The 54,323-nt window shown below is 64.8% G+C and carries 56 protein-coding genes (1 of these 56 running past the window's edge); 28 read left to right on the top strand and 28 right to left on the bottom strand.

Annotated elements, in window-relative coordinates; all coding sequences use genetic code 11:
* Nucleotides 1-791 carry the 3' portion of a protein adenylyltransferase SelO gene (locus tag ABNW52_RS12220; RefSeq protein WP_349588156.1) on the top strand. 679 nt of this gene lie to the left of the window's left edge, so only the last 791 of its 1,470 coding nucleotides appear in the window; its start codon lies beyond the left edge, outside the window; its stop codon occupies nt 789-791.
* Nucleotides 792-861: 70 nt separating this feature from the next.
* Here the strand turns inward: ABNW52_RS12220 and ABNW52_RS12215 are convergent, their stop codons facing one another.
* The gene (locus ABNW52_RS12215) at nt 862-1,623 is read right to left on the bottom strand and encodes a substrate-binding periplasmic protein (RefSeq protein ID WP_349588153.1); all 762 of its coding nucleotides are present in this window, start codon (nt 1,621-1,623) and stop codon (nt 862-864) included.
* Between the two features lie 150 nt (nt 1,624-1,773).
* Between ABNW52_RS12215 and ABNW52_RS12210 the strand changes: the two genes are divergently transcribed.
* Both ABNW52_RS12210 and ABNW52_RS12205 read left to right on the top strand, forming a co-directional pair.
* Nucleotides 1,774-2,199 carry a GNAT family N-acetyltransferase gene (locus ABNW52_RS12210; protein WP_349588150.1) on the top strand — a complete coding sequence of 142 codons (426 nt, stop codon included), beginning with the start codon at nt 1,774-1,776 and terminating at the stop codon, nt 2,197-2,199.
* 101 nt (nt 2,200-2,300) lie between these two features.
* On the top strand, nt 2,301-3,230 hold the full coding sequence (locus ABNW52_RS12205; RefSeq protein WP_349588147.1) for a 2-hydroxyacid dehydrogenase: 930 nt from the start codon (nt 2,301-2,303) through the stop codon (nt 3,228-3,230).
* 117 nt (nt 3,231-3,347) lie between these two features.
* Here ABNW52_RS12205 and ABNW52_RS12200 read toward each other — a convergent pair whose 3' ends face one another.
* From ABNW52_RS12200 to ABNW52_RS12190, 3 genes are all read right to left on the bottom strand, one after another.
* The gene (locus tag ABNW52_RS12200; RefSeq protein ID WP_349588145.1) at nt 3,348-3,848 is read right to left on the bottom strand and encodes a COG4315 family predicted lipoprotein; all 501 of its coding nucleotides are present in this window, start codon (nt 3,846-3,848) and stop codon (nt 3,348-3,350) included.
* 75 nt (nt 3,849-3,923) lie between these two features.
* Complete coding sequence (locus ABNW52_RS12195) at nt 3,924-4,355, bottom strand: carboxymuconolactone decarboxylase family protein (protein WP_349588143.1); 432 nt, start codon at nt 4,353-4,355, stop codon at nt 3,924-3,926.
* A gap of 18 nt (nt 4,356-4,373) precedes the next feature.
* A complete protein-coding gene (locus ABNW52_RS12190; RefSeq protein ID WP_349588140.1) occupies nt 4,374-4,616 on the bottom strand; it encodes a DUF2798 domain-containing protein in 243 nt (80 codons plus the stop codon).
* 97 nt (nt 4,617-4,713) lie between these two features.
* Between ABNW52_RS12190 and ABNW52_RS12185 the strand changes: the two genes are divergently transcribed.
* Together ABNW52_RS12185 and ABNW52_RS12180 are read left to right on the top strand one after the other, a co-directional pair.
* Nucleotides 4,714-5,622: a LysR family transcriptional regulator gene (locus ABNW52_RS12185; RefSeq protein WP_349588138.1), complete on the top strand. Its 909-nt coding sequence runs from the start codon at nt 4,714-4,716 to the stop codon at nt 5,620-5,622.
* 50 nt (nt 5,623-5,672) lie between these two features.
* Complete coding sequence (locus ABNW52_RS12180) at nt 5,673-6,197, top strand: hypothetical protein (RefSeq protein ID WP_349588136.1); 525 nt, start codon at nt 5,673-5,675, stop codon at nt 6,195-6,197.
* 13 nt (nt 6,198-6,210) lie between these two features.
* Here the strand turns inward: ABNW52_RS12180 and ABNW52_RS12175 are convergent, their stop codons facing one another.
* Nucleotides 6,211-7,299, bottom strand: a complete 1,089-nt coding sequence (locus ABNW52_RS12175) for a polyamine ABC transporter substrate-binding protein (protein ID WP_349588133.1) — start codon at nt 7,297-7,299, stop codon at nt 6,211-6,213.
* Between the two features lie 130 nt (nt 7,300-7,429).
* Nucleotides 7,430-7,876 (bottom strand): multidrug/biocide efflux PACE transporter, encoded by a 447-nt coding sequence (locus tag ABNW52_RS12170; protein ID WP_349588130.1) that lies wholly within the window; start codon nt 7,874-7,876, stop codon nt 7,430-7,432.
* Between the two features lie 88 nt (nt 7,877-7,964).
* Here ABNW52_RS12170 and ABNW52_RS12165 point away from each other — a divergent pair, with 88 nt between their 5' ends.
* A complete protein-coding gene (locus ABNW52_RS12165; protein WP_349588128.1) occupies nt 7,965-8,831 on the top strand; it encodes a LysR family transcriptional regulator in 867 nt (288 codons plus the stop codon).
* Here the strand turns inward: ABNW52_RS12165 and ABNW52_RS12160 are convergent.
* The 5 genes from ABNW52_RS12160 to ABNW52_RS12140 all read right to left on the bottom strand — a co-directional run bounded on the left by ABNW52_RS12160 (nt 8,812) and on the right by ABNW52_RS12140 (nt 15,454).
* The gene (locus ABNW52_RS12160; RefSeq protein ID WP_349588126.1) at nt 8,812-10,530 is read right to left on the bottom strand and encodes an ABC transporter ATP-binding protein; all 1,719 of its coding nucleotides are present in this window, start codon (nt 10,528-10,530) and stop codon (nt 8,812-8,814) included. The two genes, ABNW52_RS12165 and ABNW52_RS12160, sit on opposite strands and share 20 nt — an antisense overlap.
* A gap of 51 nt (nt 10,531-10,581) precedes the next feature.
* Nucleotides 10,582-11,673 (bottom strand): ABC transporter permease, encoded by a 1,092-nt coding sequence (locus ABNW52_RS12155; protein ID WP_349588124.1) that lies wholly within the window; start codon nt 11,671-11,673, stop codon nt 10,582-10,584.
* 4 nt (nt 11,674-11,677) lie between these two features.
* Entirely contained in the window at nt 11,678-12,616 is a 939-nt protein-coding gene (locus ABNW52_RS12150) for an ABC transporter permease (RefSeq protein ID WP_349588122.1), read from the bottom strand.
* 25 nt (nt 12,617-12,641) lie between these two features.
* A complete protein-coding gene (locus tag ABNW52_RS12145; RefSeq protein ID WP_349588120.1) occupies nt 12,642-14,414 on the bottom strand; it encodes an ABC transporter substrate-binding protein in 1,773 nt (590 codons plus the stop codon).
* 122 nt (nt 14,415-14,536) lie between these two features.
* The gene (locus tag ABNW52_RS12140) at nt 14,537-15,454 is read right to left on the bottom strand and encodes a LysR family transcriptional regulator (protein ID WP_349588118.1); all 918 of its coding nucleotides are present in this window, start codon (nt 15,452-15,454) and stop codon (nt 14,537-14,539) included.
* Between the two features lie 119 nt (nt 15,455-15,573).
* On the opposite strand from ABNW52_RS12140, the gene ABNW52_RS12135 reads away from it, so the two are divergent.
* From ABNW52_RS12135 to ABNW52_RS12125, 3 genes are all read left to right on the top strand, one after another.
* Nucleotides 15,574-15,984, top strand: coding sequence for a DoxX family protein (locus ABNW52_RS12135; protein WP_349588116.1), 411 nt, complete (start codon nt 15,574-15,576; stop codon nt 15,982-15,984).
* Between the two features lie 78 nt (nt 15,985-16,062).
* Complete coding sequence (locus ABNW52_RS12130; RefSeq protein ID WP_349588114.1) at nt 16,063-16,842, top strand: DODA-type extradiol aromatic ring-opening family dioxygenase; 780 nt, start codon at nt 16,063-16,065, stop codon at nt 16,840-16,842.
* A 396-nt stretch (nt 16,843-17,238) separates the two neighbouring features.
* The gene (locus ABNW52_RS12125; protein ID WP_349588111.1) at nt 17,239-17,817 is read left to right on the top strand and encodes a hypothetical protein; all 579 of its coding nucleotides are present in this window, start codon (nt 17,239-17,241) and stop codon (nt 17,815-17,817) included.
* Nucleotides 17,818-17,906: 89 nt separating this feature from the next.
* On the opposite strand, the gene ABNW52_RS12120 is transcribed toward ABNW52_RS12125, so the two are convergent.
* From ABNW52_RS12120 to murJ, 7 genes are all read right to left on the bottom strand, one after another.
* On the bottom strand, nt 17,907-18,770 hold the full coding sequence (locus ABNW52_RS12120) for a LysR substrate-binding domain-containing protein (protein WP_349588109.1): 864 nt from the start codon (nt 18,768-18,770) through the stop codon (nt 17,907-17,909).
* Entirely contained in the window at nt 18,730-19,866 is a 1,137-nt protein-coding gene (alr, locus tag ABNW52_RS12115) for an alanine racemase (protein WP_349588107.1), read from the bottom strand. The genes ABNW52_RS12120 and alr overlap by 41 nt, the downstream gene beginning before the upstream one ends.
* A gap of 59 nt (nt 19,867-19,925) precedes the next feature.
* A complete protein-coding gene (locus ABNW52_RS12110; RefSeq protein WP_349588106.1) occupies nt 19,926-20,690 on the bottom strand; it encodes a transporter substrate-binding domain-containing protein in 765 nt (254 codons plus the stop codon).
* A 209-nt stretch (nt 20,691-20,899) separates the two neighbouring features.
* On the bottom strand, nt 20,900-21,664 hold the full coding sequence (locus ABNW52_RS12105) for a transporter substrate-binding domain-containing protein (protein ID WP_349588104.1): 765 nt from the start codon (nt 21,662-21,664) through the stop codon (nt 20,900-20,902).
* 188 nt (nt 21,665-21,852) lie between these two features.
* The gene (gene ettA, locus ABNW52_RS12100) at nt 21,853-23,520 is read right to left on the bottom strand and encodes an energy-dependent translational throttle protein EttA (protein WP_349588103.1); all 1,668 of its coding nucleotides are present in this window, start codon (nt 23,518-23,520) and stop codon (nt 21,853-21,855) included.
* 94 nt (nt 23,521-23,614) lie between these two features.
* Complete coding sequence (queF, locus tag ABNW52_RS12095; RefSeq protein ID WP_349588101.1) at nt 23,615-24,454, bottom strand: NADPH-dependent 7-cyano-7-deazaguanine reductase QueF; 840 nt, start codon at nt 24,452-24,454, stop codon at nt 23,615-23,617.
* An 85-nt stretch (nt 24,455-24,539) separates the two neighbouring features.
* Nucleotides 24,540-26,081 (bottom strand): murein biosynthesis integral membrane protein MurJ, encoded by a 1,542-nt coding sequence (gene murJ, locus ABNW52_RS12090; protein WP_349588099.1) that lies wholly within the window; start codon nt 26,079-26,081, stop codon nt 24,540-24,542.
* A gap of 131 nt (nt 26,082-26,212) precedes the next feature.
* Here murJ and rpsT point away from each other — a divergent pair, with 131 nt between their 5' ends.
* A complete protein-coding gene (rpsT, locus tag ABNW52_RS12085) occupies nt 26,213-26,479 on the top strand; it encodes a 30S ribosomal protein S20 (RefSeq protein WP_349588097.1) in 267 nt (88 codons plus the stop codon).
* A 113-nt stretch (nt 26,480-26,592) separates the two neighbouring features.
* Nucleotides 26,593-27,726, top strand: a complete 1,134-nt coding sequence (locus ABNW52_RS12080; protein ID WP_349588094.1) for a phospholipase A — start codon at nt 26,593-26,595, stop codon at nt 27,724-27,726.
* A gap of 65 nt (nt 27,727-27,791) precedes the next feature.
* On the opposite strand, the gene ABNW52_RS12075 is transcribed toward ABNW52_RS12080, so the two are convergent.
* The 3 genes from ABNW52_RS12075 to fabI form a co-directional block, all read right to left on the bottom strand.
* Nucleotides 27,792-28,958, bottom strand: coding sequence for an acetate/propionate family kinase (locus tag ABNW52_RS12075; protein WP_349588092.1), 1,167 nt, complete (start codon nt 28,956-28,958; stop codon nt 27,792-27,794).
* A 3-nt stretch (nt 28,959-28,961) separates the two neighbouring features.
* Entirely contained in the window at nt 28,962-29,885 is a 924-nt protein-coding gene (locus tag ABNW52_RS12070; protein WP_349588090.1) for a phosphate acetyltransferase, read from the bottom strand.
* A 122-nt stretch (nt 29,886-30,007) separates the two neighbouring features.
* Nucleotides 30,008-30,784, bottom strand: coding sequence for an enoyl-ACP reductase FabI (fabI, locus tag ABNW52_RS12065; RefSeq protein WP_349588087.1), 777 nt, complete (start codon nt 30,782-30,784; stop codon nt 30,008-30,010).
* A gap of 253 nt (nt 30,785-31,037) precedes the next feature.
* Between fabI and ABNW52_RS12060 the strand changes: the two genes are divergently transcribed.
* The 4 genes from ABNW52_RS12060 (at nt 31,038) to ABNW52_RS12045 (ending at nt 34,745) form a co-directional block, all read left to right on the top strand.
* Complete coding sequence (locus tag ABNW52_RS12060) at nt 31,038-31,274, top strand: FmdB family zinc ribbon protein (RefSeq protein ID WP_349588086.1); 237 nt, start codon at nt 31,038-31,040, stop codon at nt 31,272-31,274.
* Nucleotides 31,275-31,281: 7 nt separating this feature from the next.
* Entirely contained in the window at nt 31,282-31,935 is a 654-nt protein-coding gene (locus ABNW52_RS12055) for a DUF502 domain-containing protein (RefSeq protein WP_349588084.1), read from the top strand.
* Between the two features lie 84 nt (nt 31,936-32,019).
* On the top strand, nt 32,020-33,813 hold the full coding sequence (aspS, locus tag ABNW52_RS12050; RefSeq protein ID WP_349588082.1) for an aspartate--tRNA ligase: 1,794 nt from the start codon (nt 32,020-32,022) through the stop codon (nt 33,811-33,813).
* Nucleotides 33,814-34,130: 317 nt separating this feature from the next.
* On the top strand, nt 34,131-34,745 hold the full coding sequence (locus ABNW52_RS12045) for a peroxiredoxin (RefSeq protein ID WP_349588079.1): 615 nt from the start codon (nt 34,131-34,133) through the stop codon (nt 34,743-34,745).
* Between the two features lie 85 nt (nt 34,746-34,830).
* Here the strand turns inward: ABNW52_RS12045 and ABNW52_RS12040 are convergent, their stop codons facing one another.
* The gene (locus ABNW52_RS12040; protein ID WP_349588077.1) at nt 34,831-36,051 is read right to left on the bottom strand and encodes an MFS transporter; all 1,221 of its coding nucleotides are present in this window, start codon (nt 36,049-36,051) and stop codon (nt 34,831-34,833) included.
* Between the two features lie 154 nt (nt 36,052-36,205).
* A complete protein-coding gene (locus ABNW52_RS12035; RefSeq protein ID WP_349588075.1) occupies nt 36,206-36,850 on the bottom strand; it encodes an arylesterase in 645 nt (214 codons plus the stop codon).
* Here ABNW52_RS12035 and ABNW52_RS12030 point away from each other — a divergent pair.
* The 10 genes from ABNW52_RS12030 (at nt 36,849) to ABNW52_RS11985 (ending at nt 45,691) form a co-directional block, all read left to right on the top strand.
* On the top strand, nt 36,849-37,544 hold the full coding sequence (locus ABNW52_RS12030; protein ID WP_349588073.1) for an ABC transporter ATP-binding protein: 696 nt from the start codon (nt 36,849-36,851) through the stop codon (nt 37,542-37,544). The genes ABNW52_RS12035 and ABNW52_RS12030 overlap by 2 nt on opposite strands.
* Entirely contained in the window at nt 37,541-40,030 is a 2,490-nt protein-coding gene (locus tag ABNW52_RS12025; protein ID WP_349588071.1) for an ABC transporter permease, read from the top strand. The genes ABNW52_RS12030 and ABNW52_RS12025 overlap by 4 nt, the downstream gene beginning before the upstream one ends.
* Nucleotides 40,031-40,040: 10 nt before the next feature.
* Nucleotides 40,041-40,595 carry a DUF2946 family protein gene (locus ABNW52_RS12020; protein ID WP_349588068.1) on the top strand — a complete coding sequence of 185 codons (555 nt, stop codon included), beginning with the start codon at nt 40,041-40,043 and terminating at the stop codon, nt 40,593-40,595.
* Nucleotides 40,596-40,723: 128 nt separating this feature from the next.
* Nucleotides 40,724-41,722, top strand: coding sequence for an endolytic transglycosylase MltG (gene mltG / locus ABNW52_RS12015; RefSeq protein ID WP_349588066.1), 999 nt, complete (start codon nt 40,724-40,726; stop codon nt 41,720-41,722).
* Nucleotides 41,722-42,348 carry a dTMP kinase gene (tmk, locus tag ABNW52_RS12010; RefSeq protein ID WP_386107972.1) on the top strand — a complete coding sequence of 209 codons (627 nt, stop codon included), beginning with the start codon at nt 41,722-41,724 and terminating at the stop codon, nt 42,346-42,348. The genes mltG and tmk overlap by 1 nt, the downstream gene beginning before the upstream one ends.
* Entirely contained in the window at nt 42,348-43,349 is a 1,002-nt protein-coding gene (gene holB, locus ABNW52_RS12005) for a DNA polymerase III subunit delta' (protein ID WP_349588060.1), read from the top strand. The genes tmk and holB overlap by 1 nt, the downstream gene beginning before the upstream one ends.
* Nucleotides 43,349-43,735, top strand: coding sequence for a PilZ domain-containing protein (locus ABNW52_RS12000; protein WP_349588057.1), 387 nt, complete (start codon nt 43,349-43,351; stop codon nt 43,733-43,735). The genes holB and ABNW52_RS12000 overlap by 1 nt, the downstream gene beginning before the upstream one ends.
* A gap of 42 nt (nt 43,736-43,777) precedes the next feature.
* Complete coding sequence (locus ABNW52_RS11995) at nt 43,778-44,557, top strand: TatD family hydrolase (RefSeq protein WP_349588054.1); 780 nt, start codon at nt 43,778-43,780, stop codon at nt 44,555-44,557.
* A gap of 10 nt (nt 44,558-44,567) precedes the next feature.
* Nucleotides 44,568-45,350 carry an MBL fold metallo-hydrolase gene (locus ABNW52_RS11990; RefSeq protein WP_349588051.1) on the top strand — a complete coding sequence of 261 codons (783 nt, stop codon included), beginning with the start codon at nt 44,568-44,570 and terminating at the stop codon, nt 45,348-45,350.
* Nucleotides 45,350-45,691 (top strand): hypothetical protein, encoded by a 342-nt coding sequence (locus ABNW52_RS11985; RefSeq protein WP_349588048.1) that lies wholly within the window; start codon nt 45,350-45,352, stop codon nt 45,689-45,691. The genes ABNW52_RS11990 and ABNW52_RS11985 overlap by 1 nt, the downstream gene beginning before the upstream one ends.
* A gap of 10 nt (nt 45,692-45,701) precedes the next feature.
* Here the strand turns inward: ABNW52_RS11985 and ABNW52_RS11980 are convergent, their stop codons facing one another.
* Complete coding sequence (locus tag ABNW52_RS11980) at nt 45,702-46,595, bottom strand: LysR family transcriptional regulator ArgP (RefSeq protein WP_349588045.1); 894 nt, start codon at nt 46,593-46,595, stop codon at nt 45,702-45,704.
* A gap of 112 nt (nt 46,596-46,707) precedes the next feature.
* Here ABNW52_RS11980 and ABNW52_RS11975 point away from each other — a divergent pair, with 112 nt between their 5' ends.
* Nucleotides 46,708-47,316 carry a LysE/ArgO family amino acid transporter gene (locus tag ABNW52_RS11975; protein WP_349588042.1) on the top strand — a complete coding sequence of 203 codons (609 nt, stop codon included), beginning with the start codon at nt 46,708-46,710 and terminating at the stop codon, nt 47,314-47,316.
* A 98-nt stretch (nt 47,317-47,414) separates the two neighbouring features.
* Here ABNW52_RS11975 and ABNW52_RS11970 read toward each other — a convergent pair whose 3' ends face one another.
* From ABNW52_RS11970 to ppsR, 4 genes are all read right to left on the bottom strand, one after another.
* The gene (locus tag ABNW52_RS11970) at nt 47,415-47,774 is read right to left on the bottom strand and encodes an isochorismate lyase (RefSeq protein ID WP_349588039.1); all 360 of its coding nucleotides are present in this window, start codon (nt 47,772-47,774) and stop codon (nt 47,415-47,417) included.
* Complete coding sequence (locus ABNW52_RS11965; RefSeq protein ID WP_349588036.1) at nt 47,771-48,082, bottom strand: chorismate mutase; 312 nt, start codon at nt 48,080-48,082, stop codon at nt 47,771-47,773. The genes ABNW52_RS11970 and ABNW52_RS11965 overlap by 4 nt, the downstream gene beginning before the upstream one ends.
* Before the next feature lie 71 nt (nt 48,083-48,153).
* On the bottom strand, nt 48,154-49,179 hold the full coding sequence (trpS, locus tag ABNW52_RS11960; protein WP_349588033.1) for a tryptophan--tRNA ligase: 1,026 nt from the start codon (nt 49,177-49,179) through the stop codon (nt 48,154-48,156).
* A gap of 246 nt (nt 49,180-49,425) precedes the next feature.
* Nucleotides 49,426-50,247 carry a posphoenolpyruvate synthetase regulatory kinase/phosphorylase PpsR gene (gene ppsR / locus ABNW52_RS11955; protein ID WP_349588030.1) on the bottom strand — a complete coding sequence of 274 codons (822 nt, stop codon included), beginning with the start codon at nt 50,245-50,247 and terminating at the stop codon, nt 49,426-49,428.
* 289 nt (nt 50,248-50,536) lie between these two features.
* On the opposite strand from ppsR, the gene ppsA reads away from it, so the two are divergent.
* Both ppsA and ABNW52_RS11945 read left to right on the top strand, forming a co-directional pair.
* Nucleotides 50,537-52,924 carry a phosphoenolpyruvate synthase gene (ppsA, locus tag ABNW52_RS11950; RefSeq protein ID WP_349588027.1) on the top strand — a complete coding sequence of 796 codons (2,388 nt, stop codon included), beginning with the start codon at nt 50,537-50,539 and terminating at the stop codon, nt 52,922-52,924.
* A gap of 181 nt (nt 52,925-53,105) precedes the next feature.
* Nucleotides 53,106-54,107: a class 1 fructose-bisphosphatase gene (locus tag ABNW52_RS11945; RefSeq protein WP_349588025.1), complete on the top strand. Its 1,002-nt coding sequence runs from the start codon at nt 53,106-53,108 to the stop codon at nt 54,105-54,107.
* The last annotated feature ends 216 nt before the right edge of the window (nt 54,108-54,323 follow it).

Genomic DNA, 54,323 nt, shown 5'->3' with positions numbered 1-54,323 from the left:
CGGCGCAGGCGCAGCTGATTGCGCAGTGGATGCACGTCGGCTTCATCCACGGCGTGATGAACACCGACAACATGACGCTGTCCGGCGAGAGCATCGACTTCGGTCCCTGCGCCTTCATGGACGACTACGACCCGGACACCGTGTTCAGCTCCATCGACAGCCAGGGGCGCTACGCCTACGGCAACCAGCCGTGGATCGCGCAGTGGAACCTGGCGCGGCTGGCTGAGACGCTGCTGCCGCTGATCGCGCCGGACGATCCGGCCAGCGCGGTGCCGGCGGCGACGGAAATCGTGGAAGGCTTCGCGCAGCAATACCTGCAGCACTGGCGCGTGCAGGGCTACCGCAAGCTGGCCTTGCCGCCACAGGACGGGCCGGGGCTGCTGGAAGACTGGCTGGCACTGTTGGCCGCGCAGGCGGCCGACCACACCCTGGCGTGGCGTTATCTGGCGGATGCCGTCGCCGGCGACGCGGCGCGGCTGCGCACGCAGTTTGCCGCCCCGGCCGCGCTGGACGGCTGGCTGGCGTCGTGGCGGCAGCAACTGGCCGCCGGCGGGCTGGCGCCCGACGAGGTCGCCGCCGCGCTGCGTGCGGCCAACCCCTTGTACATCCCGCGCAACCATCTGGTGGAAGAGGCGCTGGCCGCCGCCAGCGACCATGGCGACATGGCGCCGACGCGGCAGCTGCTGGCGGTGCTAGCCCAGCCGTTCAACGAGCGTGCCGGACTGGAGCGCTACACCCAGCCGGCACCGGCGGCGCTGATGACTGGCTATCGCACCTTCTGCGGCACCTGAGCCGCGCGGCCAACATCGCCCGCGGTTGCTGGCCGCCGACTAGCGCCGCCCCCGGATGGTGACGCCGCGCTCAGTTGCCCAGCACCAGGCCGTGCTTGCGGGCGATGCGCTGGTAGCTGCCATTGCTCTTCACCGCCTGCAGCGCGGTGTTGAAGCGCTGCAGCAGCTGCTGGCCGTTCGGGTAGTCCTGCGCCGTCATCAGGTAGTTGGCGCCCACGTCCAGCGGCTTGTCCACGGTAAAGAAATGCTGGCGTTCCGTCGGAAACAGCTTGCCCACCAGATACCAGCCGGTGGTTTCCAGCGCTGGCAACAGGTCGATGCGCCCGGCGTGCAGCATGCCCAGTCCTTGTTCCTCGCCGCTGGAAAAACTCAGGCTCAGCTGCGCCTCCTGCAGCATCTTTTCGTAGAAATAGCCGCGCACCGCGCCGATGCGGTAGCCCCGCAGCTCGTGCAGCTGCTGGTAGCTGATCTGCTTCGGCCGGCCACTGGCGCTGTAGTAGAAGAACACCGTCTTCTTGGGGTACAGCGGGACGGAGAAGTAAAAGCGCGCGTTGCGTTCCGGCGTCGGCACGTAGGGGACGGCGGCCCACACCCGTTTTTCCTCGACATAGCGCTCGCTGCGTTTCCACGGCATGAACACCAGGCGGAAGCGTACGTTCATCTGGTGGCCGACCTCGTGCAGCAGATCGGTCAGAAAGCTTTGCTGCGGCAGGGCGCTGACATATGGTGGCAGCTCGCCGGTGGCGATGGTGAGCACGGTTTCCGCCCGTGCCGCCGCCAGCGGCAGGCCGGCGGCCAACAGCAGTAGCCAGCAATCGCGTGCGCCCATCATGGCACCCTTCCGGCATCGGCCAGACTCAAGCATAGTCCATCGCGCGCCGCGCCCGGCGGCGGGGACAGGGCCGTGCAGATCCGGGCCGCCGCCTCGCCGCCGCGGGCGAATTGTGGCTAGACTGCCAGTTTTCTTGCTCCGGGAGTCACCATGTCGCACAGCAGCTTCCAGTTCACCCTCGGCGCCGATGCGCCGGCGCGGGCGGTGGTGCAGGCAGGCCTGAAGGCCTACAACATCGAGCATATCGGCGACTACGCCTATCAGGATTTCGAGCTGTATGCGCGCGACGCGGCCGGCGTGGTGGTGGGCGGGCTGTTCGGCCATTCCGGCATGGGCTGGCTGTATGTCGACTACCTGTGGCTGGATGATGTGCAGCGCGGTGCCGGGCTGGGCGCGCGGCTGATGGCGCAGGCCGAGGCCGAGGCCGCGCGCCGCGGCTGTGTCGGCGTATTCCTGTACACCTACAGCTTTCAGGCGCCGGCGTTTTACCACAAGCTGGGTTTCCAGCCATTGGGCGTGCTGGAAGACTGCCCGCCGGGCCATCAGCGCCACTATCTGAAAAAACGGCTGGCCTGAAACCGCGTCGCCGGCGCGGGCCCCGCGCTGGCGCTGGCTGCTGCCGGCCGCGCTTCATCCACAGTAAGATAAGCGTCTGTTCCCTCTCTGCCGGACCCGCCATGATCCTGATCCATACCCCCAGCCCGAAAGAAGTGGCCGCCTATCTGGCGTTGTTCCGCGCCGCCCTGCCGCAGCAGCAGTTTGTCAGCCTGGAGCAGCTCGACCAGCCCGAGGCAGTGGAGTACGTGATTACCTGGGGGCCGCCGCCGGCGCTGTTCGCCGGCCTGCCCAAGCTCAAGGCGGTGTTCGCGCTGGGCGCCGGGGTGGACAAGCTGCTGGCGCGCGATGACCTGTCGCCGGCCGCGCCGATCTACCGGCTACTGGATGGCGGCATGGCGCCGCAGATGGTGGAGTACGTGCGCTTCGGCGTGCTGTCCTACCAGCGGCACATGGATATCTACCGGCGCCAGCAGATGGCGGGGGTATGGAAAATGCTGGCGCCAAGGCTGCCGGGCGAGGTGCGCGTCGGCGTGCTGGGGCTGGGCGAGATCGGCCGCGCGGTGGCGCAGGCGCTGGCGGCCGATGGCTATCAGGTCAGCGGCTGGAGCCGCACGCCGCGCCAGGTGCCGGGCGTGGACTGCCTGTTCGGCGACGAGGGGCTGGACGAGCTGCTGGCCGGCAGCGATGTGCTGGCCTGCGTGCTGCCATCGACGTCGGAAACGCAGGGGCTGCTCAATGCCAGCAGGTTAGCCGCATTGCCGGAGGGGGCGATGCTGATCAACGCCGGCCGCGGCGATCTGCTGGACGAGCACGCCTTGCTCTATCAGCTGGACAACGGCCATCTGCGCTGCGCCCAGCTGGATGTGTTCGCCAGCGAACCGCTGCCAACTGGGCACCGCCTGTGGCAGCACCCGGCGGTGACGGTGACGCCGCATATCGCCGCCATCACTCTGCGCCAGCAGGCGGTGGAGCAGATTGCGGCCAACCTTGCCCGCCTGGCCGCCGGGCAGGATGGTCTGGGCCTGGTACTGCGCGCGCGCGGCTACTAGCGCGGCGCCGCGGCGGACGATGCCGCTGCGCCGGCGTGCCGGCGGCCGCTGTACAAAAAAAGGTCAGGCGTTATCCGCCTGACCTTGTTGCTGCTGCCGGGGCCGGCACGGCCGCCGCTACGGTTTGATCACATGCCAGACGCCATTGAAGTTGTCGCCCAGCATGTCGCCGGGTTTCTGGTCGCCACTCCAGAAATACAGCGGCCAGCCTTTGTAGCTCCATTGCCGGCGGTGGTCGTCGCGGGTGACGATGCCAAAATCGCCGCGCGCCTGGCCGGCCGGCGGCGCCATGAACGGCGGCCACTTGGCGGCGCAGGCATCGTTGCAGACACTGTTGCCGCTGCCGGCGCTGTCCTTGTCAAAGCGGTACAGCGTTTTGCCGCCCTGGGCTGCCAGCACGCCCTGATGGAACATCGCCGGGTCCATCATCATGGCGCCGTCGCCCATCATGCCGCTGCCCTGGGCGGCCATCATGCCGTCGCCCATCATCTGGCCATCGCCCATCATCTGGCCGCTGCCCATCTGCATGCCGTCATGCATACCGGCGTGATGGCCGTAGCCGGCACAGCCGCTCAGCGCGCCCAGTGCCAGCAGTAAAAACAGGGTACTACGGGTCATGGTTGGCTCCTTCACAAGTGGTGTTGCTAGGCCAACCATAGTTCACCGTCCGGCAATAACCAAATCGGCGGCCAGCTACTGGCGCATGCCTACCGCCAGGCGGTTGAAGGCATTCATCAGCGCAATGGCGAAGGTGAGGTCGGAGACTTCCTGCGCGCTGAAGTGCGCGGCCAGCGGCTGGTAGTCGGCGTCCGCCGCGTGGTTGTCCGGCAGCGCGGTCAGCGCCTCGGCCCACTGTAGTGCAGCGCGTTCGCGCGGGCTGAACAGCGCGCTGGCATGCCAACCGGCCAGCGCATCCAGCCGCTGCTGCGGCTCGCCGCGTGCGCGCAGCGCGTCGGCGTGCAGCCCTAGGCAGTAGCTGCAGCCGTTGATCTGCGAGATGCGCAGGTAGACCAGTTCGATCAGCGGCAGGCCCAGCGGGCTGTCTTCCAGTGCCTGCTTGCACTGGCGCAGGCCGGACAGGGCGTTGGCGGAAAGCTGGTAGTAGGGCAGGCGTAAGGTGGACATGGCGATTCTCCTTCGGGTTTACACGCGGGTGGCGGGCAGGCCGCCCACCAGTTTCAGACTCAGCCTTTGCACCGTCGGCGCCAGCAGCACCACCACGGTGAAGGCCGCCGGCCAGGCCGCCACAAAGGCCTTGCCCCAGTGGGCGAGGTAGGCCGGGCCGGCGCCGAGGTTGAGCCAGGTGACCCAGGCAGTCATCAGCAGCGACATCAGGCAGGACATCAGCAGCGCAAACATCAGGCGCAGACGCAGGGGGGCGGGCATGGCGGTGGCTCCTCAAGTAACGATGGCGGCAGCTTAATCAACCGCGCTTTGTGCAAATAGAGCTAATATTTCAATATCAAATTGCAGGAATGGAATCATGCTGGACGATCTGGCGCTGTTCGTGAGCATCGTGGAAAGCGGCAGCCTGAATGCGGCGGCGGGGCGGGCCGGCATGCCGCCGGCCACGCTGACCCGGCGGTTGCAGCGGCTGGAACAGCAGCTGGGCTGTCGCCTGCTGCACCGCAGCGCGCGGCGGCTGGTGCCCAGCAGCGAGGGCTGGCAGTACTACGAGCGCTGCCGGCCGCTGCTGGATTCGCTGCGCCAGGCCACCGAGGCGCTGGACAGCGCCATCAACCACGTGGCCGGTACGGTGCGGGTGTTGGCGCCGGTGACGCTGGCTACCGGCGTGCTGCAGCCGGCGTGGGCCGGCTTCATGACGGCGCACCCGCAGATCAACCTGGAGCTGCAGCTGAGCAACCAGCGTGAAGACCTGATCGGCAGCGGTGCCGATCTGGCGGTGCGCGTCGGGCCGCTGCCGGATTCGCAGCTCAACCAGCGGCTGCTGGGGCGCGCGCCTACCGTACTGGTGGCGTCCCCGGCCTATCTGCAGCAGCATGGTTGGCCGCAGCATCCGCATGAGCTGGCGCAGCACGCGCTGCTGCTGGCCGAGCCGCTGATGGAATGGCGGCTGCAGCACCGCAGCAGCGGCGAGTGGCTGAATCTGCCGCCTCCGGCCACTGCCCGGCTGCGGGTCAACGAAATCCAGCTGGCGGTGGACATGGCCTGCGCCGGGCTGGGCATCCTGTATTGCCCGCTGAGCCAGGCCTACCGCGCGCTGGCGGATGGCCGTCTGCAGCGCGCGCTGCCGGACTGGCGCGGCGATGCGCGCGATATCTACGCGGTGTGGCCGCAACAGCGCCACCTGCCGGCGCGGGTGCGGGCGCTGCTGGATTACCTGATCGACTTTACCGCCGGCCACCCGCTGTTTGCCGGCGAAGAGCTCTGAGTGCGTTGCGGTGCGACGGCCTGGGCGGCCACCGATTCTGGAGAATTGTCATGCACGAGCTTCATCACACTTTGCGCCAGCTGTATCTGCGCGCCCGTACGCTGCAGCCGGAGGGCGCCATTACCGTGTTGCAGCTGAGCGCCGGGCACTGCGGCTTTGCCAGCGGCAGCGGCGCCGCGCCGGCCAGTAGTACGCTGCTGGCGCTGGGCACCCAGCTCGGCGCCAGCCTGTTCCGCCACGCGCCGCCAACGGTGCAGGAAATGGAGCACGCCATCATGCAGGTGGAAGACAGTCTGGCGCCGGTGCGGCCAACCTTGGCCGCCGACAGCCAGCTGTACTGCGCCGATGCCGAGGTACGCGCGCTGGCCGGCCATGCCGGTGTCAGCGGCGACGGCATCTTGTGGCTGCCGACCGAGCAGCTGGAGCACACTTTTGGCCGCTTTGCCGAGGTGGTGCAGGGGCGGCCGGCAGCGCTGGAACGGCTGCCGGTGGACGCCGAGTTCGCCGCTACCTTGCTGATCGTGCGCGAGCTGACCCACCACCTGGGATTTGCCGGCATCCGGCTGCTGCCATAATGCCGGCGGCAGCTCAGTAATTACGCGTCTTGAAGTCCTGCCACAGCCGGGTCACCAGCCGTTGCAGCGCTGGCGCCAGCGGCGTCAGCACATAGCTGTTTTTCAGCTCCGCCGCGCCGGGGAAGATGGACGGGTTGTTGCGGTGCTGCGCCGCCATCAGCGGGCGCGCCGCCAGCACCGCCGGCGCATAGGTGACGAAATCGCCATTGGCCGCCGCCACCCGCGGCTGCAGGTTGTAGTCGATGAAGCGGTAGGCGGCGTCCACGTTGGCCGCATCTCTGGGCACGGCAAAACTGTCCACCCACACGCCGACCCCTTCCGCCGGCACCAGCGCGCGGAGGCGTACGCCGTTGCCGGCCGCCTCGGCGCGGCGGCGGGCGATGTTCAGATCGCCGCCATAGCCCAGCGCCAGGCACAGCTCGCCGCGCGCCATTTCATCCATATAGCCGGACGAGGAAAAGCGCGTGATATAGGGGCGGATGCGCTTGAGCAGCGCCGCGGCCGCCTGATAGTCGGCCGCCTGCTGGCTGGCGGGCGTTTTGCCCAGGTAGTGCAGCGCGGCGGCAAACACCTCGTTGGGAGAATCCAGCAGGCTGACGCCGCAACTTTTCAGCTTGGCGACGGTTTCCGGCTGGAACAGCAGCGCCCATTGCCGTGGCGGCAGCGGGCCGCCCAGCGCCCTGGCAACCCGCGCCTCATTGATGCCCAGGGTGTTGATGCCCCAGAACAGCGGCACCGCGTAACGGTTACCCGGGTCGGCCGGCTGCATCAGTTGCAGGATGGCCGGGTCCAGCCCGGACCAGTGCGGCAGCCGCTGCTTGTCCAGCGGCTGGTACACGCCGGCGGGAATCTGCCGCGCCAGAAAGGTGTTGGACGGCACCACCAGGTCGTAGCCGGAGCGGCCGGTAAGCAGCTTGCTCTGCAACACCTCGTTGCTGTCGAAGCTGTCATAGCGCAGGTGGATGCCGCTGCTGCGCTGGAAGGCGGGCACGGTGTCCGGGGCCAGGTAGTCGGCCCAGGCATAGAAGTTGAGGTTGGCCGCACTGGCGGCAGGAAGCGCCAGGGCGGTGCAGAGGGTCAGGGAAGCGAAGGTCGCGCGCATGATGGCTGCCTTTCTGTGCAAGGGCGCCAGGGCCCGAGTGGTGCGCCTGCGGGGCAGACGGCTCCCATCCATGTTTAGGCAGCCGACACGTAGAGGCTGCCGCGCGATACGTTCGCGCGTGACGTCGGAATCAGCCCTGCTGCCCCAGTGCGCGCCGCGCCTGCAGGCGGCCGCGGGCGTGGTCGTAGCTCCAGTTGAACACATAGGTGTAGGGCAGGAAGAACAGCAGCACGCCGATATCCAGCACCAGCGCCTGCCACAGGCTGCAATCCAGCCACCACGCCACCACCGGGATGGTCAGCAGCAGCATGCCGCCTTCGAAGCCGATGGCGTGCAGGCTGCGCACCGCCGGCGTGCGCCGCCAGCCACAGCGGCGCTCCAGCCGCTCGAACAGCGCGTTGAACAGCATGTTCCACAGCATGGCGATGGTGGACATCATCAGCCCCAGCACGCCGATGTGGCCCATGTCGGCACCGGCCAGCCAGCTGCCCAGCGGCACCAGCAGCGCCATGGCGCAGGCTTCGTACAGCACGGCGTGGAAAATGCGCTCGCGCAGGGTTTTGTCGTCGCTATGCATGTTGCGGCCAACCTGTGGTATCGGGATGAGTGGCAGTGTGATAGGTTTTTTGCGTAGATAACAGTTAGGTTCTATCGGAGTGACCGATATGTCGATTGCCAATGATGCCTTGATTGCCTTCGTGCTGGCGGCGGAGCAGGGCTCGTTTTCCGCCGCCGCGCGCAGCCTGGGCAAGCGCCAGTCCACCATCAGCGAAACCATCGCCAATCTGGAGATCGACCTGGGCGTGGCGCTGTTCGAGCGTCGCGGCCGCCAGCCGCAGCTGACCGCCGCCGGCCAGCGCTTGTTGCCATATGCGCGGCAGACGCTGGCGGCGCAGGATAGCCTGCGGCAGCAGGCGCAGCTGCTGGCCGAGGGGCAGGAGCCGCGGCTGACCATCGTGCTGTCCGATACCTTCCACACCGGCGATTTCGAGGCGGTGCTGGGCAGCTTCGCGCAGCGCTTTCCGCGGGTGGAGCTGGAGTGCCTGGTAGGCGAGCTGGACGATGTGCTGGCGCTGGTGCAGAGCGGCCGCGCGCACCTGGGCATGCTCACCGCGCAGCCGGATTACAGCGCCGATCTGGCGCACCAGGCGCTGGCGCGGCCGGCGGAAACCTCGCTGTACGTGGCGGCGGGGCACCCGCTGGCGCAGCAGGCCACGCTGGACGAGGCGGCGCTGCGCGGCTGGCGCGAGCTGCGGCTGCGCACCTACCAGGACACGCCGCAGCCGGACAGCGGCGGGCAGTGCTGGTCGGCGCCCAGCTATCTGCTGCTGATGGAAATGGCGCTGCACGGCTTTGGCTGGGCCGAGCTGCCGCACTGGCTGGTGGAACGCTACGGCAGCGCGCTGCAGCGGCTGCCACTGCCCGGCTGGCCGCGGCGGCAGCGTATCGATGCGGTGTGGTCGCGGCGCCAGCCGCTGGGGCCGGCCGCCGCCTGGCTGCTGCAGGTGCTGGTTACGCCACCTGCGGCTTGAAGCTGTGCGGCCAACCTTGCGGGATGGCTGCCAGCAGCTGGCGGGTGTACGGGTGCTGCGGCTTGGCATACAGCGTGTCGGCGTCGCCCTGTTCCACGCAGCGGCCGTGCTGCATCACCAGCACCTGGTCCGACAGGTGCTTCACCACCGCCAGATCGTGCGAGATGAACAGGTAGGACAGCCCCAGTTCGTCCTGTAGTTCCTGCAGCAGGTTGAGCACCTGCGCCTGCACCGATACGTCCAGCGCCGACACCGATTCGTCGCAGATCAGGATGTCCGGGTGCATGGTCAGGCAGCGGGCGATGGCGATGCGCTGGCGCTGGCCGCCGGAAAACTCGTGCGGGTACTTGCCCAGCGCCTGGTGGCTGAGGCCGACCCGCTCCAGCCAGTTGCCGGCCAACTGCAGCCGTTCGGCGTGATCGCGGCCGATGCCGTGCAGCAGCATTGGCTCGGTGAGGATCTGCGCCACGCTGAAGCGCGGGTTGAGCGAGGCATACGGGTTCTGGAACACGATCTGGATGCGGCGCCGGTAATCGCACAGCTGGCGCGGCGACATCGCCAGCATGTCGTGGCCGGCAAACAGCACGCGGCCGGCGCTGGCGGCCTGCAGCCGCATCAGCGTCAGGCCCAGCGTGGTCTTGCCGGAGCCGGATTCGCCGACGATGCCCAGCGTGCGGCCGCGCATCAGCTGGAACGACACCTGCTGCACCGCCTGGCAGCAGTGCTGCTTGCCAAACCAGCCGTGGCGGCTGTGGTATTCCACGCTCAGATTCTGCACTTCCAGAATCACCTCGTCGTCCGGCAGGTAGCCGCGCTGGCGTTGCGGCGGCTCGCTGTAGCCGGCCTCGCCGAGAAAATCCTTGATCACCGGCAGCCGCGCCGGGCGGCGGGCCAGGTGCGGTCGGCAGCACAGCAGTGCCTTGGTGTACACGTCTTGCGGCGCCTCGAAAATCTGCTGCACCGGCGCGTGTTCGCGGATGCTGCCGTGGTGCATCACCACCACCTCGTCGGCGAACTGGCCGACCAGCTCCAGATCGTGGCTGATGAACAGCACCGCCATGCCGTGTTTTTTCTGCAGGCTGGCCAGCAGCTGCAGGATCTGCTGCTGGATGGTGACATCCAGCGCAGTGGTCGGCTCGTCGGCGATCAGCAGCTTCGGTTCGCAGGCGATGGCCATGGCGATCATCACCCGCTGCTGCTGGCCGCCGGACAACTGGTGCGGGTAGCTGGTCATCTTGAGGTCCGGCGTCGGCAGGCCGACCTCCTTCAGCAGCGCCACCGCGCGCTGGTGCGCGGCCTTGCGGCCAACCCTGGTGTGCAGCATCAGCGTTTCGATGATCTGTTCGCCGACGGTGTACACCGGGTTGAGCGAGGTCATCGGGTCCTGGAACACCATGGCGATGTCGGCGCCGCGCAGCTGGCGCAGCTCGCGGCGGCTGGCGGTCAGCAGGTCGCGGCCGGCAAACAGGATCTCGCTGCAGGCATCGATCTGGCAGCCATGCGTCGGCAGCAGCCGGGTGATGGCCATGGCGGTGACCGATTTGCCGGAGCCGGATTCGCCGACCAGCGCCACGGTGCGCCCGGCCGGAATGTCGAAGCTGATGCCCTTGAGCGCCGGCACGCAGTGGCCGTGCTCGTCGCGGAAGCTGACGCGCAGGTTGCGGATGCTCAGCAATGGTGGGGAAGGCGGGGTAGTCACGCTGTCACTTTCGGGGCCGCTGGCATGGGGGGAGCTTGTTTTCACCGTGGCTTACTTCACTTTCGGGTCCAGCGCGTCGCGCAGGCTGTCGGTCAGCAGTGCAAAGGCGGTGACCAGCAGCGACATGACCACGGTGACGGTGAGCATCTGCCACCAGTAGCCCTGCAGCAGCTCGGCCGGCGCCTCGGCCAGCATGGCGCCCAGGCTGACCTGGGTGACGCCGACGCCAAAGCCGAGGAAGGACAGGATCGCCTCGTACTTGATCAGCGCCACGGTGAGCATGGAAAACTGCACCAGCAGCAGGTGGCTGACGTTGGGCAGGATGTGGTGGAACATGCGGCGGCTGTGGCTGGCGCCGATGGCGTCGGCGGCGCGCACGTATTCGCGGCTCTTATGCTTGAGGAATTCGGCGCGCATCAGGCGGTAGCTGCCGGTCCAGCTGGTGAACGCCATCACCAGCACCACGGTGCCGATGCCGCGGCCGCTGACGGCGGCAAAGGCCAGCAACAGCAGCATGTCCGGCACCGAGGTGAATACGCTATAGCCCCACAGCAGCAGGTCGTCGAGCAGGCCGCCGAAGTAGCCGGAGATCGCCCCCAGCACGGTGCCGATGGCCAGCGCCAGCAGCGCGCCGCTCAGCCCCACCAGCAGCGAGGTGGCGGTGCCCTGCAATACTTTTTGCAGCACGTCGCGGCCGCGCTGGTCGGCGCCCAGCGGCAGGCTGTCGGCCTTGGGTGCTTCCGCGCTACGGTACTGCGCCGCCTGTTGCTGCGCGGCGGCCATGTCGGCGGCCAGCGGGTCTTCGCTGGCGGCCAGCCCGGTGGCGGCGCTGCTGTCGCCGGCGGCGGCGGCGCGGCTGCGCTGGCTGGCGGCGTCGATATCGGCGGCGTTCAGTTCCACGTGCTGCGGGCCGACACCGACGAACAGCGTTGGCGGCGCAAACGGTTTGGCCACTTCATCCTGCCAGTGGCGCGCCAGCAGGCCGCTCCAGGCGCCCAGCGCCAGCAGCAGGTAGACGCCGACGATGCACAGCGCGGCAAAGCCCAGCCGGTCGCGGCGCAGCCGGCGCCAGCCCAGGCGTGCCAGGCTGTTGTGGGAAGGGTTGGCCGCAGTCAGCGGCGGCAGGGAGCTGGGTGTGGACATGGCATCAGGATAGCTGGACCCGCGGGTCGATCAGCTTGTAAACGATATCGGCCAACAGGTTGAACAGCATGGTGGCCAGCGCAATGTAGATGGTGATGGCCTTGATCACCGGAAAATCGCTGCGATCCACCGCCATCACCACCTCCTTGCCCATGCCGGGAATGCCGAAGAAGGTTTCCAGTAGCATGGCGCCCATCATCAGGTAGGGCAGTGACATCATCAGCGAGGTCACTACCGGGATCATGGCGTTGCGCAGCACGTGCTTGAGCATGATCACCGGCTCGGCCAGGCCCTTGGCGCGCGCGGTGCGCACGTAGTCGTGGCTCATTTCCTCGACAAAGCAGCTGCGGTAAAAGCGGATGTCCGGCGCCAGGCCGACGATGACCCCCAGCAGCAGCGGCAGCGGCAGGTAGTACAGCAGGTTTTCCGTCACGCGGTCGCTCCAGCCCATGATGGGAAACAGCCCGGCCTTGTGCGCCAGCCAGTACTGGCCGGCGATGATGTACACCAGCCCGCTGATCGACATGGCGCAGGTGGAGATCAGCGTCACCAGCCGGTCGGTGAGGCTGCCGCGCAGGTAGGCCACCAGTGCGGCGATCACCACCGCCAGCACGGTGCCCAGCAGCAGGATGCTGCCGGTGAGCAGCAGCGACGGGCCGATGCGGCTGTGCAGGATGCTGGATACCGGCTGCTGGGTGGACCACGAAACGCCGAAATCCAGCGTCAGCACCTGCTTGACGAAGAGCAGAAACTGCTGCGGCAGCGGCAGGTCCAGCCCCAGCTGGTGGCGGATATTGGCCAGCGCTTCCGGGCTCAGGTTCTTGCCGGCCAGGATGTAGGACGGATCGCCGCCCACCCAGTTGAACAGCACGAACAACAGCAGCATCACGCCAAACAGCGTCGGTACCATTTGTCCTACGCGGCGGATGATGAAAGCCAGCATGATGTACCCTCCTGCCCGCGGCCGCTTACTTCTGCAGGTCCAGGTAACGCCAGCTGGTGTTCAGCAGCGGGTGCAGCTTCAGCCCTTTCACATACGGCTGCGCCAGCGTGCTGCGCACGCGGATATCGCCGTAGATCCACGGTTGCTGCACCACGGCGATCTTGTTCATGGCGTCGTACAGCTTGTTGCGCTCCGGGCCGTCCGGCAGCTTGAGCGAGGCTTCGAACAGGCGGTCGTAGTCGGCGTTCTTGAAGTCGGCGGCGTTGGAGTCGCCGGCATTCTTGCTGTACAGCAGCTGCATGAAGTTCTCGCCGTCCGGATAATCGGCGCCCCAGGCCATGCCCCACATCTGCAGCTTGCCCTGGTGGTTGGCCTTGGACAGCTCGTTCCACTTGCCCTGCTTGAAGCTGAGGCGGATTTTCAACTTGTCGAACGCCTGCTGCCAGTATTCGTTCCACTGTTTGTCCAGCGCGCTGGTGCCGCAGGCCAGTTCGATTGCCAGCGGCTTGCCGTCCGGGCGGGTGCGGTAACCGTCGGCGCCGATACGGTAGCCGAAGCGGTCCAGCAACACGTTGGCCGCCGCCGGATCGTACTTGGGCGCGCCACGGAAGGCCGGATTGTGGCCGGCTACTCCGGCCGGCACGATGTAGTTCATCGGCACCGCCTGGCCGCGGCGGATGCTGGCGATGGTTTCGCTGACCGGGAACGCCATGGCGATGGCGCGGCGCAGCGCGATTTTTTCCTTGCTGTCGCCGCCGACCACCGGGTCCTGCATATTGAAGAAGTGGAAGGTGATTTCCTGCATCTGCTGGCGTTGCAGCTGGATGCCCTGGCGCGCGTATTTATCCGCCAGTCTGACCTTGAGCGGGTTTTTCGGATCGATCACCAGCGCGTCCTGCAGGGCTGCCTGCGGGATGCCGCTGATGTCCAGCTGGCGGTTGAGGAAGGACAGCCACAGCGGCTGTTCTTCTTCGATGATGGCCACTTCCACGCGGCCAACCCGCGGCAGGGTCTTGCCCTGCAACGCCTGTACCACCGCCTTGTCCACCGGGTCGTTGCCCGGTCTGCTGTCGAACACCACCTTGCGGTAGCCCGGGTTGGCTTCCAGCACGATCTTGCTGCCCGGTTTCCACTCTTTCAGCAGGTAGGGGCCGGTGCCCACCGGGTGGGCGTTGGTGTTGTCGCGGTTGGCTTCGATCACCTCGCGCGCCACGGCGCCAAAGGCCGGCATCGCCAGAATGGACAGGAAGTTGAAGTTGGTGCTGGTGAGGGTGAGCTGCAGCGTGTACTTGTCCAGTACCTTGATGCCGTCCACCGGGGTGTCGTAGTTCAGCGCGCCCTTGCCGGCGGCCTTCACCAGCTCGTCGGTGCCGATAAAGCGGCCATCCACCAGGAAGCTCCACGGCGAGCGCACGGTGGGGTCGAGGTGGCGCTTGATGCTGTAGGCGTAGTCGGCGGCGGTCAGCTCGCGCTTCTTGCCCTTGAAGGCGGCATCGTCGGCAAAGTAGATGCCGGGCTTGAGCTTGAAGGTGTACACCCTGCCGTCCACCGACACGGTGGGCAGTGCGCTGCTGGTGTTGGCCACCAGCTTGGCCGGCCGCGCCAGGTAGTCGTAGCTGACCAGCGAATCGTAGATGTTCTCGTTAATGGCGCTGGAGTACAGGTCGGACACTTTGGCCGGATCGAAGCCGGTTTCCGCGGCATTCATCGCCACCCGCAACACTTTGTTCATGTCGGCAGCGGCTGCCGGCAGCATCGCGCATGCGGCCAACATGGCGAGCAGGGCGTGTTTGTTCATGATGGCTCCTCGTCTTTTGTCTTTATTTATAGTCTGGCAATAATGCCGCTTTTCATGCCCCGGCATGGGGCAGCGGTCACCGGCGGGCCAGCTTAATGCAAGCCGTGCGCTAGCACAGGATATCAGGCACTGGCCGATGGGGCAGGCGGGCCGAGCCGGGCGAGCATATCCTGCAGCAGCTCGATCAGCACGCGCACCTTCATCGGCAGATAACGCCGCGCCGGATACACCACGTAGACATCGGCGCTGCGCGTGCGGTACTGCGTCAGCACCGGCTGCAGCTGGCCGCGTTGCAGCGCGTCTTCCAGCAGAAAGCGCGGCTGGAACAGGATGCCCATGCCGGCCACGGCGGCGCTGACCAGTACGTCGCCGTTATTGCTCTGCAGCGGGCCATCCACCGCCACCGCGGTTTCCTCTTCGCCGTGCCAGAAGCGCCATGCCTGTGGCAGGCTGCCCTGCTGGTAGCGCAGGCAGCTGTGCTGCAGCAGATCCTGCGGCGTCTGCGGGGTACCGTTGGCCGCAAGATAGGAGGGCGCTGCGCACAGCAGCATGTCGATGCGCCCCAGCGGCCGCGCAATCAGCCCGCCGCCCAGCGGCTGGGTGCTGATGCGTAGCGCCAGGTCGAAGCCGTCTTCCACCAGGTCAACCTGGCGGTCGGACAGCTCCAGCTCCACCTGCAGCAGCGGGTGACGGCAGCGCAGCTCGGCCAGCCAGTCGCCCAGGTAGCGCATGCCGAACGACAGCGGCGCCGCCATGCGCAGCGTGCCGCGTGCCTCCAGGCTCTGCTGCATCGCGGCGGCATCGGCTTCTTCCAGCTGTGCCAGCACCAGCGCGGTGCGGCGGGCGTAATCCAGCCCGGCTTCGGTAAATGCCAGCCGCCGGGTGGTGCGCTGAATCAGGCGGGTGCCCAGCTCCTGCTCCAGCGCGCTGACGTACTTGCTGACCATGGCGGTGGACATCTCCAGCCGGCCGGCGGCGGCGACAAAGCTGCCGCTATCGTGAATGGTGTGAAACACCCGCAGTGCCACCAGCTTGTCCATGATTGTTTCTTTTTGGTGGTGAATCAATTGCCTGAATAGCGGTTTATTTGCTTTCTGGCAAGGTGTTTAATGCACTCATCGCTGTGACACGCAGCACCACCCACCGAAAGGAAAGCATCATGATCGATACCCGCACCGCGCCTTATGCCGCCCTGCTGTTGCGTCTGGCACTTGGCATTATGTTTCTCGCCCACGGCCTGATGAAGGTCCTGGTGTTCACCCCGGCCGGAACTGCCGGCTACTTCGCAAGCATTGGCCTGCCGGGCTGGCTGGGCTATGTCACCATCGTCGCCGAGCTGGGCGGTGGCGCGCTGATCCTGCTGGGCGTGGCCGCGCGTCAGGTGTCGTTGCTGCTGGTGCCGCTGCTGCTGGGCGCCGCCATCTTCGGCCACGGCGGCAATGGCTGGGTGTTCAGCAACCAGGGCGGCGGCTGGGAATACCCGGTGTTCCTGGCGGTAGCGGCACTGGTGCAGGCGCTGCTGGGAGATGGCGCGCTGGCGCTGAAGCCGCTGGGCCGCCGTGAACGCTGAGCAACTGCAGATATTTTGAATCGCGTATTTTGAATCCCGACGCGGCCACCGGCCGCGTCGGTTTGCCGGAGCAATACCATGACCATCGCCCCACTGTTTATCTCGCACGGCGGCCCGGATGTGCTGATCAACGCCTCGCCGGCCCGCCACATCTGGCAGGCCCATGCGGCCCAGCTGCCGCGTCCGCGCGGCATCGTCATCATGTCCGCCCACTATCTGGCGTTGCAGCCGCTGGTGGGCAGCGCCGCACAGTGGCGCACGGTGCATGACTTTGGCGGCTTTCCCCGCGAACTGTATCGCCTGAGCTACCCGGCACACGGCGATGCGGCGCTGGCACAGACGGTGAGCGATGCGCTGACCGCCGCCGGCATCGCCCACCAGCAGGATCCGGCCGACGGCATGGATCATGGCGCCTGGGTACCGCTGCTGATGATGTACCCGGATGCGGATATTCCGGTGGTGACGCTGTCCACGCTGCCGCGGCAGGACGCTGCGACGCACTATCGACTGGGGCAGGCGCTGGCGGCACTGGCCGCGCAGGACATCCTGATCATCGGCTCCGGCAGCATCACCCATAACCTGTATGCGCTGGGCGCGCCGGACACCCCGCCACAGCCCTGGGCGCAAGCCTTTGCCGACTGGGTGGCGCTGCGCGTGCAGCAGGGCGATGTGCCGGCACTGCTGGATTGGCAGGCACAGGCGCCGTTTGCCCGCCAGAACCATCCCACCGATGAACACCTGCTGCCGTTGTTCTTTGCCCTGGGCGCCGCCGACGGCAAGGTTGGCCGCAGCCTGCACCGTGGCATCGAATACGCGTCGGTTACCATGGATGCCTGGGTGTTTGATAATGATGTTTAGATATATCATTGTTTTGCATCAAGAAAAGCTCCCTGCGCGGGAGCTTTTTTTATTGTGCCCTGTCGAAGCTAGGCGCATTGCTGCGCCATCTCTCCTGAGTTACCAGATGTGGCATGGACAGGGAGTCATGCCACCGTAGCGCTTGATGATGGTTGCCGAATTGATAGGGGAAAGAGTTCCGTTCATTTCGTTCAAAAATACAAAACGACTGATTCAAATCATTCTGCTTTATCCTAGCGTTGATAGTAACTATAGTTACTACATTACTAGAACTATTAAGCAAGACAAGCATTACAAACGTATTGCGACTGTTCATTAAATGCATGAACAAGGTGGAAAAAAACTGAACGAATTACGGCCCTGAGTAAACGGGTCGCTTATTGAAAGGAATACATCATGAAAAAGTTTGTACTTGTTGCCGCTCTGTTCGCCGCTTTCGCTGGTATCGCCAATGCTCAGACTGTTGCCCGCGCCGGTGACTACCAAGAGCCGACTATCTTCGCTCGTGCTGGCGACTACCAAGAGCCGACTATCTTCGCTCGTGCTGGTGACTACCAAGAGCCGACTATCTTCGCTCGTGCCGGTGACTACCAAGAGCCGACGATCTTCGCTCGTGCTGGCGACTACCAAGAGCCGACTATCTTCGCTCGTGCTGGTGACTACCAAGAGCCGACAATCTTCGCTCGTGCTGGCGACTACCAAGAGCCGACTATCTTCGCTCGTGCTGGGGACTACCAAGAGCCGACTATCTTCGCTCGTGCAGGTGACTACCAAGAGCCGACTATCTTCGCTCGTGCTGGTGACTACCAAGAGCCGACGATCTTCGCTCGTGCCGGTGACTACCAGCAGCCGACGATCTTCGCTCGTGCCGGTGACTACCAGCAGCCGACGATCTTTGCTCGTGCCGGTGACTACCAGCAGCCGACGATCTTCGCTCGTGCCGGTGACTACCAGCAACCGACTATCTTTGCCTGATTGCTGCTGCAGCATCAGCAAGCAACAAAAAGCCCGCAACTGCGGGCTTTTTTGTTTTGGGCTGGCGGAGTGCTGCTGCAGCCGGGCGCTTACACCGCCTGCTGCAGCCAGTTCACCAGCGGTTGCACCCGCCGCAGGTGGCGATCATGTGGTGGCAGTACCAGGAAATAGCCCTTGCCGGAGGGCACGGTGCGGCTGCATGGCGTGATCAGGCTGCCGTCGCCCAGCGCATCTTGCACGATGAACGGGTCCACCAGTGCGATGCCCAGGCCATGACGCGCGGCTTCGATGCCCATCACGTCGGCGTCGAACAGCAGTTCTTTCTGCCCTTTCGGCCACGGCGTGCCCAGCCACAGCTGCCAGTCGTGGCGATCGCGGCTGGTGTGGATTAGGGTGTAGTCGGCCAGCTGCTCGATGCTCAGTTGGGTGTTGCCCTTCAGCAGGGCGGGAGAGGCCACCGGGGTCAGCACCTCGCGGTGCAGCAGCTCGATGTTGACGCCGGGCCAGTCGCCTTCGCCGTACTGGATGGCGAGGTCGAACAGCCCCCAGTCGAAGGCCGGTTTTTCTTCCCACACCGTGCTGACGTTGATGTCCAGGTCGGGAAACTGCGCCTTGAAGTCCTGCAGCTGTGGCACCAGCCAGCGTACGGCGATGGATGGCGGCGATTTGATGCGGATGCTGTGCTGGCGCTGGCTGAGCTGTTCGCAGGTATCGCTGATCTGCTGCAGCGCGTCGCGCAGGCAGTGTTGCAGCGTGGCGCCTTCCGGGGTCAGCGCGATACCGCGCTGGCTGCGCACCAGCAGCGGAAAGCCGAAGTGTTCTTCCAGGTTGCGCACCTGGTGGCTGACCGCGCTTTGGGTCAGGTACAGCGTTTCGGCGGCCTTGGTAAAGCTTTGCAGGCGGGCGACCGCTTCAAAGATACGCAAGGCATTGAGCGGGGGCAGTTTGGTCATCGGGCAGGGGGGACAAAGTGTTGTCCGCCACAATCTGCCGTATTGGCAACCGGCTCGTCAATGCGCACTGCAGTTCTTCGCTGATGGTGCCGCAGCGCCAGGCGATCTCGTCGCAGCTGAGGCGTGCATCGCCCCACAGCGTCACCTCGTCGCCGATGCCCACCTGCGGCTGCTCGGTCAGGTCAATGGCCAGCACGTTCATCGCCACGCGGCCAACCAGCGGTACCCGCTGGCCATTCACCAGCACCGGGGTGCCGCTGGGGGCGGCGCGCGGATAGCCGTCGCCATAGCCGGCGCCGACGATGCCGATGCGCATCGGTTTGGCGGCGGTAAAGGCCGCGCCATAGCCGATGCTGTCGCCGGCCTGCAGCTCGCTGGTGTGCACGATGCGCGCGGCAAAGCGCATCACCGGTTGCAGCCCGTCCAGCCACAGCCGGGTGTCCGGATAGAACGGGTTGTTGTTGTACAGCAGGCCGCCCAGACGCACCGCGGCGCCGTGGGTCAGCGGCGCGCGCAGGGTGGCGGCGCTGTTGGCGGCGGTGAACGGCAGGTCGGTGGCGTCCACCACCTGCATGAAACGTTGCCACGGCGCATCCAGCTTGATGGCCAGATCGTCGGCGCAGGCAAAGTGCGTCATCAGCCCGGCCACCTGGCAGCCCAGCGCGCGCAGTTCGGCCACCACCGCAATCGCCCGCTCGGGGACGAAGCCGAAGCGGTTCATGCCGGTGTTGACCTTCACCCACACGCGTAAAGGTTGGCCGCAGGCATGCAGCCACTGCAGCTGGTGCTCGGAGCGCACCACCACGTCCAGCTGCCAGGCATGCGCTTCCTCCAGCTCGCGCGCCTCGATGGCGCCTTCCAGCAGCAGGATCGGCGCGCGCACGCCGGCGTGGCGTAGCGCCAGCGCGTCTTCCAGGTTGATCAGCGCAAAGCCGTCGGCCTGCGGCAACGCCTGCGCCACGCGCAGCAGGCCATGGCCGTAGCCATTGGACTTCACCACCGCCCACACCTTGGTGTGCGGCAGCTGGCGCTTGGCCACGGCGTAGTTGTGGCGCAGGGCGGGCAGATTGATTTCGGCGTAGGCGGTGCGGGTCATGGCGGGGCTTTCAGGCCGGGGCAGGACGCCCCGGCGACAGGTCGACAGAAATCAGGCGCTTACTTGAACGGATAGATGTCGTAGCTGAAGTACTTGTGCTGGATCTGCTTGTAGGTGCCGTTGTCGATGACTTTCTTCAGCGCGGCGTTGACCTTGGCCAGCAGCTCCTTGTTGCCTTTCTGCACTGCGATGCCGGAGCCCATGTAGTACTTCGGATCGTTGTATACCGGGCCGACAAAGGAATAGCCCTTGCCCATCGGCTTCTTCAGGAAGTCCTCGTCACCGACGTTGGCATCCAGGTACACCGCATCCAGTCGCTTGTTGTTCAGGTCGAGGAAGCTGTCGGTCACCTTGCCGTACAGCTTCAGCTTCACGCCCTTCGGTACCCACTTGGCGGTGGCTTCCTCGCGCTGGATGGAGGTACGCAGCACGCCGATGGTCTTGCCCTTGAACCAGGCGTCGTCGATCTTGGTGCCTTCCTTGGCGATCAGGCGGCCCGGAATGTTGAAGTACATATCGCTGAAGTCCACCGCCTTGGCGCGTTCCGGGGTGATGTTCATCGAGGCGATGGCCAGTTCGAATTTCTTGGCCTGTACGGCCGGGATGATGCCGTCGAAGTCCATGGTTTTCAGTTCGCACTGCAATTTGGCTTCGGCACAGATGGCGCGGGCGATGTCCGGGTCGAAACCGACGATGCTGCCGTCCGGATTCACCTTGGAGAACGGCGGGTAGCTGACGTCGGTAACGATGCGCACGGTCTGGGCGTTGGCCAACAGCGGCAGGGAGCACAACAGGGACAGCGCGAGGGCATGCTTGCAGTTCATGACGATCTCCATTTCTCTTTTGTAGTCGCGGCGATCTGGGCCGTTGAAGCTAGGCTAATCGCGGCACCGCAGTGTCACAAATGATTAATCGCCATCGGGGCATGAGAGAAATTCATGTGGCGGCTGCGGATGGCGGATGCAAAAAAACCCCGCGCACGGGCACGGGGTTTCTCGGGCGATGCGGCCAACGTTGGCCGCAGGCGGGCAGCTTACTTGAACGGGTAGATGTCGTTCTTGAAGTATTTGCCCTGGATCTTCTTGTAGGTGCCGTCGGTCAGAATCTTCTTCAGCGCCACGTTGATCTTGGTCAGCAGCTCCTTGTTACCCTTCTGCACGGCGATACCGCAACCCTGGTAGTACTTCGGGTCGTTGAACACCGGGCCGACAAAGGCGTAGCCCTTGCCCTTCGGGGTTTTCAGGAAGTCTTCCTCACCCACGGTGGATTCCAGGAACACCGCATCCAGACGCTTGCTGGACAGGTCGAGGAAGGCATCGGTGATCTTGCCGTAGATCTTGATGCTGGCTCCTTTCGGCTTCATCTTGTCGGTGCCTTCCTGCTGCTGCACGGCGCTGCGCAGCACACCGATATTCTTGCCCTTGTACCAGGCATCGTCGATCTTGGTGCCTTCCGGTGCCAGCAGACGGCCCGGCACGTTGAAGTACATATCGCTGAAGTCCACCACCTTGGCGCGTTCCGGGGTGATGCTCATCGAGGCAATGGCGACCTCGAACTTCTTGGCCTGCAGCGCCGGGATGATGCCGTCAAAGTCCATGGCTTTCAGCTCGCACTGCAGCTTGGCTTCGGCGCACACGGCGCGGGCGATGTCCGGGTCGAAGCCGGTGATGCTGCCGTCGGCAGCCTGCTTGGAGAACGGCGGGTAGCTGATGTCGGTGACGATGCGGACAACCTGGGCCTGGGCCAGGACCGGCAGGGCACACAGGGCGCCAAGCGCGAGTGCAGTCTTGAAGTTCATGAAGTCTCCTCTTTGGTGTAAAGGCGTCTTTGCGCCGGTTTGCCTGGCTGTTCTACCGCATCCTTAGAGCGGATGCTAATGACGGAGGCAAATATATATACATTTGTCGCGTATAGATAAGAACGGCAATAAAAAGCCCGCGCACAGTGGCGCGGGCGGATACGGCGGGCAGAGCCCGCCGCGCTGGCTTAGCGGGTGATCGGCTTGTAGCGGATACGCTTGGGCTTGGCACCTTCCTCGCCCAGACGCTTCTTCTTGTCGGCCTCGTATTCCTGATAGTTGCCGTCGAAGAAGGTCCACTGCGATTCGCCTTCCGCCGCCAGGATGTGGGTGGCGATACGGTCGAGGAACCAGCGGTCGTGGGAGATCACGAACACGGTGCCGGCGAATTCCAGCAGCGCGTCTTCCAGCGCGCGCAGGGTTTCCACGTCCAGGTCGTTGGACGGTTCATCCAGCAGCAACACGTTGCCGCCCTTGAGCAGCGTCTTGGCCAGATGCAGGCGGCCGCGTTCGCCACCGGACAGCATGCCCACCTTCTTCTGCTGGTCGCCACCCTTGAAGTTGAAGCGGCCAAGGTAGGCGCGGCTGGACATCTCGAACTTGCCCACGGTGAGGATGTCGGCGCCGCCGGACACGTCCTCGAACACGGTCTTGTCGCCTTCCAGCCCTTCGCGGCTCTGCTCGACAAAGGCCATCTGCACGGTCTGGCCGATCTTCACGCTACCGGCATCCGGCTGTTCCTTGCCGGCGATCATCTTGAACAGCGTGGATTTACCGGCGCCGTTGGGGCCGATGATGCCGACGATGGCGCCCGGCGGGGCCTTGAACGACAGGTTGTCGATCAGCAGGCGGTCGCCAAAGCCTTTCGACACGCCGTCGAATTCGATCACTTCATTACCCAGCCGCTCGGCCACCGGGATGAAGATTTCCTGGGTCTCGTTGCGCTTCTGGTGTTCGAAGCTGGACAGTTCCTCGAAGCGGGCCAGACGCGCCTTGGATTTGGCCTGGCGGCCTTTCGGGTTCTGGCGCACCCATTCCAGTTCCTGTTTCATCGCCTTCATGCGCGCGGCTTCGCCCTTGGATTCCTGCTCCAGACGCGCTTCCTTCTGCTCCAGCCAGCTGGAGTAGTTACCCTTCCACGGAATGCCTTCGCCGCGGTCCAGTTCCAGAATCCATTCGGCGGCGTTGTCGAGGAAGTAGCGATCGTGGGTCACCGCCACCACGGTGCCGGGGAAGCGCACCAGGAATTGTTCCAGCCACTCCACCGATTCGGCGTCCAGGTGGTTGGTCGGTTCGTCCAGCAGCAGCATGTCCGGCTTGGACAGCAGCAGCTTGCACAGCGCCACGCGGCGCTTTTCACCGCCGGACAGCGGGCCGATCTTGGCGTCCCACGGCGGCAGGCGCAGCGCGTCGGCGGCCAGTTCCAGCTGTAGTTCGATGTTGTCGCCGGCGCCGGCGGAGATGATGGCTTCCAGCTTGGCCTGTTCTTCGGCCAGCGCGTCGAAGTCGGCGTCTTCTTCGGCATAGGCGGCGTACACCTCTTCCAGCCGCTTCTGCGCACCCATCACGTCGCCCATGCCGCTTTCCACTTCCTCGCGCACGGTTTTTTCCGGATCCAGCTGCGGTTCTTGCGGCAGGTAGCCGATGTTCAGGTTCGGCTGCCACTGCACTTCGCCGTCGTATTCCTTCTCCACGCCGGCCATGATCTTCAGCACGGTGGATTTACCGGCGCCGTTCAGACCCAGCAGGCCGATCTTGGCGCCCGGGAAGAAGGACAGCGAAATGTCCTTGATGATCTGGCGCTTGGGGGGGACGATCTTGCTCACGCGGAGCATGGACATCACATATTGAGCCATGGTGTTTGGTGTACCCGTAAACGGTTGGCAATAAAAAAATCAGCCGCCGATTTTAACAGCGGCGGGCAGCCTGCGGCCAACGTTGGCCGCGGGCTTACTGACGGGCGGTGCGCACATTGGCCGGCGCGCTGGCGGCCGGGTCGTTGCTGCGCCAGGGGTTGATGTCCAGCCCGCCGCGGCGGGTGTAGCGCGCGTACACTGTAAGCCGCTGTGGCGCACAGGCGCGCAGCACGTCGACAAAGATGCGCTCGACGCACTGCTCGTGGAATTCATTGTGCTGGCGGAAGCCGATCAGGTAGCGCAGCAGGGTCTCGCGGTCGATCTGCGGCCCGGTGTAGCTGATGGCGACGCTGCCCCAGTCCGGCTGGCCGGTGACCAGGCAGTTGGATTTCAGCAGCTGCGAGGTCAGCGTTTCGCTGACGATGTTGGCCGCATCGGCCTTGAGCGCATCCGGGCACGGTGCGTAGTTGTCTACCGCGATGTCCAGCTCGTCGATGCAGTCGCCGGCCAGCTCCACGATCTGCTCGCGGCCAAATTCGGTGGGGGAGAGCAGGCTCACCGTCACCTTGCCGCCGGCGGCGTTGGACAGGTCCAGTTCCAGCTGCGCCGCCACTTGCTGCCAGCTGGCGATGCGGGTCTGGTTATAGCTGTTCAGGTACAGCTTGAACGATTTGGACTCGATCAGCCGCGGGCTGTCCGCCGGGATGCGGAAGGTGGCAATCGCCACCTGCGGCTTGCCCTTGCCGTTCAGCCACGACAGCTCGTAGCCGGTCCACAGGTCCACGCCGGCAAACGGCAGCGCGCCCTCGGCGACACCGATTTCGTCGCGTTTTTGCTGGCGGGCAATGGGGAACAGCAGGCTGGCATCGTACTGGTCCTGGTAGTCCACCTTCTTGCCTAGCGGGGAGAATTCCGGGGTGTAAGTCGGGTTCATGGTGTGTCCTCATGCTGCGGCTGGGCCGGCAAGGTTGGCCGCAAGGCTTGCGGCCGCCCCGCGGCGTGGCGGGGCGGCGTTATCGTTATAGTGCGCGGCGCATGAACTGGCGCGGGCGCATGCCCAGCGCGAACAGGCTGCCGAAGTAGGCGACGGCGCCGATCAGCACCAGCAGCGTCAGCCACAGCGCGCGCTGCCAGCTGTGGCCGTGCCAGTCGATGCTGATGCCGTACTGGATGGCCAGCAGCGCGGCGGTCATCACCGCGCAGGCCAGCAGCAGCTTGGCGATGAAGCCGCCCCAGCCGGCGTCCGGGCGGTAGATGCCGTGTTTCTTCAGCTGGTAGTACAGCAGGCCGGCATTCAGGCACGAAGCCAGGCCGATCGACAGCGCCAGGCCGGCATGCGCCAGCGGGCCGATGAACACCAGGTTCATCAGCTGGGTGGCAATCAGCGTGGTGATGCCGATCTTCACCGGGGTCTTGATGTTCTGGCGCGCGTAGAAGCCGGGCGCCAGCACCTTCACCACGATCAGGCCGGTCAGGCCGACCGCGTAGGCAATCAGCGCCTGCTGTGTCATCAGCGCATCGTGGGCGCTGAACTTGCCGTACATGAACAGGGTGGCGATCAGCGGCTTGGACAACACCGCCAGCCCCACTGCCGACGGCACCGCCAGCAGCAGCGACAGGCGGATGCCCCAGTCCAGCAGATGGCTGAATTCCGTGCGCGCCTCGTCGCCGCGGGCGGCGTACTTGGACAGCGACGGCAGCAGGATGGTGCCCAGCGCTACCCCGAGCACACCGGTGGGAAACTCCATCAGCCGGTCGGCGTAGTACATCCACGACACGCTGCCGGAGGCGAGGAACGAGGCGAAGATGGTGTTGATCACCAGCGACACCTGGGCAATGGACACCCCCAGAATCGCCGGCCCCATCTGCCGTATCACGCGCCACACCGCCGCATCGCGCAGCGCCAGCCGCGGCATTGGCAGCATGTCCAGCTGCTTCAGGTAGGGCAGCTGGTAGGCCAGTTGCGCCACGCCACCGATGAATACCGCCCAGCCCAGCACCAGCACCGGCGGGTGGAAATACTTGGTCAGCAGCAGCGCACACAGGATAAAGGATACGTTCAGCAGCGTCGGCGTGAACGCCGGCACCGAAAAGCGGTTCCAAGTATTGAGCACGCTGCTGGCCAGCGACGACAGCGAAATGAACAGGATATAAGGAAAGGTGATGCGCAGCAGGTCGCTGGTCAGCGCCATCTTGCCGGCATCGTCGGCAAAGCCGGGGGCGGAGATCCAGATGATCCACGGTGCGGCCAACATGCCCAGCGCGGTAACCGCGGTCAGCACGATGGTAAGGGTGCCGGTGACATGCGACAGGAACAGCCGGGTGGCGGCTTCGCCACGCTGCTCCTTGTATTCCGCCAGCACCGGCACGAAAGCCTGTGAGAACGCCCCTTCGGCGAAAATGCGGCGCAGCAGGTTGGGCAGTTTGAAGGCAACAAAGAAGGCATCGGTCGCCAGACCGGCGCCAAATACGCGCGCGATAATGGCGTCACGCACGAAGCCCAGCACACGGGATACCAGGGTCATGCTGCTGACTTTGGCCAGGGCTTTTAGCAAGTTCATGTTTTGATTGGGAGTGAGCGGGTTGGAACAGCAAAACGCCCGCCAGTTTACGCGGGCGGGTTTGTTGTTGCAAAACCTCATGTTAGGGCTTAGAATCGCCGGTTTCAGATTCCGCTCATCAGGAGAAACACATGGCTAACAGCGCACAAGCTCGCAAGCGTGCACGCCAGGCTCTCAAGCAGCGCGCGCACAACGCTAGCCTGCGTACTGCGTTCCGCACTGCAGTTAAGAAAGTAATCAAGGCTGTAGATGCTGGTGACAAGGCTGCTGCTCAGGCAGTATTCCAAGCCTCCACCAAAGTGATCGACCGTATCGCTGACAAGGGCGTGTTCCACAAGAACAAGGCTGCTCGCCACAAGAGCCGTCTGTCCGCCCAGATCAAGGCCATGGCTGCCTAATCTGCCGCAACGGCAAAAGAATGCGCAAAGGCTCCGCAATAGCGGGGCCTTTTGTGTTTCTGGGCACTTTGCCGGGCGTGGCCGGTCTCTCGTTTTTTTCTTGTGATGTCGCCATGTCGCTTCGTTTGCTCTGCCTGTTGCTGGTGCCACTGCTGGCGCACGCTACTGCCCCGCCCACTGATTGTGTCGCGCTGACCGCTGCCGCTGCGCGGCTGGCCTGCTACGACGCCTGGGCTGCGGCCAACCTGCCGCAAGCCACCGTGGCCGCCGCTGTGGCGACGCCGGCCGATGCGCGGGCGGCGCCGGCGGCCAGCGCCCCGGTATCTCTGGCGCCCGCCGCCAGTGCGCAGGATGCGGCGCTGGCCACGGCCACTCCCGCGTTACCGGAACTGGCCCCGCCGCCAGCCGCCCCGCTGGTCACCTCGGCGATCAGCAGTCCGCTGGCGCGGCAGTGGGATCTGGATGGCGACAGCAAGATCGGCACCTTTGTGCTGCGCGCGCACCAGCCCACCTACATCCTGCCGCTGTGGTACCAGTTCTCGCCCAATGCCCGGCCGGGCAGCCCAACACAGGAGCCGGTGGCGCTGTTCGGGCAGAAACTCAGCAATGTCGAGGTGAAATACCAGATCTCGTTCAAGAGCAAGCTGTGGCAGAACGTGCTGGGCACACCGGCCGACCTGTGGTTTGGCTACACCCAGCAATCGCACTGGCAGATGTACAACAAGCGGCAGTCGTCGCCGTTTCGTGATACCGATTACGAGCCGGAGCTGATGCTGACCACGCCGTTGCCGCAACACTGGCGCTGGGGTGACTGGCGCCTGCGCATGGCCGGGGTGGGGCTGCTGCACCAGTCCAATGGCCAGACCGATCCGCTGTCGCGCAGCTGGAACCGGGTGTACGCGATGCTGGGGGCCGAATACGGCAATCTGTCGCTGCTGGGGCGCTGGTGGTACCGGCTGCCGGAGGCTGAGAACCAGGACGACAACCCGGACATGAACCGCTTCATGGGCTATGGCGATGTGCAGGCCATCTACCACCTGGGCGAGCACACCATCGGCGGCAAGTTGCGTTACAACGCGCTGCGCGGCAAGGGAGCGTTGCAACTGGACTGGACCTTCCCGGTGGCCGGGCGCTTGCGTGGCTATGTGCAGGGCTTTTCAGGCTATGGCGAAAACCTGCTGGACTATAACCATCATTCGCGCGGCGTCGGGGTTGGGCTGATGCTGACCGACTGGCTGGCGAACTAGGCGCTCGCACGCCAGCAGCAAAAAAGGCGACCCGCAGTGGTCGCCTTGTGCCTGTCGCCGGCGGTTTACAGCTCCACGTCGCCGGCCAGCAGCGCGGCGGCCTGGCGCGCCATCTCGCCTTCCTCGTCGGTGGCAACCACATAGGCGTGACGCGGGCTGCCGGCGGCCGTGAGGCGGGTGGCGTGCGACAGGTTGGCCGCCAGGTCCGCTTCGAAACCCAGCCAGGCCAACTGCTTGAGAATGCGGGTGCGCACCTCCGGCGAGCGCTCGCCGATGCCGGCGGTGAACACGATGGCATCCAGCCCGCGCATGGCGGTGGCCAGCGACGCCACCTCGCGCGCGGCGCGGTAGCAGAACAGCTCTACCGCCTCGCGCGCGGCGTCCTCCTTGCTGGCCAGCAGTTCGCGCATGTCGGCGGACAGGCCACCGGAGACACCGAGCAGACCGCTTTTCTTGTACAGCTCCTGCCGCACCGCGGCCACGTCCATGCCGGCGTGCTCCATCCAGTACAGCACTACTTCCGGGTCCAGATTGCCCGGCCGGCTGCCCATCATCAGCCCGTCCAGGGCGGAAAAGCCCATGCTGGACGCCACGCTCTGCCCGGCGTGCAGCGCGCAGGCGCTGGCGCCGCTGCCCAGGTGCAGCACCACCACGCGGGCATCGGCCAGGCCCAGCTCCGGTAGGTGGCGGGCAATCGACGCATATGACAGGCCATGAAAACCGTAGCGGCGGATGCCGGCATCGTGCCAGTGGCGGGCGATGCCGAAGCGGGTGGCGATGGTAGGTTGGCCGCAGTGGAAGGCGGTGTCGAAACAGGCGATCTGCGTCAGCTGCGCATCAAGCCGGGCAAAGGCGGACATCACCGCCAGGCTTACCGGCTGGTGCAGCGGCGCCAGTGGAATCAGTGCCGCCAGGTCGTCCAGCACCTCGGCGGTCAGCACCACCGGCGTCTGGTAATCCGCGCCACCATGTACCACGCGGTGCGCCACTGCCAACGGTTGCAGCGACAGGTCGGCCAGCAGGTTGAGCACGGCGCCGATCGCCTCGTCGCGGCTGCTGCCGGCCAGTTGCAGCCGTTGATGCTGGCTGCCGGCATCCAGTTCCAGCGTACTGCCATCCATGCCGAAACGATCCACCATGCCGCGCGCCAGCAGGGTGCGGCCGTCCGGGCTGTAGGCGCGGAACTTCAGGGTGGCGGAGCCGGCGTTGACGGCGATCAGGGCCTTGCTCATGGGTCAGGCTTTCTTGTGGTGGGCGGCCAGCACGTTGGCCACCGCGCTGGAGGCGAGGCGGCCGGCGGCGTCATCCGCCCGGCTGGTCAGAACGATGGGCACGCGGGCGCCCATCACGATACCGGCGCTGGCGGCGGCCGCCAGGTAGGTCAGCTGCTTGGCCAGCATGTTGCCGGATTCCAGGTCCGGCACCAGCAGGATATCCGGTTCGCCGGCCACCGGGGAGATAATGCCCTTGGTATCGGCAGCCTCGTGCGAGATGGCATTGTCGAACGCCAGCGGACCATCCAGCACGCCGCCCTTGATCTGGCCGCGGTCCGCCATCTTGCACAGTGCCGCCGCATCCAGCGTGGAGCGGATCTTGGGGCTGATGGTTTCCACCGCCGACAGGATCGCCACCTTGGGCAGGGCAATGCCCAGCGCGTGGCACAGGTCGATGGCGTTCTGGCAGATGTCGCGCTTGGCTTCCAGGTCCGGCTCGATATTGATGGCGGCATCGGTGATGAACAGGTAGCGCGGGTAGCTTTCAACCTTCATCACGAACACATGGCTGACGCGGCGGTCGGTGCGGATGCCCTTGCTGCGGTCCAGCACCGCGGCCATGAATTCGTCGGTGTGCAGGCTGCCTTTCATCAGCATGTCGGCAAAGCCTTCGCGCACCAGCGCCACCGCGCGCTCGGCGGCGGCGTGGCTGTGCTCCACGTCGATCACTTCGAAGCGGCCAAGGTCGATGTCCAGCGATGCGGCCAACTTCTGCAGCTTGGCACGCGGCGCCACCAGGATCGGGGTGGCGATGCCTTGTTCGGCCGCCTCCACCGCACCGAGCAGGGATTCGGTGCTGCACGGGTGGGCCACCGCCATCGGGCGCGGCCCGTTGGCCTGCGCCTGCTCGATGATGTCGGCAAAAGCGTGTTCGTCACGGGTCATGTTGTTGTTCCTGTGCGGGGGAGCGGAGCGCCGGTACGGCGCCGTGGCAATCGAGGCGGCCAGCAAGCTGCGCCGCGCCGTGCCGTAGTGGCCAGCGCGCGCAGCGGCATGCTGGTCGCTGCTCAGGCCATGATGTTGAAGCCGCCGTCGACGTAGGTCACTTCGCCGGTCAGCGCGCGCGCGGCGTCGGATACCAGGAAGGCGCAGACATTGCCGACATCTTCAATATCGACCAGCCGGTTCTGCGGCGCACGCTCGATGGCGCTGTCGATCAGTTGGTCGAAGTGGGCGATGCCGCTGGCGGCGCGGGTTTTCAGCGGGCCGGGCGACACGGTATGCACGCGGATGCCCTTGGGGCCCAGCTCGTGCGCCATGTAGCGCACGCTGGATTCCAGCGCGGCTTTCACCGGGCCCATGATGTTGTAGTTCTCCACCACCTTGTCAGCACCGTAGTAGCTCATGGTGATCAGCGTGCCGCCGTTTTTCATCAGCGGTTCGGCCAGCCGCGCCATCGCGATGAAGGAGTAGCACGACACGTGCATCGCCTGCTGGAAACCGGCCAGCGAGCAGTCGGTGACGCGGCCGTGCAGGTCGTCCATCGGGCAGAAGGCGATGGAGTGGATGACAAAATCCAGCTCGCCCCAGGTTTCGTCGATGGCGGCGAACACCTGCTGCAGCTCGTCGGTGTTCTCCACGTTCAGCGGCAGCAGCAGCGGTGCGGCCAACGTTTCGGCCAGTGGGCGCACGTATTTCTCGGCTTTTTCGTTCAGGTAGGTGATGGCGACTTCGGCGCCCAGATCATGCAGCACCTTGGCGCAGCCATAGGCAATGCTGTTCTGGTTGGCGATGCCGACGATCAGGCCGCGCTTGCCGGCGAGGGGGAGGTGGGCTTGGGTCATGGGTTACTCCTGGAAGACTGGCGTGCCAGCCGGGTAGCGGTTGATGAAGCAGCGATGCTGCAGCGGTCCTGTTGCAGTGCCATGAAACCGTTTTTGTATTGGCGTATCAGTCGGATATAATCGCCGGTTTGGCAGCCGAGGCTTGTCGTGACGACAGGCTGGCCCCATTATTCTGAACTGTTTGTTGCGGTGCGTTTTGATGCACTGCAATATAGTTCGATAATTCTCGTGGTTGTAGTTGGAGTGGTAAAACATGCCGATTTACGAATACCGTTGTGCTGCGTGTGGTACGCAAAAGGAACATCTGCAGAAGATGAGCGATGAGCCGATTGCGCAATGTCCGTCCTGCGGCAGTAGCGATTATGCCAAACAGTTGTCCGCTGCGGGCTTTCAGCTCAAGGGCAATGGCTGGTATGTGACCGACTTCAAGAACAGTGGCAGTGGCCCCGCCTGCGGTAGCGGCGGTTGTGGTAGCAGCGGTTGTGCCTGAAAACAATATGAAGCACATCAAGATGACCCTGCGCGGCTATCTGGTAACCGGGATCCTGATCTGGTTGCCGATCGCCATCACGCTGTGGGTGCTGAACCTGATCATCGGTACGCTGGATCAAACCATCAACCTGTTGCCGCGCGTCTGGCGTCCGGAAAGCCTGTTCGGCTTTGATATTCCGGGCCTGGGCGTGGTACTGGCGTTTGCCGTACTGATCGGTACCGGCTTCATGGCGGCCAACGTGCTGGGGCAGCGGCTGCTGGACTTGTGGCAGCTGATCCTCACCCGTACCCCGGTGGTCAGCACCATCTACAACAGCGTGAAGCAGGTCAGCGATACCCTGCTGTCCGATTCCGGCCAGGCCTTCCGCAAGGCGCTGCTGGTGCGGTTTCCGCATCAGGGCGCGTGGACGGTGGCGTTCCAGACCGGCGCCCCGAGCGGCCAGCTGAAGGCAGAACTGGGCGCGGAGGAGTACGTGAGCGTTTACGTGCCCACCACGCCGAACCCCACTTCCGGCTACTTCATCATCGTTCCCAAGAGCGAGACCCGCGAACTGGAAATGAGCGTGGACGAAGCGCTGAAATACGTGATTTCGATGGGGGTGGTGGCGCCGTCGGCGCCAGAGGCCGCCCGCTTGCCCGCAAGCGACGAGCGAAATTGACAGGGTTGGCCGCACGGCGGCCAACCCTGTTTCCGCGCCAACCATCGTTATCCGACTACCCAATTCAACACATAAGGCATTGCAATGCGCACCGATTATTGCGGACTCATCGACAAGAAATACCTCGGCCAGACCGTAACGGTAAAAGGCTGGGCCCACCGCCGCCGTGACCATGGCGGCGTGATCTTCATCGACCTGCGCGACCGTGAAGGTCTGGTACAGGTGGTGATCGATCCGGATACCCCGGAAGCGTTCCAGACCGCCGACAGCGCGCGTAACGAATTCGTGCTGGCGATCACCGGTATCGTGCGCGAGCGCCCGGCCGGCACCGCCAACAGCAAGATGATCTCCGGCGAGATCGAGATCCTGGCGAAAAACATCGAAATCCTGAACAGCGCGGCGACGCCGCCGTTCCAGATCGACGATGAGAACCTGTCCGAGAACGTGCGTCTGACCAACCGCGTGATCGACCTGCGCCGCCCGGCGATGCAGAAGAACCTGCGCTTGCGCTACAAGGTGGCGATGGGTGTGCGCAACCACCTGGACAAGCAGGGCTTCATCGACATCGAAACCCCGATGCTGACCCGCTCCACCCCGGAAGGCGCCCGCGACTACCTGGTGCCGTCGCGCGTGCATCCGGGCGAGTTCTTCGCGCTGCCGCAATCGCCGCAGCTGTTCAAGCAGCTGCTGATGGTGGCCGGCTTCGACCGCTACTACCAGATCACCAAGTGCTTCCGTGACGAAGACCTGCGTGCCGACCGCCAGCCGGAATTCACCCAGATCGATATCGAGACCTCGTTCCTGAACGAGGACGAGATCATGGACATCACCGAGAACATGGCGCAGGAAATCTTCCGCGACGTGATGGACGTGGAGCTGGGCAAGTTCCCGCGCATGAGCTACGCCGACGCCATGTACTACTACGGCTCCGACAAGCCGGACCTGCGTGTGAGCCTGCAGTTCACCGAACTGACCGACGTGATGAAGTCGGAAGAGTTCAAGGTGTTCCGCGGTGCCGCCGACATGGCCAATGGCCGCGTGGTAGGTCTGCGCGTACCGGGTGGTTCCACCATCAGCCGCAAGGAAATCGACGACTACACCCAGTTTGTCGGCATCTACGGCGCCAAGGGCCTGGCCTACATCAAGGTCAACGACGTATCCAAGCTGAACGAAGAGGGCCTGCAGTCCCCGATCGTGAAGTTCCTGTCCGCTGACGGCATCAAGGCCATCATCGAGCGTACCGGCGCCCAGAACGGCGACATCATTTTCTTCGGTGCTGACAAGGCCAAGGTGGTGAACGAGGCCATCGGCGCGCTGCGCATCAAGATCGGTCACGAGCGCGGTCTGGAAGGCGGCTACTTCGTGAAGGAATGGCGCCCGCTGTGGGTGGTGGACTTCCCGATGTTCGAACACGACGAGGAAGACGACCGCTGGACCGCTTGCCACCATCCGTTCACCAGCCCGAAACCGGGTCACGAGGAACTGATGGAAAGCAACCCGGGCGCCTGCCTGGCCCGTGCCTACGACATGGTGCTGAACGGCTGGGAAATCGGTGGCGGTTCGGTGCGTATTCACCGCGCCGACATCCAGGAAAAGGTGTTCGCCGCGCTGAAGATCAGCCCGGAAGAGCAGCAGAACAAGTTCGGCTTCCTGCTGGACAACCTGAAGTTCGGCGCACCGCCGCACGGTGGTCTGGCCTTCGGTCTGGATCGTCTGGTAACGCTGATGGCCGGTGCCGAGTCGATCCGCGACGTGATCGCCTTCCCGAAAACCCAGCGCGCCCAGTGTCTGCTGACCAATGCGCCGAACGCGGTGGACGAGAAGCAATTGCGCGAACTGAACCTGCGTCTGCGCCAGAAGGCCGAGCCGACCGCCTAAGGTTGGCCGCAATCGCAAAAAGGGCACCCACGGGTGCCCTTTTTTTTGTGGTGATGATGCGCGAGGCGGCTACGGTCATGACCTGTGCGCTGCACCCGCCCGGCAGTCAACCGGCGGCAGCGCCGCCGCTTTTATCTTGCATGTGCCGCTTGAATATCGTGTCGCGACAGCCATATAACTAGGGATTGTCCACCATCATTGCCGGTTGCTATCGGCGAAATTGGCAATTTCAATTTGAGCGCTCCGGGGGCCTGCGTTTATAACCGCGTCAGCATCCGGGGCCACCCGGGCACCAACCTATTTCCAAGGAGATTCTCATGGCCGTACTCGTAGGCAAGCAAGCCCCGTTCTTTGATGGTTCCAAGACCTTCTCCGCCGTACTGGGCGATGGTCAGATCGTTGACAACTATTCCTTCAAGGACGCCACCGCCGGCAAATACGCCGTGGTGTTCTTCTACCCGCTGGACTTCACTTTCGTGTGCCCGTCGGAACTGATCGCCTTCGACCATCGTCTGGCCGAATTCAAGGCCCGCAACGTGGAAGTGATCGGCGTGTCCATCGACAGCCAGTTCTCCCACGCCGCATGGCGCAACACCCCGGTGGAAAAAGGCGGTATCGGCCAGGTTGGCTACACCCTGGTGGCCGACATCCAGCACGAACTGTGCAAGGCGTTCGACGTGGAAGCCGACGGTGGCGTGGCCTTCCGTGGCTCCTTCCTGATCGACAAGTCCGGTGCCGTACAGCACCAGGTAGTCAACAACCTGCCGCTGGGCCGCAACGTGGACGAAATGCTGCGCATGGTTGACGCGCTGCAGTTCACCGAAGAACACGGTGAAGTGTGCCCGGCCGGCTGGAACAAAGGCAAAAAAGGCATGAAGCCGTCCGCCGAAGGCGTGGCTTCCTACCTGGCCGAAAACGCCGCCGCACTGTAATCAACGCTTGGCTGCGGCCAACCTTTGATTGCCTGCAAAAAAGCCCTGCCACTCGGCAGGGCTTTTGTCATGGCGGTGCTGATCGCTATGCCAGCATGCGCCGTAACGGCCCGGCTTGCAGCAGCACGGTAATGAGGCCGATGGCCGCGCACAGCCACCACAGCGTGGCGCCGCCAAACTGGCCGTAGGCCCAGGTGCCCAGGGCCGGCGCGTACAGCGCGCGGCCGCTCCAGGCGGCGTTGTAGATGCCGAGATAACGCCCGCGCTGGCGGCCTTCCGAGCGCAGCATCACGATGCTGGACCAGGTTGGCGACAGCAGCAGCTCACCGATGGTCAGCACCGCCATCGCCAGCACCGCCCACAGCGCGCCGTGGCCGGTATTCAGCAGCAGAAAACTGCCCCCCATGCACAGCACCGCCAGCTGCGAACAGCGCCGCAGCCCCCAGCGGCCCACCTGCTGCGCAATCCACACCTGCAGACACACCACCATCAGCCCGTTAAGGGTAAACAGATAGCCGATCCACTGCGGCCCCAGACCGTAGTGCTGGCGCAGGAACAGCCCCAGCGTGCCGTACATCTGGTCGAATACCGCCACGATCAGCAGCAGGCCGAGCATGAACTGCAGAAACGCCGCATCGCGCCACGGCGAACCGGCGTTGCCGCTCGCCAGCTGGCCGCTGTGGGCGTGTCTTGCCGGCTGGGCAATGCCATAGTGACGATAGGCCCAGGCCATCCAGCCGCAGGCCAGCAGGCTGCACAGCCCTTGCGCGATGAACACCCAGTGGTAGCCGTAATGCGCCAGCAGGCCACCACTGATGCCGGCCAGCGAGGTGCCGAGGTTGAATGCCACCCGGTACAGGCCCTGCGCCGTTGGCCGCAGTTCCGGGCTGCATGGCTCCAGCACCAGCCGCATATTGCCGGGACGAAAGCCGCCATCGGCGAGACCGGTGAGCAGCAGCAGTGGCGCATAGCCCCATAGCGGCAACGGCAGGGCCAGGCAGAGCGTGCACAGACCGCTGGCCAGCAGCAGGCCGGCGGCCAACTTGCGGGCATCCAGCCGGTCGGACAGCGCGCCGCCGGCATAGGCGCCGGCAAAGCAGCCCATGCCGTAGCAGCTCATCAGCAGGCCGATGCTGCCGTAGGACAGCTGGTAGCGCTCCAGAAAGAACAGTGGCAGGAACAGTTTGGCGATGCCGCCCATGGTATTCATCAGGGTGGCGACCACCTGGATGTAGACCGATGGCGGCAGGCCGCGGAACGGGGTCAGTACCCGGCGCCCGAGGGTGGGGGCGAGCGAGGAGAGCATGCGGTTTCCTTGTGGGAAGCGAGGTGGCCCGCCGCTGCGGGTGGGCACGGTGCCCGGCACAAGGTTAACCCGGCTGGCATGCAAAGCCAGTGGGGGGCGCGAAACGCTGCGTTCCGGCGCGAAAACAACGGCGTGGGCAGTGGATACTCAGCGCTCAGTGCTGGCGCAGCAAGGGTTGCAGGCCGGGCAGCACGTTGGCCACCATGCGCGGCTGGGCCGCCGCCAGCGGGTGGATGCCGTCATTCTGGAACTGGCTCAGGTCGCGCTCGAAGCCGGCCACCAGCAACGGCACCAGCGCGACCCGCTGCTGCTTGGCCACCGCGCGGTACACCTGCTGGAACTTGCTGCCGTATTCCGGGCCATAATTTGGCGGCAGGGCCATGCCGATCAGCATCACGCGGGCGTTGGCCGCCTGTGCCAGCCGCACCATGGCATTGAGGTTGGACTGCATCTCCGCCAGCGGCAGACCGCGCAGGCCGTCGTTGCCGCCCAGCTCCAGCACCAGTACATCCGGCCGGTGCTGCTGCAGCACCGCGGGCAGGCGGTTCAGGCCGCCGGCGGTGGTTTCGCCGGACAGGCTGGCGTTGATCACCGTATGCTGTTTGCCTAGCCGGCCCTGCAGCAGGTTTACCCAGCCCTGCGCCGGGTTGATGCCGTAGCCGGCGGAAATGCTGTCGCCGAACACCACCACGCGGGCGGCCTGCGCGGCAGGCGCGGCCAGGACGAGGGGCAGCAACAGCGCGCACAGCGCGGCACGGCGCCAGGCGCCGGACCATAACTTGGATCGACCAGACAACATGAACACTCCTTCGCAACAAGATGCCATTCTCAGCGCGCGCCACGTGGCGCGGCAAGTGGATTACCACGGCCAGACGCTGAACATCCTGCACGATGTGTCGCTGGCCATCGCCAGCGGCCAGAGTGTGGCCATCGTCGGCGCCTCCGGCAGCGGCAAATCCACGCTGCTGGCCATTCTGGCAGGACTGGACAGCGCAAGTTCCGGCGAGGTGATGCTGGCCGGGCAGCCGCTGTCCGGGCTGGACGAAGACGGCCGTGCGCTGCTGCGGCGCCAGCATGTCGGCTTCGTGTTCCAGAACTTCCAGCTGCTGCCGCAGCTCACCGCGCTGGAGAACGTGATGCTGCCGCTGGAGCTGGCCGGTCGCCGCGATGCACGCGAGGCCGCCAGCGCCATGCTGCAGCGGGTAGGGTTGGCCGCACGGCTGGCGCACTACCCGCGCCACCTGTCCGGCGGCGAGCAGCAACGGGTGGCGCTGGCGCGGGCGTTCGTGATGCGGCCAACCGTGCTGTTTGCCGACGAGCCCACTGGCAACCTCGACCCGACCACCGGCCGCCAGATCGTGGCGCTGATGTTCGAACTCAACGCCGAGGCCGGCACCGCGCTGGTGCTGGTGACGCACGATAGCGAGCTGGCCGCGCGCTGCAGCGCCATCTACCGGCTGCAGGACGGCAAGCTGCAACGGAGCGCGGCATGAACGCCGGCAGCCTGCGGCTGTCGCTGCGCATGGGCGCGCGGCTGCTGTGGCGCGAGATGCGCGCCGGCGAGCTCTCCGTGCTGCTGTTTGCGCTGCTGGTGGCGGTGGCGGCGATGAGCAGCGTGGCGTTCTTCTCCGACCGCATCGACAGTGCGCTGACGCGGCAGGCCAGCCAGTTGCTGGCGGCCGACCTGGTGGTCAACAGCCGCAACCCGGCGCCGCCGGCCTGGCAGCAGCAGGCGGCGGCGCGCCAGTTGCGCACCGCGCACAGCGCCAGTTTCCCGTCGATGGTGTTTGCCCGCGAGCAGGCAACGCTGGTTACCCTCAAGGCGGTGGATGCCGGCTACCCGCTGCGCGGCAACGTGCAGCTGCGCACTGCCACCGGGGTGAAGCAGGGAGCTCTGCACCCGGCCGCGGGGGAGGTGTGGGCGGATGGTCGCCTGTTGCAAAAACTGGGGCTGCGGCTGGGCGACGACATCCGGCTGGGGCAGCGCAGCTTCCGCCTCAGCGGCGAAGTGTTGCGCGAGCCGGATGGCGCGGTGGACCTGTACAACTTTGTGCCGCGCGTGCTGCTGAACCTGGCCGACCTGCCCGCCACCGGGCTGGTGCAGGAAGGCAGCCGGGTACGCTACCGGCTGTTCATCGCCGGCGCGGCACCGGCGGTGACGGCGATGCGGCAGTGGCTGCAGCCGCAGCTGCCGAGCGGCGCGCGGCTGGAAGACATCGAGGAAGCGCGGCCGGAAGTGCGTGCCGCGCTGGAGCGGGCACGCCGCTTTCTCGGGCTGTCCGCGGTGCTGTCGGTCACGTTGGCCGCAGCGGCGGTGGCGCTGGCGGTGCGGCGTTATCTGAATCGCCACTGGCAGAGCGTGGCCATGCTACGCGCGTTCGGCCAGACCAGCCGCGAGGTGGCCACGGTGTGGGGCAGCCTGCTGCTGTGGCTGGCGCTGCTGGGTGGGCTGCTGGGCACGCTGGCGGGCTTTGCCGTGCAGGCGGCGCTGATCTATCTGGCGCGGCAATGGTTGGGCGATGAACTGCCGCCGCCGGGGCTGCTGGCCTGGCTGTCCGGGCCGCTGTCGGCGCTGATCCTGCTGGCTGGTTTCGCCTTGCCGCCCTTGCTGGCGTTGCGCAAGGTACCGGCGCTGGCGGTGCTGCGTGCCGATCTGCCGCGCAGCGGCCGCTCCTTGCTGGCACCGCTGCTGGCGCTGGTAGCGTTGCTGGGGCTGGCGGCATGGCAGGTGGGCGATGCCACGCTGGCGACCTGGCTGCTGGGCGGCCTGTTTGCCTTTCTGGCGGTGGTGGCGCTGCTGGCCTGGGCGCTGGTGTGGCTGCTGGGGCGCTATGCCAGCGGCAGCCAGTCCGGCTGGCGGCACGGGCTGACCAATCTGGCGCGGCGGCCGGCACTGGCGGTGCTGCAGATGGCGGCGCTGGCGGTGAGCCTGATGGCGCTGCTGACGCTGACCGTGGTGCGCGACGACCTGATCGGCGCCTGGCAGCGCTCGCTGCCACCGGACGCGCCGGATACCTTCCTGATCAACTTGCAGCCGCCACAGCGCCCGGCGCTGGCGCAGCTGTTCCGCAACGTTGGCCGCACACCGCCTGCGATGCTGCCGATGACGCGCGCGCGCTTGCTCAGCATCAACACCCGCGCGGTGAAGGCGGAGGATTATGCGGACGACCGTGCGCGGCGGCTGGTGGAGCGCGAGTTCAACCTGTCCTGGCGCGATGAACTGGGCGCCAGCAACCACCTGAGCGCCGGGCGCTGGTGGGCCGCCGGCGACACCAGGCCGCAGTTCTCGGTGGAGCAGGGGCTGGCCGATACGCTGGGTATTCGTCTGGGCGATCGCCTGGCGTTCGATATTGCCGGCACGCGCTATCAGGCCACGGTGACCAGCCTGCGCAAGGTGGCGTGGGACAGCTTCCAGCCCAATTTCTTCGTGCTGGGTCCCAGCGGCTGGCTGGGCAAGGAAAACGCCAGTTACATTGCCAGCTACCGCGCGCCGGATGCCGGCTTCAACAACCGGCTGGTGGCCAGATTGCCCAATGTGACGGTGATCGACATCAGCGTCATCGTGCGCGAGGTGAAGGCGGTGATCGAGCGGCTGGCGCTGGCGGTGGAGGCGATGTTCGTGCTGACGCTGTTGGCAGGTATGCTGGTGTTGTGGGCGGCGCTGGCCACCACCCGCAACGAGCGGCTGGCGGATGCCGCGCTGTTGCGGGCGCTGGGCGCCTCGCGCGCGCAGGTGCGCAGCGTGTTGCTGGCGGAGCTGGGGGCGCTGGGCGGGCTGGCCGGCCTGCTGGCCGGTATAGGGGCGATGGCGGTGGGCAGCCTGGTGGCGGTAAAACTGTTCGACCTGCCGTTTGTCCTCAACTGGCAGCTACCGTTCATGGGCCTGGCCGCCGGGGCGCTGCTGGTGGTAGTGGCGGCGTGGCCGCTGCTGCAAACGATTACCCGCACCTCGCCGGTGGACGTGCTGCGCGGGGTGTAAAGGAGCAACGATGGATAACAGTGTGCTGGCCGCGATGGCCAAGTGGCCGAATGTGCCGGCGGTGTATGGCTGGCTGCGGCTGGATGCCCGTGGCCAGTGGTGGCTGCGCGACGACAAGCTGATGCAACCGGCCATCGTCGATTTCTTCCGCCGCAATTACGCGCGCGACGGCGAGGGCCGCTACTACGTGCAGAACGGCCCGCAGAAGGTGTACGTGACGCTGGATGCGGCGCCGTTCATCGCCAGCCGCCAGCCGCATGGCTGGCAGCTGATGCCGGACATGAATGCCGAGCGGCCGCGGCTGGCGTATCTGGACGTAGACGGGCGGCTGTTTATCGAAATCGGCGGCGAGCCGGCACTGGTGGATGACCGCGACCTACTGGCGCTGGTCGAGCTGATCGTCACCACGGACGGCCAGCTGCCGGATGAGGCCGGCTGGCAGGCCTGGCAGCGTGGCGATATCCGCTTGCAGTTGAACCTGCCGGAGGGCGTGCTGCGGCTGAAGCCGCTGCCGGAAGGTGGTGTCAGCGGCAGCTACGGCGTGGTGCTGCAACCGGCGGCCTAGCGTGGCACAAGGTTGGCCGCAGCCGTCGGCTGGCAGGCCGCTGGCGCGTGGTATCATCACGCGCGTTCCCGCGCCACTGGCCTGTTGCCAGCGGCTAACGCCCCCGCTTATCTCTACGCAATTCCGACATGATTCGACATTCTTTTCGTGCGCTGGCCCTGTTGGCCGCCCTGTGCGCCCTGTGGCTGGCCTGGGTCATCGTGGTGCCGGTCAACCCGCCGCGCCAGCCCTACAGCGTGACCGTCGGCCCCAATCGCACCATGATCCAGCTGGCGCGCACGCTGGAAGACGATGGCGCCATCCGCAACCGTTGGGTGATGGTGGCGCTGTCGCGCATGATGGGGGTCGATCGCAAGCTCAAGCCGGGCATGTATCAGTTCGGCGCCGCCACCGCCATGTGGCAGTACCTGTCGCGCTTTGGCGACGGCCACCCGGACCAGAGCAGCGTCACCATCATCGAAGGCTGGAATTTCCGCCAGTTCCGCACGGCACTGCAGAAGGAAAGCGATCTGCGCCAGGACAGCGCCGGCTGGAGCGAATCGCGCCTGCTGGCCGAGCTGGGTATCAGCGGCGAGGTGGCGGAGGGCATGTTCTTCCCCAGCACCTATTTCTACACTCCGGGCAGCAGCGATCTGGATATCTACCGCCGCGCCTATCAGTCCATGCAGCAGCAGCTGCAGACGGTGTGGGAAGCGCGCTCGGCCGAGGTGCCGTACAGCTCGCCATACGAGCTGCTGACCATGGCCAGCCTGGTGGAAAAGGAAACCGCACATGAGAGCGACCGCGGCATGGTGGCCAGCGTGTTCGTCAACCGCCTGCGCGTAGGCATGCGCTTGCAGACCGACCCGTCGGTGATCTACGGCATGGGCGAGCGCTACCGTGGCAATATCGGCAAGGCCGACCTGCGCCGCGACAGCCCGTACAACACCTATACCCGCGCCGGCTTGCCGCCGACGCCGATCGCGCTGCCGGGGCGCGCCTCGCTGGATGCCGCAGCCAACCCCACGCCCAGCCGCGCACTGTACTTCGTGGCCAAGGGCGACGGCAGCGGTGAATCGCACTTTTCCGAAACACTGGACGAGCACAACGCCGCCGTCCGCCAATACATTCTGAAGAAAGGTTCATGATGTCCCACGCACGCTTCATCTCGCTGGAAGGGCTGGACGGTGCAGGCAAGAGCACCCACCTGACGTTCATCCGTCAGTGGCTGCAACAGCAGGGCATCGACGCGGTGTTTACCCGCGAGCCGGGCGGCACGCCGCTGGGGGAGAAACTGCGCGACATCCTGCTGGACATCGACACCGAGGCCACGCTGGATACCGAAACGCTGCTGATGTTCGCCAGCCGCCAGGAGCTGATCTCCACCGTGATCCGCCCGCAGCTGGCTGCCGGCAACTGGGTGGTCAGCGACCGCTTTACCGATGCCACCTTCGCCTACCAGGGCGGCGGTCGCGGCGTGCCGACCGATCGCATCGCGGTGCTGGAAAACTGGGTGCAGCAAGGGCTGCAGCCGGATCTGACCATCCTGCTGGACGTGCCGCTGGAAGTGGCGCGCGCACGGCTGGAAGGCACCCGGCTGCCGGATCGCTTCGAGCAGGAGCGCGAGGACTTCCACCAGCGTGTGCGCCAGATGTACCTGGCACGCGCCCAGGCCAACCCGCAGCGCTTCCTGGTGCTGGACGCCAGCAGCGAGATCGCCGATATCCAGCAACGCATCGCTGCGGCGCTGGCCGCACTGCAGGACGCCGGCTGATGCGTTACCCGTGGCAGCAGGCCGACTGGCAAAGGTTGGCCGCAAACTTCGCCCGCCTGCCCAATGCCTGGCTGTTCACCGGCCCGTCCGGCATCGGTAAGAGCGAGTTTGCCCACCAGGTGGCCAAGGCATTGCTGTGCGAGAACCAGCAGCCGGATCAGCACGCCTGCGGCCAGTGCCAGGCCTGCCACTGGTTCGCCGCCGGCAACCACCCGGATTACCGCCATCTCACCCCGGCGCAGGACGACGACGAGGACGAGGGCAAGGAAGGCAAGGCGGCCAAGCGCAAGCTGCCGGTGATCAAGATCGACGGTGTGCGCGAGGTGATCGACTTTGCCCATCTGTCGTCGCACCGTGGCGGTTTGCGCGTGGTGGTGGTTGAGCCGGCGGAAAGCCTGAACCCGGCCGCGGCCAACGCCTTGCTGAAAGTGCTGGAAGAGCCGCCGGCCGAGGTGGTGTTCTTGCTGGTGGCCGATGCACCGCAACGGCTGCTGCCGACCATCAAAAGCCGCTGCCGCCAGTTTCCGCTCACCGCGCCGGCTGCGGATGTGGCGCTGGCGTGGCTGTCGCAGCAGGGGCTGGATAATGCGGCGGCGGAGCTGGCGTTTCATGGTGGCATGCCGGTGTTCGAATACGATGCCGAGCTGGCCGCCGTGCGCCAAGACTTCATCACCAGCCTCACCCAGATCGGCATGGGCAGCGTGCTGACGGCGATGGAAAAGCTGGATCGCCACAAACTGCCGCTGGCGCTGCCCTTGAGCTGGCTGGGCAAGTGGCTGCACGACCTGGCCAGTTTGAAGCTGGCCGGCATGGTTCGCTATTATCCGGATATGCAGCCGGCGATGGCGCGCCTGCTGCCGCGGCTGGACATGCAGCAACTGATGCATTGCCAGCGCGAACTGAACCTGCTGGTGCCGTTTGGCCAGCATACCCTGGTGACCCGTTTGCAACTGGAGGCCCTGCTGATGCACTACCTGAAAGTGTTCAGCGGCAAAAACTGATGACCGAATCCACTACTCACGCCGCAGCCGAATCCAAGCCGGATGGCGCCCGTCCCGGCGTACTGTCGCTGGCTATCAAGGAGCGCAGTGCGCTGTATGCCGCCTATATGCCGTTTCTCAGCAATGGCGGCATCTTCGTTCCCACCGCGCGCAGTTATCAGCTGGGCGACGAAGTGTTCCTGCTGCTGACCCTGCTGGACGATCCGCAGAAAGTGGCGGTGCAGGGCAAGGTGGTGTGGCTGACCCCGGCCGCCGGCAATACCAACCGCAGCCAGGGTGTCGGCATCGAGTTCGCCGACAGTGACGCCGGCAAGCAGGCGCGCCTGCGCATCGAAACCCTGCTCGGTGGGGCGCTCAACTCCACGCGGCCAACCCATACCATGTAATTCGCCGCGGCCGGGTGGCCGCGCATTTCTTTAGAGACCGCCATGCTGGTTGATTCGCACTGCCATATCAATTTCCCCGACCTCGCCGCGCGCATGCCGGAGGTGCTGGCCAATATGGCGGCCAACGGCGTGAGCCACGCCATGGTGATCGGCGTCAGCAAGCCCAAGTACCCGGAGGTGCTGGCGCTGGCCGAAGCGCACGCCAATCTGTTTGCCACCGTGGGCATTCATCCGGATGACCCGGAGGCGGAGGAGTTCAGCGAAGACGAGCTGGTGGCGCATGCGGCACACCCGAAAGTGGTGGGCATCGGCGAGACCGGGCTCGACTACCACTGGTGCCAGGGTGATCTGGCCTGGCAGCACGAGCGCTTTGCGGTGCACATCCGTGCCGCGCGCCGCACCGGCCTGCCGCTGGTGATCCACACCCGCTCCTCGGCGCAGGATACGGTGCGCTTGATGCGCGAGCATGGCGCCGATGCGGTGGGTGGGGTGATGCACTGCTTTACCGAAAGCTGGGATATCGCCCGCCTGGCGCTGGACCTGGGCTTCTACATTTCGCTATCCGGCATTGTCACCTTCAAGAACGCGGCGGTGGTGAAGGAGGTGGCACAGAAGGTGCCGCTGGACCGGCTGCTGGTGGAGACCGATTCGCCGTACCTGGCACCGGTGCCATACCGTGGCAAGACCAATGAGCCGGCCTTCGTCAAGCATGTGGCCGAGCATATTGCCGAACTGCGCGGCATGCCGTTCGACGCCTTGGCCGCGGCCACCACTGACAATTACTTCCGCCTGTTTGCCAAGGCGCAGCGCCAGCCGGCATAGGGGAATGGTGATGACTTCGGTGCAATGGACGGTGTTGGGTTGTGGCTCCAGTAGCGGCACACCGGCCATCGGCTGCGATTGCGCCACCTGCCGCTCGCCCGATGCCCGCAATGTCCGCAGCCGCTGCTCGGCCTATGTCCGCATCGGCGAACATGGCGTGCTGATCGATACCTCGCCGGACCTGCGGCCGCAGGCGCTGCGCGAGGGCATCACCCGTGTGGACGCGGTGCTGTATACCCACCCGCACGCCGACCACCTCAACGGCATCGATGACCTGCGTGCCTTCTGCTACGTGAAGCGCGGGCCGATCACGCTGTACGGCAACCCGTTCACCATCGACAACATCCGCCGCCGCTTCGATTACGCGCTGGCGCCACCGTCGCCGGTGTGGGACAAGCCGGTGCTGGTGACCGAAACGGTGCAGGCGCCGTTCAGCATCGGCGGGGTGACGGTGACGCCGATTCCGCTGCAGCATGGCGCCTGGCCGTGCCTGGGCTGGCGCATCGGCAACACGGCCTGGCTGACCGATGTGTCGGCGATTCCGGATAGTAGCGTCGAACTACTGCAGGGGCTGGATACGCTGTTCCTGGATTGCCTGCGGCCGGAGCCTTACCCGTCGCACCTGCATCTGGCGGCCTCGCTGGCGTGGGCGCAAAGGTTGGCCGCACGCCAGACCTGGCTGATTCACATGACGCACCAACTGGAATACCACGCGCTGAGCGCGCAGTGTCCGCTAGGGGTGCATGTTGCTTACGATGGCCTGCAGTTGCCGGCCACTTACCTGGAAAACTGATGGAAATCCTGTTGATTGTGCTGACCTGCGTGGTCGGGCTGGTGTTCGCCGCCGCGGTGGCCATGTTCTATGTCGGCTGCCTGGGGGCGACCATGGCGGCGCTGAATAACGGCCGTATCGTGTGGGGCAGCCTGTCGTTCTTTGTGCCGCCGCTGGCTTTGCTGTACGGCATACGCCACAAGGAACAGGTGGGCTGGAGCTACGGTTTCATGATCAAGGGCGGCGCGGCGGTAGCGGTGATGCTGCTGCTGGCCTGGGGCGGCATGCACCTGCTGCCGGCGCCGGTCAACAGCGGCGGCCAACTGATGGAGCGGCTGCTGCCGCAACCGTCGGAATCGTAACGCGGCGGCGCTAGGGCGCCAGCAGTACCTGGCGGGCGGCGTTTACCAGTGCGGCCGACAGTTGCTCCAGCCGCGGTGCCTGCACCTTCCAGCTGTGCCAGTACAGCGCCACATCCACCGGCCGTTCCGGCTGCAGATCCTCCAGTCCCTCGTGGCCGCCATGTGCGGCCACTTGCACTTCCGGCAGCATGCCCCAGCCCAGCCCCAGCCTGACGGCCTGCAGATACGGGTCGGAGGCGGGCAGTAGATGGCAGGGGCAGGCGGACTGCTGCAGGCCGAAATGCTGTTGCAGCCAGTTGTCCTGCAGCTTGTCCTTGCGGTTGTAGATCATCACCGGTGCGCGCCGCAGTGCGTCCCGCGTCACTCCGGCGGCGAAATGGCGTTGCATGAAGGCCGGCGACGCCATGGCGCGGTAGCGCATCACGCCCAGTGCCTGGGTGCTGCAGCCGCGCATCGGCTGTGCCTCGGTGGAGACGCAGCCCACGGCCAGCCCCGCCTGCAACAGGCTGTAGGTATGGTCCTGATCGTCCACCGTGATATCCAGCAGGATGCCTTTGGCGATCAGGAATGGCGCCAGCGCCGGCAGGAACCAGCTGGCCACGCTGTCGGCGTTCAGCGCCAGCGGGATGGTCAGCATGTCGGCATCGCTACCGGCAAAGCTGGCGGCCAGGTCGGCCTCCAGCAAGGCGGCGCGCTGCAGGTGCTGCAGCAGCAGCTGGCCTTCGCGGGTGGGGCGGCAGGGGCGGCTGCGTACCAGCAACGGTTTGCCCAGGCTTTCTTCCAGCGCCCGTATCCGCTGCGACAGCGCCGAGGGGGTGATGTGCAGCGTCCTGGCGGCTATTTCAAAACTGCCACTGCTGGCTGCCGCCTGGAATGCTTCGCTCTGTCTGGGGTCGAGTTTCATGTTGCCAGTCATAAATTAAGCAAAATTTATGATACGGCAGAAAATTTAATCATGCTGTTGATGGTGTGCAGGCTGCGGCATGATGGCCGCAAGCAAAGACGGAGTACACACAATGAGCAGCATGGTGTTTTTCAAGGGAATGGGGCTGGGTGCCAGCCTGATCATGGCCATCGGTTCGCAGAATGCGCATGTGTTGCGCATGGGGCTGCTGTGCCAGCATGTCGGTGTCACCGTGCTGGTGTGCATCGTGTGCGACATGCTGCTGATCAGTGCCGGCGTGGCCGGCATGGGGGCGCTGATCGAGCAGAGTCCGCTGCTGCTGGAGCTGGCGCGCTGGGGGGGCGCGGTGTTCCTATTCTGGTATGGCCTGCGTGCCTGGCGCGCGGTGCTGGCCAACGACAGCCTGGCGGTGGCGGCCGGTAGCGTGCGCATCCCTTTGCGCCAAGCGCTGACCACCGTGCTGGCGCTGACTCTGCTGAACCCGCATGTCTATCTGGATACCGTGGTGCTGCTGGGGTCGATCGGCGGCCAGCAGCCGGTGGACAGCCGACTGTGGTTCGCCCTCGGCGCCGGCTGTGCCTCGCTGTTGTGGTTCCTGTCGCTGGGCTACGGCGCACGCCTGCTGGCGCCGCTGTTTGCCCGGCCGCTGTCCTGGCGCGTGCTGGATGGCGTGGTGGGTGCGGTGATGTGGAGCCTGGCCGGTGCGCTGGTCATGTCCTGACGCCGGGTCAGCGCTGTCTGACAACACTATGCGTTGCATTTAGCGCCAGGGCCGCGCGTGTGGCAAGCCGGCTGGCGGTCACCTCAGGCGCTGGGCAGCTACGGGGCGGTGGTGTCGGCATGATTGCTGCCGTCAGCCAGCTGTTGCGGCAGGTTGGCCGCATCGTGCCAGTGCCGCATTTCTTCCGCGATAAAGTATGCCACCAGCTGGCGGTACATCTGCTCGATGACATCCGGCGCCAGTCCCGCCTGTGCCGCCCACTGCCGCCGCTGTTGCAGCATGGCGGCAAAGCGTTGTGGCGCCTGCACGGCAGCGCTGCTGTGCTTGAACGGCGCGGCGGCCAGCACATAGCCGAAGCGCTCGCCCAGCAGCTGGATCACCTGCTGGTCGATGGCATCGATCTGCTGGCGGATCTCGGTTAGTGACGCACACTGCTGCGGTGGGCAGCGCGGCGTCATGAGGCGAGACCATCCTGCAATTGCAGCCGCTGTTGCCGCTCGCTCTCCACGAAGTGGCTGATCATGGTGCGGTAGATCTTGGCGGTCAGCGCGGCGTCGGCCCCCAGTTCACCGGACAGCCGGCTGACGCGGCGCATTACCTGGTCGATGCGCTTGCCGTCTTCACTGTCCTCGTTGCCGTGCTTGAAGCCGGCGGCCTGGTGTATATACAGCCCGCGCTCGGCGATCAGGCTGACAATGGCGCGGTCGAGGCGATCGATCTGTTCGCAGACTTCGTCCAGATTACGGCAGTCGTAAATCCATTCCATGCTGTGCTCCCTGCGTGCCTGCGGCCAACGTTGGCCGCGCTGGTTCGTGCGACGGACCATCCCGCCACGGCTCAGTAGTAGTTGAGGCCCATCGCCTGCTTGACTTCGGCCAGCGTGGTGGCGGCGACATCGCGTGCCCGGCGGGTGCCCAGCTTGAGCATCTCCATTACCTGCGCCGGATCTTTGGCGTATTCCTCGCGGCGGACGCGGATCGGCGCCAGCAGTGCCTGCAGGATGTCTTCCAGCTCGCGCTTAATCTGGGTATCGCCCAGGCCGCCGCGCTGGTAGTGCGCCTTCAGCTCGGCCACCCGGCCGGCGTCCGGATGGAACACGTCCAGGTAGGCGAACACCACATTACCTTCTACCTGGCCCGGATCGTCCACGCGCAGGTGGTTCGGGTCGGTGTACATCATCTTCACCGCCTGACTGATTTCGTCGGCGCTGGCCGACAGCGGCAGCGCGTTACCCAGCGATTTGGACATCTTGGCCTTGCCGTCGATGCCCGGCAGGCGGGCGCCGGCGGAGGGCACCAGTGCGCGCGACTCCACCAGTACCTCGCGGCCAACGCTGTGGTTGAAGCGGCGCACGATCTCGTTGGTCTGCTCGATCATCGGGATCTGGTCTTCGCCCACCGGCACGATGCTGGCCTTGAAGGCGGTGATGTCGGCGGCCTGCGCCGCGGGGTAGGTGAGGAAGCCGGCCGGGATGTCGCGCTCGTAGCCGCGCTGCTTGATCTCGTCCTTGATGGTGGGGTTGCGTTCCAGCCGCGATACGGTGACCAGGTTCAGGTAGTAGGACGCCAGTTCCATCAGCTCCGGTACCAGGCTCTGGATGAAGATGGTGCTCTTGGCCGGATCGATGCCTACCGCCAGGTAGTCCAGCGCCACCTGCAGCACGTTGTCGCGCACTTTCAGGTAGTTGCCCATGTTGTCAGTGAGGGCCTGGGCGTCGGCCAGCAGCAGGAATTGCTGGCAGCGCTCCTGCAGGATCACGCGGTTACGCAGCGAGCCGACGTAGTGGCCAAGGTGCAGCGGGCCGGTGGTGCGGTCGCCGGTGAGGATGATGTCGGTGCTGCCGATGTGGCTGAGGCTGTCCATGCTGATCTCCGTTATCTTGGGAGACCGACTCGGCGCTGGGGGAGGGGGTGCTGCTGGAAAAAACTAACCCGGGGCGCCTTGTCGGCTGCTCCCGGGTTTGCTTGTGCGTACGCAACCTGGGTGCCGCCGTTAGTGGCGCCACCAGGTAAAAAAGCTGAAGGAAGTTGCGTTGCGGGTATTCATGCTTTTCATCTCAACATGCTTGGCCGCATGGCGTCAAGCGCTAATTTCGCTAGCTATCCGCGCTTAAAAACGGCGCACCAGATGCGCGTTGTGCATGATGGTGGAGGCGATTTCCTCGATCGACATATGGGTGGTGCTGATGAACGGCACGCCATGATGACGGAACATCGACTCGGCCTCGTTTACCTCGCGGCGGCAGTTTTCCATGCTGGCGTAGCGCGAGTCCGGGCGGCGCTCGGAGCGGATATGGTGCAGGCGCGACGGATCGATGGTGAGGCCGAACATCTTCTGCTTGAACGGCAGCAGCATCTTGGGCAGCGTCGGGCTGTCCAGGTCTTCCGGTGTCAGCGGGTAGTTGGCCGCCTTGATGCCATACTGCAGCGCCAGATACAGGCAGGTTGGTGTCTTGCCGGAGCGCGATACGCCGACCAGCACCACGTCTGCCTCGTCCAGATCCTTCAGCTTCACGCCGTCGTCGTGGTTCAGCGAGAAATTCACCGCCTCGATGCGATGGTCGTACTTTTCTTCGTCATCCATGCCGTGCGCCTTGCCCACCGACATGGTGGCCTTTTCGCCCAGCTCGGCTTCCAGTTCGCCGATGAAGGTCTGGAAAAAGTCGATCACCAGCGCATTCTTTACCGTCAGAGCGGCACGCACGTCGGCCTTGATGATGCTGGTAAACACCAGTGGCTTGCGATGATCGTTGGCCGCAATCTCGTCGATGCGCTGCGCCAGCTCCTGGGCTTTTTCCACGGTATCGATGAATGGTTCGGTTTCGCGGTTGAACTCTTCGGTATCGAATTGGGTAAGCAAAGTATTGCCGAGCGATTCGGCAGTAATGCCGGTGCGATCAGAAACGAAGAATACAGAGCGGCGGTTTGGCATGCTGGTGTCCTGCTTGGTGTCAGAGTTGTGCATTACAGTCTGTGCGTAATTGTCGCATGCGACAAGATGCCGTGCTGCCATGTGACGAACGGGTTGCTGTTTTATGTAGTTGTTAAATTACATTTTTCCTTGCCCAACAATGAGATAGGATCATGGGCGGAAGCCGATCCCCCGTTCCGGCAAGGGAAAACCCCTCGTTGTGCATCGCAAAAGTTGCTACGCAAACAAGGAGTTGTTCGGCTAGAATGCGGGCTTCCCTATCGTCCAATCCAACACAGGAAGTGAAGTGATGGCAGAGAACTACGTCATCTGGTTCGAGAAGCTGCGCATGACCGATGTCGAAAGCGTAGGCGGTAAAAACGCCTCGCTCGGCGAAATGATCAGCCAGCTTGCAAATTCCGGCGTGCGAGTGCCGGGGGGCTTTGCGACAACCGCAGACGCCTACCGCGATTTTCTTCGACACAACGGGCTTGCCGACCGGATTAACGACGCCCTAGGCAAACTGGATGTCGATGATGTGACGGAGCTGGCGAAAGTCGGCAAGCAAATCCGTCAGTGGATCATCGATACACCATTCCCGGAAAAGCTTGAGCACGACGTCAAGCAAGCCTGGGAAAAAATGGTGGCCGATGCCGGCGGCGCCGATATTTCCGTAGCAGTTCGCTCCTCTGCCACCGCAGAAGACCTTCCCGATGCCTCGTTCGCGGGCCAGCAAGAAACCTTCCTGAATATCCGTGGCCTTGATAACGTCAAAGACGCCATCAAGCACGTGTTCGCCTCCCTCTATAACGATCGTGCCATTTCCTATCGCGTACACAAGGGCTTTGCCCATGACGTGGTAGCGTTGTCGGCTGGTATCCAGCGCATGGTGCGCTCCGATACCGGTGCGGCTGGCGTGATGTTCACCATCGATACCGAATCCGGCTTCGAGGATGTGGTATTCGTTACCGCTTCCTACGGCCTGGGCGAAACCGTGGTGCAGGGTGCGGTGAACCCGGATGAGTTCTATGTGCACAAGCCGACGCTGACCGCAGGTCGCCCGGCCATTCTGCGCAAAACCATGGGTTCCAAGCTGATCAAGATGGAGTTCACCGACGCGTCGCAAGCCGGTCGCTCGGTACGCACCGTCGACGTGGCCCCGGAACTGCGCAAACAGTTCTCGATCACCGACGCCGAAGTGGCCGAACTGGCCCACTACGCGCTGATCATCGAAAAACACTATGCCCGCCCGATGGATATCGAGTGGGGCCGCGACGGCGAAGACGGCAAGCTGTACATCCTGCAAGCCCGTCCGGAAACCGTTAAGTCGCAGGAAAACCGCAAGGACACCCTGCGCCGCTACCGCCTGAACAGCAAGTCCGCCGTGTTGTGTGAAGGCCGTGCTATTGGTCAGAAGATCGGCCAGGGCGTGGTTCGCACCATCAAGGACGCTTCCGAAATGGATCGCGTACTGCCGGGCGATGTGCTGGTTACCGACATGACCGACCCGGATTGGGAACCGGTAATGAAGCGTGCCGCCGCTATCGTCACCAACCGTGGCGGTCGTACCTGCCACGCGGCGATTATTGCGCGCGAGCTGGGCATCCCGGCTGTGGTTGGCTGTGGCGATGCCACCGCCGTGCTGCGCGAAGGCATGCAGGTCACCGTATCCTGCGCCGAAGGCGACACCGGCAACATCTATGATGGCCTGCTGGACGTGGAAATCGTTGACCTGGAACTGGACAAGATGCCCAAGTCCCCGGTCAAGATCATGATGAACGTGGGCAACCCGGAACTGGCTTTCGACTTCGCGCAACTGCCGAACGAAGGCGTGGGCCTGGCGCGCATGGAGTTCGTGATCAACCGTCAGATCGGTATCCACCCGAAAGCGCTGCTGGAGTTCGACCGCCTGCCGGCCGACCTGAAAGCCACCATCAGCGATCGTATCGCCGGTTACGCCAGCCCGGTTGACTTCTACGTCGACAAGATCGCCGAAGGTGTATCCACTCTGGCGGCAGCGTTTACCCCGAAAAAGGTCATCGTACGCATGTCCGACTTCAAGTCGAACGAGTACGCCAACCTGATCGGCGGCCAGTTGTACGAGCCGCACGAAGAAAACCCGATGCTGGGCTTCCGTGGTGCTGCGCGTTACGTGGCCGACAGCTTCCGCGACTGCTTTGAGCTGGAATGCCGCGCCATCAAGAAAGTGCGCGACGTGATGGGGCTCACCAACGTGGAAGTGATGATCCCGTTCGTGCGCACCCTGGCCGAAGCCGAGAAAGTGATCGAGATTCTGGCCGCCAACGGCCTGAAGCGCGGCGAAAACGGCCTGCGCCTGATCATGATGTGCGAACTGCCGACCAACGCGGTACTGGCCGAGAAGTTCCTGCAGTTCTTTGACGGTTTCTCCATCGGCTCCAATGACATGACCCAGCTCACCCTGGGTGTGGACCGTGATTCCGGTGGCCCGATCGCCACGACCTTCGACGAGCGCAACGAGGCCGTTAAAGCCATGTTGCACATGGCAATCCAGGCCTGCCGCAAGCTCGACAAATATGTCGGCATCTGCGGTCAGGGTCCGTCCGACCATCCGGACTTCGCCAAGTGGCTGGTAGAGGAAGGTATCGAAACCATCTCCCTCAACCCGGACACCGTGGTGGAAACCTGGCTGTACCTGGCCAAGGAACTGAACGTCTAAGGTTGGCCGCAAGGCTGCCATCACGCCCGACGGCAGAAACGGAGTTGTCTCCGTTTCGCGCCTGTCGGGCGTTTTTCATGGCTATTTTCATGTAGTCACAAACCAACATCCCTAAGCCGAAAATGGCGGTGGTAAACTGCCCGCAGACCGTTTTTTCATTGCCTGCGATACGAGGACCAGTATGAGCCGTATCTCCCTCTCCCGTTTTCTGATTGAAGAACAGCGCCAGCACGGTGCCCTGCCACCCGATCTGCGCCTGCTGATCGAAACCGTGGCGCGCGCCTGCAAGGCCATCGCCCATTCCGTCAACAAGGGTGCATTGGCCGGCGTGCTTGGCGATGCCGGTACCGGCAACGTGCAAGGTGAAGCCCAGAAGAAACTGGACGTGATCGCCAACGACATCCTGCTGGAAGCCAACGAGTGGGGCGGCAACCTTGGGGCCATGGCCTCCGAAGAGATGGAGCTGCCGCACTCCATTCCGGATCACATGCCGCGTGGCCGCTATCTGCTGATGTTCGACCCGCTGGATGGCTCCTCCAATATCGACGTCAACATCTCGGTAGGGACCATTTTCTCGGTGCTGGAAGCGCCGGAAGGCAACACCCAGCCGACCGAACAGGATTTCCTGCAGCCGGGTAGCCGGCAGGTCGCCGCCGGCTACGCCGTGTACGGCCCACAGAACATGCTGGTGCTTACCTTCGGCCAGGGCGTGTACGGCTTCACGCTGGACCGCGAGCTGGGTTCCTGGGTGCTGACCAACTCGCGCATGCAGGTGCCGGTGGCAACCAAGGAGTTCGCCATCAATATGTCCAATATGCGCCACTGGGAAGCGCCGGTGAGCCGCTACATCAACGAGCTCCTGGCCGGTCAGGATGGCCCGCTGGGCAAGGACTACAACATGCGCTGGGTGGCCTCCATGGTGGCCGAGGTGCATCGCATCCTGGTGCGCGGTGGTGTGTTCATGTATCCGAAGGATGCGCGCGATCCGGCCAAGCCGGGCAAGCTGCGTCTGATGTACGAAGGCAACCCGATGGCCTTCATTATCGAACAGGCCGGTGGCGTCGCCACCAACGGCTATCAGCGCATCTTGGATATTCAGCCGGGCGGGTTGCATGAGCGTGTGGCCGTTTTCCTCGGTTCCAAGGAAGAAGTGGAACGAGTAACGTCGTACCACCAGGCCTGATTGGTTGCATGAAATTGGAAAAGGTTGGCCGCGGCCAACCTTTTTTGCATTTTGTGATCCTTTCAGATCAACGACTTGTCGATTTTGTCGGGTTTTCTGTGGTGGCGGGTGTTGACGGGTGTGGGTTGGCTGGGTATAGTTCGCCTCCTCTGCTGACGACGCAACGAAACGAAGTCAGCCCGCTCTTTAACAAAACGAATAACCGATAGGTGTAAG

This window comes from Vogesella oryzagri, from assembly GCF_040148885.1.
Taxonomy (GTDB): domain Bacteria; phylum Pseudomonadota; class Gammaproteobacteria; order Burkholderiales; family Chromobacteriaceae; genus Vogesella; species Vogesella oryzagri.
The sequence above is the reverse complement of the archived record's forward strand: the minus strand, read 5'-3'. Positions and strand labels throughout refer to the sequence as shown.

Excerpts from the sequence above, each read along its gene's own strand:
- ABNW52_RS12215 (WP_349588153.1), bottom strand. The coding sequence starts at position 1,623 with ATGATGGGCGCACGCGATTGCTGGCTACTGCTGTTGGCCGCCGGCCTG.
- ABNW52_RS12210 (WP_349588150.1), top strand. The coding sequence starts at position 1,774 with ATGTCGCACAGCAGCTTCCAGTTCACCCTCGGCGCCGATGCGCCGGCG.
- ABNW52_RS12205 (WP_349588147.1), top strand. The coding sequence starts at position 2,301 with ATGATCCTGATCCATACCCCCAGCCCGAAAGAAGTGGCCGCCTATCTG.
- ABNW52_RS12200 (WP_349588145.1), bottom strand. The coding sequence starts at position 3,848 with ATGACCCGTAGTACCCTGTTTTTACTGCTGGCACTGGGCGCGCTGAGC.
- ABNW52_RS12195 (WP_349588143.1), bottom strand. The coding sequence starts at position 4,355 with ATGTCCACCTTACGCCTGCCCTACTACCAGCTTTCCGCCAACGCCCTG.
- ABNW52_RS12190 (WP_349588140.1), bottom strand. The coding sequence starts at position 4,616 with ATGCCCGCCCCCCTGCGTCTGCGCCTGATGTTTGCGCTGCTGATGTCC.
- ABNW52_RS12185 (WP_349588138.1), top strand. The coding sequence starts at position 4,714 with ATGCTGGACGATCTGGCGCTGTTCGTGAGCATCGTGGAAAGCGGCAGC.
- ABNW52_RS12180 (WP_349588136.1), top strand. The coding sequence starts at position 5,673 with ATGCACGAGCTTCATCACACTTTGCGCCAGCTGTATCTGCGCGCCCGT.
- ABNW52_RS12175 (WP_349588133.1), bottom strand. The coding sequence starts at position 7,299 with ATGCGCGCGACCTTCGCTTCCCTGACCCTCTGCACCGCCCTGGCGCTT.
- ABNW52_RS12170 (WP_349588130.1), bottom strand. The coding sequence starts at position 7,876 with ATGCATAGCGACGACAAAACCCTGCGCGAGCGCATTTTCCACGCCGTG.
- ABNW52_RS12165 (WP_349588128.1), top strand. The coding sequence starts at position 7,965 with ATGTCGATTGCCAATGATGCCTTGATTGCCTTCGTGCTGGCGGCGGAG.
- ABNW52_RS12155 (WP_349588124.1), bottom strand. The coding sequence starts at position 11,673 with ATGTCCACACCCAGCTCCCTGCCGCCGCTGACTGCGGCCAACCCTTCC.
- ABNW52_RS12150 (WP_349588122.1), bottom strand. The coding sequence starts at position 12,616 with ATGCTGGCTTTCATCATCCGCCGCGTAGGACAAATGGTACCGACGCTG.
- ABNW52_RS12145 (WP_349588120.1), bottom strand. The coding sequence starts at position 14,414 with ATGAACAAACACGCCCTGCTCGCCATGTTGGCCGCATGCGCGATGCTG.
- ABNW52_RS12140 (WP_349588118.1), bottom strand. The coding sequence starts at position 15,454 with ATGGACAAGCTGGTGGCACTGCGGGTGTTTCACACCATTCACGATAGC.
- ABNW52_RS12135 (WP_349588116.1), top strand. The coding sequence starts at position 15,574 with ATGATCGATACCCGCACCGCGCCTTATGCCGCCCTGCTGTTGCGTCTG.
- ABNW52_RS12130 (WP_349588114.1), top strand. The coding sequence starts at position 16,063 with ATGACCATCGCCCCACTGTTTATCTCGCACGGCGGCCCGGATGTGCTG.
- ABNW52_RS12125 (WP_349588111.1), top strand. The coding sequence starts at position 17,239 with ATGAAAAAGTTTGTACTTGTTGCCGCTCTGTTCGCCGCTTTCGCTGGT.
- ABNW52_RS12120 (WP_349588109.1), bottom strand. The coding sequence starts at position 18,770 with ATGACCAAACTGCCCCCGCTCAATGCCTTGCGTATCTTTGAAGCGGTC.
- alr (WP_349588107.1), bottom strand. The coding sequence starts at position 19,866 with ATGACCCGCACCGCCTACGCCGAAATCAATCTGCCCGCCCTGCGCCAC.
- ABNW52_RS12110 (WP_349588106.1), bottom strand. The coding sequence starts at position 20,690 with ATGAACTGCAAGCATGCCCTCGCGCTGTCCCTGTTGTGCTCCCTGCCG.
- ABNW52_RS12105 (WP_349588104.1), bottom strand. The coding sequence starts at position 21,664 with ATGAACTTCAAGACTGCACTCGCGCTTGGCGCCCTGTGTGCCCTGCCG.
- ettA (WP_349588103.1), bottom strand. The coding sequence starts at position 23,520 with ATGGCTCAATATGTGATGTCCATGCTCCGCGTGAGCAAGATCGTCCCC.
- queF (WP_349588101.1), bottom strand. The coding sequence starts at position 24,454 with ATGAACCCGACTTACACCCCGGAATTCTCCCCGCTAGGCAAGAAGGTG.
- murJ (WP_349588099.1), bottom strand. The coding sequence starts at position 26,081 with ATGAACTTGCTAAAAGCCCTGGCCAAAGTCAGCAGCATGACCCTGGTA.
- rpsT (WP_349588097.1), top strand. The coding sequence starts at position 26,213 with ATGGCTAACAGCGCACAAGCTCGCAAGCGTGCACGCCAGGCTCTCAAG.
- ABNW52_RS12080 (WP_349588094.1), top strand. The coding sequence starts at position 26,593 with ATGTCGCTTCGTTTGCTCTGCCTGTTGCTGGTGCCACTGCTGGCGCAC.
- ABNW52_RS12075 (WP_349588092.1), bottom strand. The coding sequence starts at position 28,958 with ATGAGCAAGGCCCTGATCGCCGTCAACGCCGGCTCCGCCACCCTGAAG.
- ABNW52_RS12070 (WP_349588090.1), bottom strand. The coding sequence starts at position 29,885 with ATGACCCGTGACGAACACGCTTTTGCCGACATCATCGAGCAGGCGCAG.
- fabI (WP_349588087.1), bottom strand. The coding sequence starts at position 30,784 with ATGACCCAAGCCCACCTCCCCCTCGCCGGCAAGCGCGGCCTGATCGTC.
- ABNW52_RS12060 (WP_349588086.1), top strand. The coding sequence starts at position 31,038 with ATGCCGATTTACGAATACCGTTGTGCTGCGTGTGGTACGCAAAAGGAA.
- ABNW52_RS12055 (WP_349588084.1), top strand. The coding sequence starts at position 31,282 with ATGAAGCACATCAAGATGACCCTGCGCGGCTATCTGGTAACCGGGATC.
- aspS (WP_349588082.1), top strand. The coding sequence starts at position 32,020 with ATGCGCACCGATTATTGCGGACTCATCGACAAGAAATACCTCGGCCAG.
- ABNW52_RS12045 (WP_349588079.1), top strand. The coding sequence starts at position 34,131 with ATGGCCGTACTCGTAGGCAAGCAAGCCCCGTTCTTTGATGGTTCCAAG.
- ABNW52_RS12040 (WP_349588077.1), bottom strand. The coding sequence starts at position 36,051 with ATGCTCTCCTCGCTCGCCCCCACCCTCGGGCGCCGGGTACTGACCCCG.
- ABNW52_RS12030 (WP_349588073.1), top strand. The coding sequence starts at position 36,849 with ATGAACACTCCTTCGCAACAAGATGCCATTCTCAGCGCGCGCCACGTG.
- ABNW52_RS12035 (WP_349588075.1), bottom strand. The coding sequence starts at position 36,850 with ATGTTGTCTGGTCGATCCAAGTTATGGTCCGGCGCCTGGCGCCGTGCC.
- ABNW52_RS12025 (WP_349588071.1), top strand. The coding sequence starts at position 37,541 with ATGAACGCCGGCAGCCTGCGGCTGTCGCTGCGCATGGGCGCGCGGCTG.
- ABNW52_RS12020 (WP_349588068.1), top strand. The coding sequence starts at position 40,041 with ATGGATAACAGTGTGCTGGCCGCGATGGCCAAGTGGCCGAATGTGCCG.
- mltG (WP_349588066.1), top strand. The coding sequence starts at position 40,724 with ATGATTCGACATTCTTTTCGTGCGCTGGCCCTGTTGGCCGCCCTGTGC.
- tmk (WP_386107972.1), top strand. The coding sequence starts at position 41,722 with ATGTCCCACGCACGCTTCATCTCGCTGGAAGGGCTGGACGGTGCAGGC.
- holB (WP_349588060.1), top strand. The coding sequence starts at position 42,348 with ATGCGTTACCCGTGGCAGCAGGCCGACTGGCAAAGGTTGGCCGCAAAC.
- ABNW52_RS12000 (WP_349588057.1), top strand. The coding sequence starts at position 43,349 with ATGACCGAATCCACTACTCACGCCGCAGCCGAATCCAAGCCGGATGGC.
- ABNW52_RS11995 (WP_349588054.1), top strand. The coding sequence starts at position 43,778 with ATGCTGGTTGATTCGCACTGCCATATCAATTTCCCCGACCTCGCCGCG.
- ABNW52_RS11990 (WP_349588051.1), top strand. The coding sequence starts at position 44,568 with ATGACTTCGGTGCAATGGACGGTGTTGGGTTGTGGCTCCAGTAGCGGC.
- ABNW52_RS11985 (WP_349588048.1), top strand. The coding sequence starts at position 45,350 with ATGGAAATCCTGTTGATTGTGCTGACCTGCGTGGTCGGGCTGGTGTTC.
- ABNW52_RS11980 (WP_349588045.1), bottom strand. The coding sequence starts at position 46,595 with ATGAAACTCGACCCCAGACAGAGCGAAGCATTCCAGGCGGCAGCCAGC.
- ABNW52_RS11975 (WP_349588042.1), top strand. The coding sequence starts at position 46,708 with ATGAGCAGCATGGTGTTTTTCAAGGGAATGGGGCTGGGTGCCAGCCTG.
- ABNW52_RS11970 (WP_349588039.1), bottom strand. The coding sequence starts at position 47,774 with ATGACGCCGCGCTGCCCACCGCAGCAGTGTGCGTCACTAACCGAGATC.
- ABNW52_RS11965 (WP_349588036.1), bottom strand. The coding sequence starts at position 48,082 with ATGGAATGGATTTACGACTGCCGTAATCTGGACGAAGTCTGCGAACAG.
- trpS (WP_349588033.1), bottom strand. The coding sequence starts at position 49,179 with ATGGACAGCCTCAGCCACATCGGCAGCACCGACATCATCCTCACCGGC.
- ppsR (WP_349588030.1), bottom strand. The coding sequence starts at position 50,247 with ATGCCAAACCGCCGCTCTGTATTCTTCGTTTCTGATCGCACCGGCATT.
- ppsA (WP_349588027.1), top strand. The coding sequence starts at position 50,537 with ATGGCAGAGAACTACGTCATCTGGTTCGAGAAGCTGCGCATGACCGAT.
- ABNW52_RS11945 (WP_349588025.1), top strand. The coding sequence starts at position 53,106 with ATGAGCCGTATCTCCCTCTCCCGTTTTCTGATTGAAGAACAGCGCCAG.